The 48,704-nt window shown below is 42.9% G+C and carries 48 protein-coding genes, 1 tRNA gene and 2 pseudogenes (1 of these 51 cut by a window edge); 31 read left to right on the top strand and 20 right to left on the bottom strand.

The features are described 5' to 3' along the window. A protein-coding gene (locus SOHN41_RS05220) for a methyl-accepting chemotaxis protein (protein WP_007646346.1) crosses the window boundary here: on the bottom strand, positions 1-305 show its 5' end (the start). 1,699 nt of this gene lie to the left of the window's left edge; the window shows 305 of its 2,004 coding nt (coding positions 1-305); its start codon is at positions 303-305; its stop codon lies off the left edge, out of view. A 234-nt stretch (positions 306-539) separates the two neighbouring features. On the opposite strand from SOHN41_RS05220, the gene SOHN41_RS05225 reads away from it, so the two are divergent. Next, entirely contained in the window at positions 540-785 is a 246-nt protein-coding gene (locus SOHN41_RS05225) for a YdcH family protein (protein WP_007646347.1), read from the top strand. Here SOHN41_RS05225 and SOHN41_RS05230 read toward each other — a convergent pair. Both SOHN41_RS05230 and SOHN41_RS05235 read right to left on the bottom strand, forming a co-directional pair. Beyond that, complete coding sequence (locus SOHN41_RS05230) at positions 770-3,847, bottom strand: efflux RND transporter permease subunit (protein WP_007646348.1); 3,078 nt, start codon at positions 3,845-3,847, stop codon at positions 770-772. The genes SOHN41_RS05225 and SOHN41_RS05230 overlap by 16 nt on opposite strands. A gap of 2 nt (positions 3,848-3,849) precedes the next feature. After that, a complete protein-coding gene (locus tag SOHN41_RS05235) occupies positions 3,850-4,959 on the bottom strand; it encodes an efflux RND transporter periplasmic adaptor subunit (protein ID WP_007646350.1) in 1,110 nt (369 codons plus the stop codon). A gap of 138 nt (positions 4,960-5,097) precedes the next feature. Between SOHN41_RS05235 and SOHN41_RS05240 the strand changes: the two genes are divergently transcribed. Both SOHN41_RS05240 and SOHN41_RS05245 read left to right on the top strand, forming a co-directional pair. Continuing rightward, positions 5,098-5,724 (top strand): TetR/AcrR family transcriptional regulator, encoded by a 627-nt coding sequence (locus tag SOHN41_RS05240; protein WP_007646351.1) that lies wholly within the window; start codon positions 5,098-5,100, stop codon positions 5,722-5,724. A gap of 142 nt (positions 5,725-5,866) precedes the next feature. Beyond that, on the top strand, positions 5,867-6,769 hold the full coding sequence (locus tag SOHN41_RS05245; RefSeq protein WP_007646352.1) for a DUF6268 family outer membrane beta-barrel protein: 903 nt from the start codon (positions 5,867-5,869) through the stop codon (positions 6,767-6,769). A gap of 12 nt (positions 6,770-6,781) precedes the next feature. Here SOHN41_RS05245 and SOHN41_RS05250 read toward each other — a convergent pair whose 3' ends face one another. From SOHN41_RS05250 to SOHN41_RS20065, 3 genes and pseudogenes are all read right to left on the bottom strand, one after another. Beyond that, the gene (locus tag SOHN41_RS05250) at positions 6,782-7,342 is read right to left on the bottom strand and encodes a chalcone isomerase family protein (protein WP_007646353.1); all 561 of its coding nucleotides are present in this window, start codon (positions 7,340-7,342) and stop codon (positions 6,782-6,784) included. A gap of 196 nt (positions 7,343-7,538) precedes the next feature. Beyond that, positions 7,539-8,018 carry a DUF2947 domain-containing protein gene (locus tag SOHN41_RS05255; protein ID WP_007646354.1) on the bottom strand — a complete coding sequence of 160 codons (480 nt, stop codon included), beginning with the start codon at positions 8,016-8,018 and terminating at the stop codon, positions 7,539-7,541. Positions 8,019-8,298: 280 nt separating this feature from the next. Then, a pseudogene (locus SOHN41_RS20065) lies at positions 8,299-8,403 on the bottom strand (IS5/IS1182 family transposase); the annotation flags it as partial. Positions 8,404-8,516: 113 nt separating this feature from the next. Here SOHN41_RS20065 and pseB point away from each other — a divergent pair. The 11 genes from pseB (at position 8,517) to SOHN41_RS20305 (ending at position 19,580) form a co-directional block, all read left to right on the top strand. Then, on the top strand, positions 8,517-9,530 hold the full coding sequence (pseB, locus tag SOHN41_RS05260; protein WP_007646357.1) for a UDP-N-acetylglucosamine 4,6-dehydratase (inverting): 1,014 nt from the start codon (positions 8,517-8,519) through the stop codon (positions 9,528-9,530). Positions 9,531-9,545: 15 nt separating this feature from the next. Continuing rightward, a complete protein-coding gene (gene pseC / locus SOHN41_RS05265; protein WP_007646358.1) occupies positions 9,546-10,706 on the top strand; it encodes a UDP-4-amino-4,6-dideoxy-N-acetyl-beta-L-altrosamine transaminase in 1,161 nt (386 codons plus the stop codon). Between the two features lie 3 nt (positions 10,707-10,709). After that, positions 10,710-11,393, top strand: a complete 684-nt coding sequence (pseF, locus tag SOHN41_RS05270; RefSeq protein WP_007646359.1) for a pseudaminic acid cytidylyltransferase — start codon at positions 10,710-10,712, stop codon at positions 11,391-11,393. Between the two features lie 30 nt (positions 11,394-11,423). After that, positions 11,424-12,926: a UDP-2,4-diacetamido-2,4,6-trideoxy-beta-L-altropyranose hydrolase gene (gene pseG / locus SOHN41_RS05275; RefSeq protein ID WP_007646360.1), complete on the top strand. Its 1,503-nt coding sequence runs from the start codon at positions 11,424-11,426 to the stop codon at positions 12,924-12,926. 7 nt (positions 12,927-12,933) lie between these two features. Beyond that, entirely contained in the window at positions 12,934-13,989 is a 1,056-nt protein-coding gene (gene pseI, locus SOHN41_RS05280; RefSeq protein WP_007646361.1) for a pseudaminic acid synthase, read from the top strand. A 30-nt stretch (positions 13,990-14,019) separates the two neighbouring features. Beyond that, entirely contained in the window at positions 14,020-15,162 is a 1,143-nt protein-coding gene (locus SOHN41_RS05285) for an N-acetyl sugar amidotransferase (RefSeq protein WP_007646362.1), read from the top strand. A 4-nt stretch (positions 15,163-15,166) separates the two neighbouring features. Beyond that, on the top strand, positions 15,167-15,781 hold the full coding sequence (gene hisH / locus SOHN41_RS05290; protein ID WP_007646363.1) for an imidazole glycerol phosphate synthase subunit HisH: 615 nt from the start codon (positions 15,167-15,169) through the stop codon (positions 15,779-15,781). Then, positions 15,775-16,524, top strand: a complete 750-nt coding sequence (locus SOHN41_RS05295) for an imidazole glycerol phosphate synthase cyclase subunit (protein WP_007646364.1) — start codon at positions 15,775-15,777, stop codon at positions 16,522-16,524. The genes hisH and SOHN41_RS05295 overlap by 7 nt, the downstream gene beginning before the upstream one ends. 586 nt (positions 16,525-17,110) lie before the next feature. Further along, positions 17,111-18,259, top strand: coding sequence for a 6-hydroxymethylpterin diphosphokinase MptE-like protein (locus tag SOHN41_RS20295; protein ID WP_007646366.1), 1,149 nt, complete (start codon positions 17,111-17,113; stop codon positions 18,257-18,259). Next, a complete protein-coding gene (locus SOHN41_RS20300) occupies positions 18,214-19,104 on the top strand; it encodes a hypothetical protein (RefSeq protein ID WP_007646367.1) in 891 nt (296 codons plus the stop codon). The genes SOHN41_RS20295 and SOHN41_RS20300 overlap by 46 nt, the downstream gene beginning before the upstream one ends. A gap of 8 nt (positions 19,105-19,112) precedes the next feature. Next, positions 19,113-19,580 carry a hypothetical protein gene (locus SOHN41_RS20305; RefSeq protein ID WP_237703902.1) on the top strand — a complete coding sequence of 156 codons (468 nt, stop codon included), beginning with the start codon at positions 19,113-19,115 and terminating at the stop codon, positions 19,578-19,580. 165 nt (positions 19,581-19,745) lie between these two features. Here the strand turns inward: SOHN41_RS20305 and SOHN41_RS05305 are convergent, their stop codons facing one another. Further along, complete coding sequence (locus SOHN41_RS05305) at positions 19,746-20,033, bottom strand: hypothetical protein (protein ID WP_050801818.1); 288 nt, start codon at positions 20,031-20,033, stop codon at positions 19,746-19,748. Then, the gene (locus SOHN41_RS05310; RefSeq protein WP_007646370.1) at positions 20,030-21,337 is read right to left on the bottom strand and encodes a motility associated factor glycosyltransferase family protein; all 1,308 of its coding nucleotides are present in this window, start codon (positions 21,335-21,337) and stop codon (positions 20,030-20,032) included. Before SOHN41_RS05310 ends, SOHN41_RS05305 begins: the two co-directional genes overlap by 4 nt. A gap of 233 nt (positions 21,338-21,570) precedes the next feature. On the opposite strand from SOHN41_RS05310, the gene SOHN41_RS05315 reads away from it, so the two are divergent. Continuing rightward, the gene (locus SOHN41_RS05315; protein WP_007646371.1) at positions 21,571-22,902 is read left to right on the top strand and encodes a tyrosine-type recombinase/integrase; all 1,332 of its coding nucleotides are present in this window, start codon (positions 21,571-21,573) and stop codon (positions 22,900-22,902) included. A gap of 13 nt (positions 22,903-22,915) precedes the next feature. Here SOHN41_RS05315 and SOHN41_RS05320 read toward each other — a convergent pair whose 3' ends face one another. The 9 genes from SOHN41_RS05320 to SOHN41_RS05360 all read right to left on the bottom strand — a co-directional run bounded on the left by SOHN41_RS05320 (position 22,916) and on the right by SOHN41_RS05360 (position 31,338). Continuing rightward, positions 22,916-23,245, bottom strand: coding sequence for a hypothetical protein (locus tag SOHN41_RS05320; RefSeq protein ID WP_037458093.1), 330 nt, complete (start codon positions 23,243-23,245; stop codon positions 22,916-22,918). Between the two features lie 453 nt (positions 23,246-23,698). Continuing rightward, entirely contained in the window at positions 23,699-24,202 is a 504-nt protein-coding gene (locus SOHN41_RS20070; protein WP_139058335.1) for a hypothetical protein, read from the bottom strand. After that, entirely contained in the window at positions 24,192-25,415 is a 1,224-nt protein-coding gene (locus tag SOHN41_RS05325) for an AAA family ATPase (protein ID WP_007646373.1), read from the bottom strand. The genes SOHN41_RS20070 and SOHN41_RS05325 overlap by 11 nt, the downstream gene beginning before the upstream one ends. A gap of 203 nt (positions 25,416-25,618) precedes the next feature. After that, the gene (locus tag SOHN41_RS05330) at positions 25,619-27,586 is read right to left on the bottom strand and encodes a replication endonuclease (protein ID WP_007646374.1); all 1,968 of its coding nucleotides are present in this window, start codon (positions 27,584-27,586) and stop codon (positions 25,619-25,621) included. After that, positions 27,579-27,881, bottom strand: a complete 303-nt coding sequence (locus SOHN41_RS05335; RefSeq protein WP_007646375.1) for a hypothetical protein — start codon at positions 27,879-27,881, stop codon at positions 27,579-27,581. The genes SOHN41_RS05330 and SOHN41_RS05335 overlap by 8 nt, the downstream gene beginning before the upstream one ends. Positions 27,882-28,112: 231 nt before the next feature. Further along, the gene (locus tag SOHN41_RS05345) at positions 28,113-28,301 is read right to left on the bottom strand and encodes a helix-turn-helix domain-containing protein (RefSeq protein ID WP_006082439.1); all 189 of its coding nucleotides are present in this window, start codon (positions 28,299-28,301) and stop codon (positions 28,113-28,115) included. A gap of 307 nt (positions 28,302-28,608) precedes the next feature. After that, the gene (locus SOHN41_RS20310; protein WP_007646376.1) at positions 28,609-29,829 is read right to left on the bottom strand and encodes a hypothetical protein; all 1,221 of its coding nucleotides are present in this window, start codon (positions 29,827-29,829) and stop codon (positions 28,609-28,611) included. Between the two features lie 211 nt (positions 29,830-30,040). Next, positions 30,041-30,116 (bottom strand) — tRNA-Arg (locus tag SOHN41_RS05355). Between the two features lie 55 nt (positions 30,117-30,171). After that, positions 30,172-31,338, bottom strand: coding sequence for a flagellar assembly protein FlgT (locus tag SOHN41_RS05360; RefSeq protein WP_037458099.1), 1,167 nt, complete (start codon positions 31,336-31,338; stop codon positions 30,172-30,174). Positions 31,339-31,613: 275 nt separating this feature from the next. Between SOHN41_RS05360 and SOHN41_RS05365 the strand changes: the two genes are divergently transcribed. Further along, positions 31,614-32,246, top strand: coding sequence for a FlgO family outer membrane protein (locus SOHN41_RS05365; protein ID WP_007646380.1), 633 nt, complete (start codon positions 31,614-31,616; stop codon positions 32,244-32,246). Further along, entirely contained in the window at positions 32,243-32,692 is a 450-nt protein-coding gene (locus SOHN41_RS05370; RefSeq protein WP_007646381.1) for an LPP20 family lipoprotein, read from the top strand. Before SOHN41_RS05365 ends, SOHN41_RS05370 begins: the two co-directional genes overlap by 4 nt. Positions 32,693-32,793: 101 nt before the next feature. On the opposite strand, the gene SOHN41_RS05375 is transcribed toward SOHN41_RS05370, so the two are convergent. The 3 genes from SOHN41_RS05375 to flgA all read right to left on the bottom strand — a co-directional run bounded on the left by SOHN41_RS05375 (position 32,794) and on the right by flgA (position 34,328). Beyond that, positions 32,794-33,219 (bottom strand): flagella synthesis protein FlgN, encoded by a 426-nt coding sequence (locus tag SOHN41_RS05375; protein WP_007646382.1) that lies wholly within the window; start codon positions 33,217-33,219, stop codon positions 32,794-32,796. A gap of 2 nt (positions 33,220-33,221) precedes the next feature. After that, a complete protein-coding gene (flgM, locus tag SOHN41_RS05380) occupies positions 33,222-33,545 on the bottom strand; it encodes a flagellar biosynthesis anti-sigma factor FlgM (protein WP_037458103.1) in 324 nt (107 codons plus the stop codon). Between the two features lie 75 nt (positions 33,546-33,620). Beyond that, positions 33,621-34,328: a flagellar basal body P-ring formation chaperone FlgA gene (gene flgA / locus SOHN41_RS05385; RefSeq protein WP_007646384.1), complete on the bottom strand. Its 708-nt coding sequence runs from the start codon at positions 34,326-34,328 to the stop codon at positions 33,621-33,623. Between the two features lie 205 nt (positions 34,329-34,533). On the opposite strand from flgA, the gene SOHN41_RS05390 reads away from it, so the two are divergent. From SOHN41_RS05390 to SOHN41_RS05455, 14 genes and pseudogenes are all read left to right on the top strand, one after another. Continuing rightward, the gene (locus tag SOHN41_RS05390) at positions 34,534-35,454 is read left to right on the top strand and encodes a chemotaxis protein CheV (protein ID WP_007646385.1); all 921 of its coding nucleotides are present in this window, start codon (positions 34,534-34,536) and stop codon (positions 35,452-35,454) included. Between the two features lie 105 nt (positions 35,455-35,559). Continuing rightward, positions 35,560-36,399, top strand: coding sequence for a CheR family methyltransferase (locus SOHN41_RS05395; protein ID WP_007646386.1), 840 nt, complete (start codon positions 35,560-35,562; stop codon positions 36,397-36,399). A gap of 144 nt (positions 36,400-36,543) precedes the next feature. After that, entirely contained in the window at positions 36,544-36,948 is a 405-nt protein-coding gene (flgB, locus tag SOHN41_RS05400) for a flagellar basal body rod protein FlgB (protein ID WP_007646387.1), read from the top strand. Between the two features lie 2 nt (positions 36,949-36,950). After that, positions 36,951-37,367, top strand: coding sequence for a flagellar basal body rod protein FlgC (gene flgC, locus SOHN41_RS05405; protein WP_007646388.1), 417 nt, complete (start codon positions 36,951-36,953; stop codon positions 37,365-37,367). 24 nt (positions 37,368-37,391) lie between these two features. After that, the gene (flgD, locus tag SOHN41_RS05410) at positions 37,392-38,162 is read left to right on the top strand and encodes a flagellar hook assembly protein FlgD (RefSeq protein WP_007646389.1); all 771 of its coding nucleotides are present in this window, start codon (positions 37,392-37,394) and stop codon (positions 38,160-38,162) included. A gap of 67 nt (positions 38,163-38,229) precedes the next feature. Further along, positions 38,230-39,591 (top strand): flagellar hook protein FlgE, encoded by a 1,362-nt coding sequence (flgE, locus tag SOHN41_RS05415; protein WP_007646390.1) that lies wholly within the window; start codon positions 38,230-38,232, stop codon positions 39,589-39,591. Positions 39,592-39,763: 172 nt separating this feature from the next. Continuing rightward, on the top strand, positions 39,764-40,507 hold the full coding sequence (gene flgF, locus SOHN41_RS05420) for a flagellar basal-body rod protein FlgF (RefSeq protein ID WP_007646391.1): 744 nt from the start codon (positions 39,764-39,766) through the stop codon (positions 40,505-40,507). 10 nt (positions 40,508-40,517) lie between these two features. After that, a complete protein-coding gene (gene flgG, locus SOHN41_RS05425; protein ID WP_007646392.1) occupies positions 40,518-41,306 on the top strand; it encodes a flagellar basal-body rod protein FlgG in 789 nt (262 codons plus the stop codon). Positions 41,307-41,318: 12 nt separating this feature from the next. After that, positions 41,319-41,992: pseudogene (gene flgH, locus SOHN41_RS05430) on the top strand (flagellar basal body L-ring protein FlgH). Positions 41,993-42,003: 11 nt separating this feature from the next. Continuing rightward, positions 42,004-43,095, top strand: coding sequence for a flagellar basal body P-ring protein FlgI (locus SOHN41_RS05435; RefSeq protein WP_007646394.1), 1,092 nt, complete (start codon positions 42,004-42,006; stop codon positions 43,093-43,095). A 17-nt stretch (positions 43,096-43,112) separates the two neighbouring features. Further along, positions 43,113-44,267, top strand: coding sequence for a flagellar assembly peptidoglycan hydrolase FlgJ (gene flgJ / locus SOHN41_RS05440; RefSeq protein WP_007646395.1), 1,155 nt, complete (start codon positions 43,113-43,115; stop codon positions 44,265-44,267). Positions 44,268-44,307: 40 nt separating this feature from the next. Further along, positions 44,308-46,233, top strand: coding sequence for a flagellar hook-associated protein FlgK (gene flgK / locus SOHN41_RS05445; RefSeq protein WP_007646396.1), 1,926 nt, complete (start codon positions 44,308-44,310; stop codon positions 46,231-46,233). Positions 46,234-46,244: 11 nt separating this feature from the next. After that, positions 46,245-47,456 carry a flagellar hook-associated protein FlgL gene (flgL, locus tag SOHN41_RS05450; protein WP_007646397.1) on the top strand — a complete coding sequence of 404 codons (1,212 nt, stop codon included), beginning with the start codon at positions 46,245-46,247 and terminating at the stop codon, positions 47,454-47,456. Between the two features lie 95 nt (positions 47,457-47,551). Further along, positions 47,552-48,370, top strand: coding sequence for a flagellin (locus SOHN41_RS05455; RefSeq protein ID WP_007646398.1), 819 nt, complete (start codon positions 47,552-47,554; stop codon positions 48,368-48,370). The last annotated feature ends 334 nt before the right edge of the window (positions 48,371-48,704 follow it).

The following is a 48,704-nucleotide window of genomic DNA, read 5'->3' on the forward strand; positions in this document are numbered from 1 at the left end:
ATAAGAACGGGGGAGCTGACGCCCATCACATTGATGGTTTTATCCGGTTGACTAAATTGTCCTGGATACATTTCTTTAAAAACATCGGCGTTGCGCCTTGCAAGCTGCAAAAGGCTATCGTATTGCAGTTCTAACATATCGGATACGGCGTGCATCTCGGCTTTCATCGCACTGATGCCTTTGTCTTCGAGCACGTTTGAAGCGGCTTGGTAGGAGAGGGTACTGAGTATGCTGAAAATGATCAGGGTAAGAAAAAAGGCAAGGGCGCCAATCTGTTTTGCAATCGGCCAATTGTTATAGTTCATTTTGTGATCCTATAGGTAGAGGTTAACACTAATGTAATCTAAGTTTTACCTAATGGTCTTGATGTGAGTCTAAGATTTCCTATTATTTATAAAGAGTTCTGTATCTTATCGTTGAAAGATCAAATCTTGTGGCTCATATAGGGGGGATGTGAGTTGGCATAGTCATAGGACGATAGACTAAGCTGCTTAGGGATGTGCAGTTTACTGAATTTCAACATCAACAGGAGTGTCACTATGCTGGGCGAGAATCACGCACTAATTTACGAGTTTCCTGATTTTTCCGATCAAATAAATCACCTTAAAAGCAATAATGCCACCTTTGCGGCTATGGCGGGTCGTTACCATGAACTAGACCATAAAATTAGGGCATTGGAACTCACCAAAGTGCCCACCGCCGATGAGCACTTTTTGGCGCTAAAATTAGAGCGGTTAAACCTCAAAGATAAGCTGTATCAGTACCTCGTTCATGATGCTATCTGAGCTTGGATTGCTAAGGGACTCTTTGCTCGCTTCTTCATCAAGATTAAATACATAGTCGGTACCCATACCAGAGATAACAGGGTTGTTAGCAACGTGCCGCCGGCGATAGCAATTGCAAATGGCGGCCAAAACCCACCGCCCGCGATGATAAGCGGAATAAACCCACCAAGGGTGGTGATGGTTGTCGAGCTAATATGGCGGCCACAACTGCTGACGGTGCTGATAATGGTGTCTTTGTCGCCGAGCCTGGCGCTGGGCATATCTTCAAGCTCAGCCAAGATCACAATCGCGGCGTTGATAGCAAGTCCCATTAATCCCAGCAATCCAATGATCACCGGAAAGCCAAAGGGATAGCCGAATACAAAGACCGCGAGTAAACCAAGCCCCGCAGATTGCAGCGCACTGAATAAAATGATGGCGGTCAATCTGAAAGAATTAAAGGACAGTACGACTGTCGCAAGCAGCAAGGTCACAACCAGCATGACGTTTGATAGCAGGTTACCGACAGCTTCGTTACGCTTTGCACTTTCGCCTCCAATTTCAATTCGATAGCCGGAGGGCAGTGGCAACTGGCTCACTCGCTCCTTCACCTCATTGAGCACTTGGGCGGGTAATACCCCACTGACGATATAGGCTTCTATGGTATTGACCCTTTGGCCGTTACGCCTAGGTATGGCACCTCGACTGACTTGTACTTCGCTGTGGGCGAGGGCTGAGAGTGCGACCGCTTCACCCCTTGGGGTCACTAATTGAATTTCTGAAAGCTTACTCGCCTGCTCACGACTGCCATCACCGAGTCTGACTCTAACGGGCAAGGACTCGGTTTGTTCCAACACGCTGCCCCCGATTACCCCTGTGGTCGACATTTGAATTTGCTTGGCAATATCGCTTAAGTTCAGACCACTGATTAAACTGGCGTCTTCATTGACTTGCAGCCATACCTTCGGGGCTCCTGCACTGAGGGTCGCACGGGTATGGATCACATCGGGTGTCGCACCAAGGATATGACGAACCTCATCCCCAAGGGTGCGTAATGTGTCGAGGTTAGGACCGAAGATCATCAGTTCTACTGGTGCATTAAAGGGAGGACCTTGCTCTAATTTGCGCACTAGGACCTGGGCTTCGGGGTATTCGCTATCCAATTGCCGTTGTAATTGGGGAATAAGGGCATTGGCTCGTTCAAAATCGATCACTTTCACCATGGCCTGCGCGTAGTTTGTCGCGCCTTGCTGCCGCTGGGTCAAGTTGTAATAGAATGAAGGTGTATTGCCACCGACGACCCAATCGACTTGTGTTATACCTTCCACGTTATGCAGCAGTTTATCCATTAAACTGACTTGGTTTAAGGTGTTCTCAAGGCTGACATGGGGGGCGAGATAAACTTCTACTTGGAACATGTCCCTGTCCGACGGTGGAAAAAACTGTTCAGTCATTTTTCCCGAGGCATAGAAACCCAATGCCGGAATAATGCCTATCACGACCGCGCTCAGTAGCGGACGTTTTAGTGCGGCTCTTAGGCTGGCTTGAAAGTAGTCACTGATAAAGGGAATATTGATCCCATGTTGATACCAAACATCATTTTTCCCTTCATGGCTAAATCGTCCCGCGAGACCTGCTATTAAAGTGTGGGAAATCAAGTAAGAACCCAGTAGAGCGAACATCACTGACATCGCAATACCGCCGACAAATTCTCCAGCGGCACCGGGCATGAGCACTATGGGCGCAAAGGCTAAAATCGTCGTAATAGTGGATCCCGCTAGCGGTAGCCAAAGGTGATGTAAGGTTTCGCTCACTGCGGCTAAACGGCCCATTCCCTGTTGGCGCCTTTGGGCTATGGCATCGACTATCACAATGGCATTATCCACCATGATCCCAAGGGCAACGACCAAACCTGTGACCGACATTTGATGTATCGGCAGCCCGATATATTTCATACAGGCCAAGGTAAATAATGCGGTCAAAGGCAAAGATATCGCCACTATCACGGCATTCCTTAGGCCGAGGGTCAGCAGGAGAACCAATAGAATAATCACAAAACCTTGGAGTAGATTCACTACTAATCCGCCGAGCCGTTCACTGGTATAGCTGTTTTGTTCGAACAACCATTGGATTTTAATATTGGCTGGGATATCACGATTAAGTTCTTCAACGACCCTGTTAACTTGTAACTGCCAGAGATCGACACGGGTATTATTAAGCATACGGGCGGCAACAAATACGCCCTGTTCACCATCGACTAAGGCAATGCTGTCCGCTGGGGTTTTAGGTTGACGGGAAATGCTGGCAATATCCCCAAGACGGATAATTTGCCCTTGGGTATCGACCTTTAATGGCACCTGGCGAATGCGGGTCTGTGAGTCTAGCTCGCCCGAAACCTCGACTAAGGCTCGAAATGCTTGATTGTTGATCTCACCCGCAGCGATCTTACTATCGGCGCCATTGAGTATTTGGGCGATAGCGGCGGGGGTGAGCTGTAATTGGCTCATTTTATTGCCATCGAGTTGGACTAAGATTTCCTCCGTTGGTGCGCCGTAGAGTTTAACAAAGTCTGTGCCTGGGAGTAGCCTTAGGCGACTCTGTAATTCCTTGGCATAGCGGTTAAGCATGTCCACGCGAACGGGCGTGTTGGTGTTCCACACTAGGCTCAAAATGGCAGTATAGGCATAGCCTATTTGATCATCTAAAGTTGGCGTTTGAGTACCGTCTGGCAGTGAGCTTTTGGCATCGGCGAGTAAATCCCTAGCCCTCGACCAGACGGGATCTGTCGCCATAACAGTGTCTTTTAGTTCCAACTGGATAACCGAAATGCCGGGTCTTGATGTGGACTGGATCAGCTTGATTTCTTCTAGACGGCGCAGCTGGTTTTCTAATACTTCGGTCACTAAGGCCTCAACCCTTTCGGCTGATGCCCCAGGGTAAGGTGTGATGACCGAGGCGAAGCGGTTGGTTATATGGGGGTCCTCGGTACGGGGCAGGCTAGAAATAGCGCCAAATCCGGCAACGAGCAGTAGGGCGATAACGAGGCTGACTAAACGACCATTTTCAACGAAGGCTTTGATCATTATTACCTCGTCGATGCAGTGGCAACGGGGGAGACGACTTGGCCAACGACTAATTTATGCAGCCCTTGGCTGACATAATTTTCGTTTGCCTGTATGGCCCCTTGGATAAAGGCCCTATCTTGGGTGGTATAGAGGATCTCCACATCACGACGTTCGATTTTGGCCTCATTAGAGTTTGTTGTGACCACATATAAATTCCACAGGCCACGAATACCATCGGTAAGGGCGGAGATGGGTACCCAGTAACCCGCTTGTGCCACTTCTTGTTGTTGATGCAAATAGGCTATTTCACCATTAATGACCCGTGCATCCTTAGGTAGACTAATACGTAGCTGCAGGGTGCGACTAATGGGGTTTACTTCGGCACTTATTCCGGCAATTTGTGCGATAAACGTTTGATCTTGTACGCGGATATGAACTTCTTGTCCGGGGATAAATTGATTGGCTATGGCCACGGGAACACCGATATAGGCTTCTGGATTAACATTGCCAACCAAGGTAAATACAGGACTGCCAGCGGCGACGACTTCACCTAGGTTATGTTGACGTTGGCTGATGGTGCCATCAAAGGGCGCGAGTAATCTGGATTTATCTAGCTTAAGTTGATTGGCATGTTGCGAGGCCTGTAAACGCTGTTTAGCTGCTTCTAGACTCATTAATTGGCCACGGTTTTCATCGAGTAATTGCTCGGACACATAACCTGACTTTTTGAGCTCGAGATTACGTTTTAAGGTGCTGGTGGCAAGATCAACATCCGCCTGAGTCTGTAACAGACTCGCTTGTATTTCCTGACGCTCTGCATCCAGCAACCGGGTGTCTAATCTCGCCAGTACTTGCCCCTGAACCACGTTGGCTCCGCTGTCGACGAAGAGTTCGCTCAATTTACCCGATAGTTCGAATCCTGCGCCTGTGGTATTGCCTGCTCGAATGGTGCCTGTAAAGGTTTGCTCACGCTCATAGCTAGTCGATAACTGTAGCGGCGCAGTGACCACTGTTTGTAATACGGCGGTATTAGCGTGCTCGGTCACTTCTTTTTGACAGGCGGTTAAGGTCGATATAGCCAATAAGCAAGCGCTAATCGTACGCCAAGAACGTCGGGCTATGTGGTCCATTTCAATCCTTCCGTTGTGAGCTTTAGGTTAAATTTGTGTAACTAGACTTGCTAGTCTAGTTGCGTAGAACTGGACTGTCTAGTCTATTTTATGCTTAACTAAGGTAAATTTATCCTACCTATCAATCCGAGTGTGGATATGACATCGTCAGTCGATAAGCCATTACCCATAAGCCGTAGTGAGCAGAAAAGACAGCAAGTTCTTGTTGCTGCAATTGATTTATTTTGCCGTCAAGGTTTTCCCCATACCAGCATGGATGAAGTCGCTAGACTTGCTGGGGTCTCTAAGCAAACCGTGTATTCCCATTACGGCAGTAAAGATGAACTCTTTGTTGCAGCGATAGAATCGAAATGTGTTGGTCATAATCTGAAGGATGATTTGTTAAAGGATCCTGCTCAACCTGAGTTAACCCTCACACAATTTGCTCTGCAATTCGGTGACATGATTGTCAGTCCTGAGGCTATTACCGTCTTTAAAGCTTGTGTGGCGCAGTCCGAAAGCCATCCCGAAGTGTCGCGGTTATTTTTTGAGGCGGGCCCTAAGCATATGGTCGCGATACTGTCGGGCTATTTAGTGGCCGTAGAAGCTTTAGGTCAATATCGGTTTGGTAATGCCCATCACTGCGCCGTAAGGCTGTGCTTAATGCTCTTTGGTGAGTTGAAACTCAGGCTAGAACTTGGACTGGATGTTGAAGGTTTAATGCTTGAGCGTGAAGCTTATATCCGTGGTTGCGCAGAGATGTTTTTGAAGGCTTATCGTATTTAAAAGTATCAGTTTGTATCTTTACTTTTAAAGATTGAACCTTCCTCTTAGTGTCAGTGTATTATCCGCAACAATACACTTATTCTTTAAAGTATAAGGATCTAGCGTGATAAATCATTCCACAAACAGCAGCATAAGTCCCCTTATGTTAAAAACTAGCCTATTGCTGATGGTTGTTTTTAGTAGTGTGACTATCGCGGCTGAAAAACCAGCGGCTGAAAATAAGCGTTTTAAGCTCAGAGTTTCGCAGATAAGTACTCAGAGTACCGCGGTTGCTAACGGCAATACTGAGCTACAAAGGGACAGTTTGCTGTTAGATGCGGGGATGAATATCCCATTAAATCGACAATGGTCGCTTGGGTTACGGGGAGGCTATGACCGACTCGATTACGATTGGCGTCAAATCACCCTCAGCGGTGCCAACAATGTGTCAAGCCTCTTCGGTTCGACAGGGCAAAGCTGGGATCACATTGACCGTTATCGCGCGAGTATTTCTTTAAACTATCGCATGGATAAGCATTGGGCTTTCTTTCTAGCGCCACAGATCCAATATGCTTACGCCGACACGGCTTCGGCCAGCAATGCCCAGAGCTATGGTGTCGTCGCTTCGGCTATGTATGCCTTTGATTCGGGCAATATGATTGGTTTTGGTGTCGCTTATCTTAATGATATTGATGAAGTACGTACGGTTCCTTACCTTGCGATGCGCTGGCAGATAAATGAGCATTGGGCTCTGGCCAATCCCTTCCAAGCCGGGTTTAGCGGTCCAGCAGGATTGGAGCTGAGTTACCAATTTAATCCTGATTGGAATATTGGCTTGGGGAGCGCGCGTCGAACGGAGCGATTCCTGATAGAGGACGATGATACCGCAGTCGAAACCAATGAGTGGGTGAGCTATGTTCGTGGCGGCTGGCTGGCGACACCGGCTCTATCGATAAATCTTTACGCCGGATACTACTTTAATGGTGAATTAGAAGTGACGCATCAAGCTGCACTCGAGATGGATAACCAAGGCGCAGCGGCCTTGGATATCGAATTCAAATTCTAACTTTTATGCCAGTTATTTGCCCAGCATAGCCTCCTTAAGGCTTTTCTGGGCTGGTTTATCACCTAGCCAAATTTTTAACAGCGCTTGACGGAACATCTCACCTTCTATGGTGGCTTGTTCTTGGCCATTCTTAAAAGCGGTCACACCGTGAACCTTACTGGTCGCGAGGGTGAATTGATCGCCTTGTTTAATTTCCTCATTAAACAACGCCATAAATGCATCGATTTGCGGTTGAATATCGGCGGTATTATCCGCCGTCGCGTGCTCAAAACCTTCGGTGATCGCATCGCGCATTTTTTCAGCTGTGATCATGCTTGAGGTAATATTAAGGCGGATAGCGGCAACTGGGGCCTCTAATACAGCAACTGTACTGCTGATCTGTGATGGTACATAGAGGCTGCCCACGTACAAATCCATAAAAAATTTACTGCGAACGCCAGCGCCATTTAGCTGTAAAGATTGATTTTCAAGCACCATAGTGTCGGCGACTTGTATGCCAGAGATATCTTTTGCACAGGAAATATTAGGTAAAAACAGCGCTGTAGCTAAGGTTAGTGTCGAGAGTAACTTCATAATACACCTCATATCATATTGTTTTAATTATAGTTGTTCCTGCTCACTCAATCGGCAATCCTAGGATATAAAGCAGTGAACGCGAACAAGATACTAATCGAAAGAAAGGGGGAGTGATAGTCTAATCAATACTTAGTCACCACTCGGTTCTGGGGCGTTTAACATAAAAACGACATTCGTCTTTACCTATGGAGGACTAACCGCGAATACCTAACTTGTACTGACCACTTTGCTCAAACATAACGGCTTGTTTTTGTTTAGGAGAGATAAGAATTGGGCCATCGTCGAAAAATAGAAAGCACTTCCAGTTGCGGACAAATACATTCCAGCGCGTTTCGATAATTTGGTATTTCTCATAGCAAAAATACACCGGCGTTTCGTCTGGCCACTGAATAAATTCGGCCAACATCTCGGGTAGGCTGTTATCTTCACTGTCCCAGGCACTCTGCCAATGATCTGTTTTTGTCCATGCGTTGGCTTTCGCCGCCCAATCCCCCTTAGTAAATTGTTCGGCACGACTACTCTTATTGCTGATCCACTGATTCCAGACTTCCATGGCACTTTTCTCCGTCAAAGGTAGGATATAGGCCTTATCTTCATCGGTCACAGGTAAGTCTTGGTGGTTGAAAATCCACTTACGGCGAAATTCATTTAGGGGGATATAGGTAGTGGTCAAGCAGATTCTCCTCAGTAGGGCGCTAAGTTGTGTTAACCCCACGAAACACGAATGACACAGATTATACGGATCCCATTAAGATTATGGAAATTTTGCTAAATAACGGAGCTTCTGGGGTGGTTAAGAATACTGAGATGGTCGCCTCGGTCTTAGCATTGCAATGTGCCACTACAGATGCACAAAATCTGACACGAGGTGAAAAGGTGAATTATCGATTAGCACAATTAGTTTGAACAACGAAGGACATTGGCCTTGCTAACCCTGAAGTGACCATATATTTTTCGAGCATTTGTTTATGTTCAGGATTGTCATAAACACGGCCCATGCTTTTCATTAAATGAAATAGCTTTTTCCTGCAAGCATCGGTTAGCATAAGTCTTGGTATAGCTCGAGATTATGGCTACTTTTAGCGAAGTAAATTATAACTTTCTTGCTATGCTGTCTAAAATCAATCTCGAAAGATCAACAGACCCTAGTACATGGAATTAGGAAAATAAGATGCTAAATCATAAAACTGTTTTGATCACCGGCGGTACAGGTTCATTTGGTAAGCAATTTATTCAAACTATCCTTGAGCGCTATCAAGATGTTAAGAAAATAATTATTTATTCCCGTGACGAACTAAAGCAATTTGAGATTCGTCAGAAGTATCCTGTGAATGCTTTCCCACAGCTACGCTTCTTTATTGGTGATGTGCGTGATAGAAATCGTATGATACAAGCATGTGAAGGCGTCGATGTAATTATCCACGCGGCAGCTATAAAGCAAGTCGATACTGCAGAATACAACCCAACTGAATGTATTCGTACGAATATAGATGGGGCTGAAAATGTAATCCAAGCAGCACTTCATTGCGGGGTTCGGGATGTAGTTGCGTTATCCACTGATAAAGCATGTGCACCAATTAATCTATACGGTGCGACTAAACTAGCGTCAGATAAGTTATTTGCTGCTGCAAATAATATAAGAGGCTCTAAAGACATTCGATTTAGTGTTGTTCGTTATGGAAACGTCATGGGATCTCGCGGCTCAGTGATCCCATTCTTTATGAGTAAGAAAAAAGAAGGTATTCTGCCCATCACACACGAAGAAATGACCCGCTTTAATATTTCACTGCAAGATGGTGTCAATATGGTTATGTATGCACTCCAACATCATCTTGGTGGCGAAATTTTTATACCTAAAATCCCATCCTACAAAATTCTAGATATTGCACATGCAATCGCGCCTGAGTGTGAAATTCAAGTGGTAGGAATTCGTCCAGGTGAAAAACTGCACGAAGAAATGATCACCGATACAGACTCATTACACACTATCGATTTAGGTCGTTACTATGCTATTTTACCGTCAGTTTCATATACTTATACTGAGGATGAGTATGTTAAACATCATAAGGCGGTAAAAGTACCATTTGGATTTAAATATAATTCCTATACTAATACTGAGTGGGAAACGATTGAAGGGTTACGTAAGCTTATCGTTGAACACGTAGATCCTAATTTTACTGTTTAGGAATAGAGGAAAATAATGATTCCTTATGGCAAACAAGAAATTATTCAACAGGATATAGACGCGGTTGTTGAGGTTTTACAATCTAATTTCTTGACTCAAGGCCCGCAGGTCCCAGCTTTTGAAGCAGCATTAAAGGCACATACTGGCGCAGAATTTTCCTTGGCGGTGAATAGCGCTACGTCGGCTTTACATATTGCTTGTTTAGCTCTTGGTTTGGGACAAGGTGACACGCTGTGGACATCTCCTATCACATTTGTAGCATCAGCAAATTGCGCTTTATATTGTGGTGCCAAGGTCGATTTTATCGATATTGATCCCCATACTTACAATATGAGTGTTTATGCTTTAGAAGTGAAGCTTCTTCAAGCCAAGGCTGATAATGCCCTACCTAAGATCGTTGTGCCTGTTCACTTATGCGGACAACCGTGTGATATGCAAAAAATCCATATGCTATCGAAAATATATGGATTTAAAATTATTGAAGATGCATCTCATGCTATCGGCGGTTGTTATCATGGTGAACCCATTGGTAACTGTAAGTACTCAGATATCACGGTATTTAGCTTTCACCCTGTAAAAATTATAACGACAGCCGAAGGTGGCGCAGTGATGACCAATAGCAAGGAGTTGGCTAATAAGATGGCTCTCTATCGCAGTCACGGTATCACTCGAGATGCTGAGTTTATGCAGAATGAATCTCATGGTGGTTGGTATTACGAGCAAATTGCTCTTGGTTTTAATTATCGGATGACTGAGTTACAAGCAGCGCTTGGTGTGTCACAGATACAACGTTTAGATAGTTTTGTTGTTGCTCGTCACCATCTTGCTGATCGTTACAATCATTTACTGAAACACTTACCTGTAACATTGCCTTATCAATTAGATGGTACCTATTCAGGCTTGCATTTGTATGTCATTCGTTTGCAATTAGACGCGATTTCAAAGACACATCGAGAAGTATTTGAAGCACTGCGCGATAATGGAATAGGGGTTAACTTGCATTATATTCCAGTACATACTCAGCCTTTTTATCAACACATGGGCTTTAAAGTTGGTGATTTTCCACAAGCGGAAGCTTATTACCAAGAAGCAATTTCATTGCCATTGTTTCACTCTATGAGTGAGTTTCAACAAGATGAGGTTGTTCGCGTATTGACCTTTGTTTTGAAAGGGTAATGTATGAAAATTGCTATTATTCCTGCCCGTGGTGGCAGTAAGCGCATACCGCGGAAGAATATTAAACTTTTTCATGGTAAACCGATGATTGCATATTCGATTGACACTGCATTAGCATCGGGCTGTTTTGATAAAGTGATCGTCTCTACTGATGATCAAGAAATTGCCGACGTAGCTAAGCAATATGGTGCCAGCGTGCCGTTTTGGCGCCCAGCTAAGATTGCTGACGACTACTCTACCACTATGGACGTTATGCAGCATGCTATTGAATGGTGCGAACAGCAAGGTTGGGATATTGAGCTAGTTTGTTGTCTTTATGCCACTGCACCTTTCGTTACCTCTGACTACTTAATCGAGGGATATAATAAGTTACAGACAGAAGATGACGTTGAATTTGTTTTTAGTGCGGCCACCTTTTCATTTCCTATCCAACGTGCGTTTAAGGTTTCTGGAGAAGGTGCGGTCTCAATGTTTGACCCTACCCAAGAGCTAGTGCGTTCGCAAGATCTAGAGACAGCCTATCATGATGCTGGGCAATTCTACTGGGGGCGCAAAACCGCATTCTTAGAGTGCAAGTCTATATTTTCTCCTCATTCTAGAATTGTTTTACTGCCTAGGTGTAGAGTTCAAGATATTGATACTCAAGAAGATTGGGACTTTGCAGAAGCGCTATTTTCCTTACTTTAACAGAGATAAGATTCATCATTGAGAATTTTTATGAAAGTGATTTTTCGCGTTGATGCGTCTATTTGGATTGGCAGTGGCCATGTAATGCGTTGCCTTGTTTTAGCTGATGCATTAAAAAATGTCGCTGCAGATGTAAGTTTTGCCTGCTTGCCTCAACATGGAGATATGATTGCTTATATAGAGCAAAGGGGGCATAGCGTGACAAAGATGACTCCCGTTTTGTCACCTGTAACGCCAGTAGATGATGCCGATTATCTCGGTTGGCTTCAACGCAGTGTCGATGAAGATGCATCAGATTTTATTAGTAAAATCCAACAAGCTGAAATCGTGGTAACAGATCATTATGCTATTGGGCGGGAGTGGCAGCAAAGAATCAAAGCTGCATTACAATGTAAAATTGTTGCCATAGATGATTTGGTTAGACAGCATGATGCGGACTGTATCATCGATCAAACCCTAGGGCGAAAAGCGGAAGAATATTTCAACAATACAACCATCTTAGCTGGAACTGACTACGCGCTATTGGCTGAATCATTTAGTCATTATAGGGCTATAGCCATAAGTAAGTCTTCACCTAAATCGATCCCTAAAGTTTTAGTTTCCATGGGCGGAGTTGATGCACCTAATGCGACGCTAATGGTCTTGAAATCATTAGTTGGAAAAGTGGATGCAAGCTTTACCGTGCTATTGAGTCCCCGAGCCCCTCATTATCAAGAGGTTGTAGCGTGGTGTGATAGACATGAATCGGTAACTCATGTTGGCTTTTGTGACAATATGGCGCTTTTGATGTTAGATCATGATATTGCCATTGGAGCACCGGGTTCGACTAGTTGGGAGCGAGCCTGTCTAGGTTTACCTAGCATCATTATTCCTCTGGCTGCAAATCAGAAAACTATTATGACACAACTGGTCAATCATAGAGCCGTTATTGCATTAGAATTGAATGAGATTCGTCAAAAAATTATCAATGCTTTTCAATTGTTATTAAGTGATTGGGAAACATATCATAAAGTGAATTTAGCATTATGTGATGGAAAAGGCGTTAAACGAGTTGTGCTCAGCCTTCAGCAACAGGCAAAAACAATAGAACACTGTGATTTTGAATTAACTTTGGCTACATCAGCAGATATTAAGGTTGTGTATGATTGGCAATGTCATCCCAAAACAAGGCAGTATGCGTTAAATACCGCAGTACCCACATGGGACGAGCATTTATCATGGATGATAAGAAAACTGACGTGTCCAGAGGATTACTTTTACATTATTAGGCACCGCTTATCTAAGCAACCTTGTGGCGTGTTACGTTTAGATAAGCAAAAAGATAAAAATTATCTGGTGTCGATATTTGTGAATCCTGAACAATATGGCATAGGTGTTGCTAGTAGTGCATTGTTGTTGGCGGATTTTATCCATCCGGATGTTACTTTACATGCAACAGTTTTAGAAAATAACCAAGTGTCTCAACAATTATTCACCAAAGCGCATTACCTGCGAGTTTCGACAGAACAGTTTATTCGCTTCCCTATAAAATAGGATTGTTATGAAACCGTATATCACGATAGATGGTCGTAAGATTGGTCCAAGTTACCCTCCATATATTATCGCCGAGTTATCTGCTAATCATAACGGCGACCTTAATCGTGCATTTCAAATATTAGAAGAAGCAAAGAAAGCGGGCGCGGATGCGGTTAAATTGCAAACTTACACCCATGAAACCATCACCATGGATTGTGATTCAGAAGAGTTTCAAATTCATGGAGGGCTTTGGGACGGACAAACTTTGTATGAATTGTACCGAGATGCTCATATGCCATGGGAATGGCATCAACCTCTCTTTGATAAAGCTAAAGCCTTGGGTATTACTATTTTTAGTTCGCCTTTTGATTTTTCTGCGGTTGACTTACTAGAAGAATTACATGCACCAGCATACAAAATTGCTTCATTTGAATTAATTGATTTGCCACTGATTAAGCGTGTAGCCCAAACAGGTAAACCGATGATTATATCTACAGGAATGGCAAATGAAGAGGAGATTGCAGAGGCTATCAAAACCGCTCGTGATAATGGGTGTGAAGATTTAGTTGTTTTACACTGTGTAAGTGGCTATCCAGCACCAGCAGAGCAATATAATTTAAAAACTATCACTGATATTTCTCAGCGTTTTGACGTGCTGTCTGGCTTATCTGATCATACAATTGATAATGCAACAGCAGTAGCTTCAGTTGCTTTAGGTGCTTGTTTGATCGAAAAGCACGTCACTATTGATCGAAATGGTGGTGGTGCTGATGACAGTTTCTCGATCGAACCTCCTGAATTAGCTCAACTGTGTAAAGACGCAAAAACAGCATGGCAAGCGATGGGGAAGGTTAATTACGAACGAACTGAAGCTGAAAAAGGTAACGTGAAATTCCGTCGTTCGCTCTATGTTGTTAAAGATATTGGCGAAGGTGAAATATTTACAATGGAAAATATACGCAGTATTCGACCAGGCTTTGGTATGGCTCCAAAATTGTTAGAAAGTGTTATAGGTAAAAAAGCATCCAGATTTTTAGAAAGAGGCACAGCGCTTCAAGCCAAATTTGTATCAAAAATATAGTGCTCTATTAAATGGCTTTAAGGAATGTATATGCAATATTGTAAAAAATGTATTATGCCAGTGACTAGACCCGAGCAAGTATTTACGGATGGTATTTGTGATGCATGTCATTCTGCAGTAGAAAAACATTCTACAATTGATTGGGTTAAGCGTAGTGAAGAATTTGAAGCAATATTAGATAAGTATAGAAGTAAAGATGGTAGTCAATACGATTGCATCATCCCAGTTAGTGGTGGTAAAGACAGTTGCTATCAGGCAATTACCATGCGAGATAAGTATGGTATGAACCCATTATGCGTAACTCATACACCTTGTGAATTAACTCCGGTTGGTATAAAAAACTTAAATTTTTTACGGGACCAAGGCTTTGATCTGATACAAATATCTGGCAATAGAAAGCATTACCGGGAGTTAGTGAGAATAGGCTTTTTTAAATTAGGTGATTGTTGTTGGCCAGAGCATATAGGTATTTTTACTGCTCCAGTTAGAGTTGCGGTTAACTATAATATTCCATTGTTGATTTGGGGGGAGAATTCACAATTTGAATACGGTGGACCAGCGACTAAAAAGGAAAATAATTTTTTAGATAGAAATTGGTTAGAACAATTTCAAATGAGCGGGCATAGGTTGTCAGATGTAGTCCATGATGGTGTGGAATTGAAGAATATTCAAACATTAATATATCCAAGCGACGAAGATGTTAAGCGCGTCGGTGTAACAGGATTATTTTTAGGCTATTTTGAAAAGTGGGATTCTAAACGTAATGCAGATTTTTGTTGTAGTTTAGGTTGGAGCAAAAATCCTGATGGTCCAATAGAAGGTGCTTTTAACGATATTGAAAATCTAGACTGTAAATGGATCGGTGGTCTTCATGATTATATGAAATTCATCAAATATGGATATGGTAGAGCAACTGATCAAATTTGTATTGAAATCAGGGCTGGACGAATGACCCGAGAAGAAGGTATTAAAGCCTTAAGAGAATCTTCTGAAGGAACCATACCTTGGAAATATGTTCCAGATTTTTTGAGTTATTTAGATATAACCGAAACTGAATTTTTAGCAAACCTAGATAGATTTACCAATAAAATGATATTCGAACGTAAAGAAGACACTGGTGAACTCTGTAAAGATTTACAGGGTAATTTAATCAGAAAATACTTTCCAGGATAATTAAATGCTTAAGATTGTCGATCTCGAGGTTGGTAATATTGGTAGTGTTATTAAGGTCATAAAGCATCTTGGGGCTGACTTTGAGTTAATAACTCTGCCAGAACAACTTGAAGGTGCCAGTAAAATCATTCTACCTGGAGTGGGCAGTTTTTCTGCTGCGGCTGAAAAAATGCATGAATCAGGTTTTACTGAAGCATTGAATGAACAAGTATTAAAAAATAGGGTGCCAGTACTCGGGATTTGTGTTGGTATGCAATTATTGGCAAAGCTGGGAGTCGAGGGGGGAACCTCAAAAGGGCTTGGATACATAGATGCGACAGTAGAACGAATTAATAGTTTTGACGGAACTCTACGCGTACCTCACATGGGGTGGAATGACATTTGCTCACAAGATATTCCTATTTTTAAAAATATTGATAATAATAGTTGTTTTTATTTTGTACATAGTTACGCAATGAAGATATCAGATAGTGAAAATGTCAGTATTGCTTATACAAATTATGGAGAGAATATCGTCGCCTATGTAAACAAAGCTAATGTACATGGTGCACAATTTCATCCTGAAAAAAGTCAACAAGTTGGCATTAGATTTTTGAGGAATTTTATAGAATTATGTTGAGAAAAAGAATAATTCCAATTGTTTTACTGGATGGATTTTCAGTCTTAAAAACAATTAATTTTGATGTTAGACGTAACTTGGGGAGTCCAATAACAGTTGCTAAGACATACAATACTCGAAACGTAGATGAACTAATTTTATTAGACATTGATGCATCAAAACAAGGGAGAGCGATAGATAATTTTACAATTGGTGAAATTGCTCAGGATTGTTTTATGCCATTGACTGTCGGTGGCGGTATTAGGTCAATTAAAGATATTCGTGGCTTACTTTCAAAAGGGGCTGACAAAATTTCTATTAATAGCTATGCGTTAGAAAATCCAAGTTTTATACAAGAAGCTGCGAGTGTATTTGGTTCGCAGTGTATAACTGTTTCAATCGATGTGGTCGAAGAAGAAGAGGGTTTTTCTATATATAGTAATCGTCAAATTAATCGTGAATTATCATTAATGAAATGGATAATGGAAGTTGAAAGACTTGGTGCTGGTGAGCTACTGATTAACAACGTAACGAGAGATGGCAGTATGAAAGGGGGTTGTGTCGAATTAGCTGCGTTAGTTTCTGACAGTGTTTCTATACCCGTTATTTATGCTGGAGGAATTTGCAGTCCTGTAGATGCTGCTAAGGTCGCTAAAACTAACGTATCTGCTTTAGGAATATCAAGTATTTTTCATTTTACAGATTTTACACCCAAAGATTGTAGTTTAGAACTTAAATCTCAAGGTATTGCCACTCGGTATTGAGTATATATGTGTTTGACTTAGTGAGCATAAACTGAAACGCCAACTGCAGACTACGTGATTAGGTACTGAATTTTAGCAAAAAATTTTCAGCACTGAAGATTGCCTATCTAACTGAGCCATCTTAGTTTGGTGCCATTAATTTCTATGCATTCAAAACCATTTTTCGCATCGCTTTTTTTACCCATTTGGGGTCATTGTGAATGGCTTCTGCGTGAACAAAAGTCGCGGTAGTATCCGTACGCACGTGCAATTTTATCATTACTTCCTTGTGACACCATTTTTCGTTGGCCAATAATTATCTTATGTAACCAAGTAATTTCTACTCCAAGTTAGTCGCGCCACCGTTGATTTTCCGCTAGCAGTTGACGCAGACAGTCATTAGTTATGTTGAGGCAGTAATATTGCCTTAATTACTTGACCAAAATAACTATGTCACTACAAATAGATCTATAATTGGCTCGTTTTACATGAAAATTTACTGTTCATAAGCGGGACATAGAGTTAAAGTTAAAGCTATGAATTTTCCATGTCGAAATTCGAGAGTTAGAAGTTAATTTTTTAATGTAATGAATTGTAAGGATGATTTATGAACCCTATTGAGGACGACTTAAAATTTTCAGTGAATGATTTTGGTGAAAAATATGTGTATTCAGTAGACCGAATCTGTTTTGAACGTTCTGACTCAAATACCGTTTTTAATAATCACTTTCAAGATGAATTGTGGGGTGATGATACATTCAATGTGATCGTTGGTACTGATTCTGGTTTATTAGTCGATTATGTAAGAAAAAATCGTAAGGATAATTATTCTGTTTATGTCTTCATTGAATTGACACATCTTTTAGATTTAGTTATTACGAATTGTAATTTTGATAAAGACGACAATATTTTTATATTTGGTGTTGATAATTGGGAAGATGGAGTAGAGAAACTGCACTTGCCACAATATATCTATAAAAATAAATTGCGTTTTTTTGAATCATTAGGGGCTAGATACGAATATTTAGATGAGTATCACACTCTGAAGTTTTCTACTTATGTAAGTTTGGAAAAAATTACATATAGAAATAAAGTAACATTAGGTAGTGAAAAGTTTGTTGTTCGTCAATTGCAAAATGTGTCAGAAAATATATTACCTGTTTTACCTTTAAAGGATATTTTTACAGGATGTACTGCGATTATTCTTGCCGGTGGACCATCGTTAGATGATTGTCTTCCTTGGGTAATTGAAAATAGACAGCGGTTAGTCATTATCGCTGTATCGAGAATAGCGAAGCGTCTCTCACAGTTGTCAATTATTCCTGATATATTTGTTTCCGTGGATCCATTTGATGACAGTTTTGAAGTCAGCAAGGAAATGCTTGAATTCCCACCATCTGTTGTTTTTGTTAATTCGTACCACGTTGTTGCAAAATTATTGTCGCAATGGCATGGGCACAGTCTATATTTAGGCACGCGTTTCCCTTGGGAGACAAAAGCAAATTTAGAAAACGTTGATGGGGCAGGACCAACTGTAAGCAATTCGGCATTGACTCTGGCTATCACGTTTGGTTTTCAAAAATATTATTTGCTGGTATTGATTTGTGCTTTTCCAAGGAAGGTTACACTCATGCCAAAGGAAGTATTGAAACTAAGCAAGGCCCTCTACTCACTGCAGATGGAATATGGGTTGAAACAAATGCGAATGAAATGGCAGAAACAGACTTCCCTTTGTCAGTCGCTCGGGAACAAATAGAAACTGTTGTGTCTGAGCAACCTGATAATAAAGTTGAATTTGTAAATTTTTCTATGAATGCAGCAAAAATTAAAGGAGTGATTTGCAAAAGCTTTCAAGAGGTTGAATTGATAGGGGAACCTATCGATGCTAAGAAGAAACTTATCGATTATTGTAGTAGTCTTACTGATGAGAAAAGAGAAGCTGAGTGTAGTCTTGCATTAAGGGAACTTACGAAAGTAAAAAAAGATTTGCTACAGATAATTTTGCTCGCTGAAGAAGGTATGTTGGCGAATAAAAAAATCTATGGCAATCAGCCAGAGCATGAAAAAATTCGCTACACTAGGAAGTTAAATAAAATTCAACGAAAATTAGACAAAAATTTTTCGTATGTATCTCGGATTCTGAAATGCTATGGACTTATTTACTTCGTTGAATATATGGATCCTAGCTCGAGTGATGCTTGGGATGAAGTTAAACTTGAAAAAAGCGGTGAGCTTTACTATTTGGCGTATAAGAAAAGCGCTAATAAATTGCTAGATCTCATCAATGAGAGTATTGAAAGAATTTTAGTTCGCATAGAAGAGTTCAAGAATCAGCCTAACTTTGATTTGATGTTTAAGGCTTGGGCTAAAGATAATCAGTTGGGGAGGGCTTATCTCTGGAGTCGAAGACATAATCTTGACTCTCAAGATGTTGATATTAGAAATAAATTTTTGCAAACTATTTCTGATTATAGTGCCGTTATTAATGCTACTGAAACTGAGCATGCTAAATATATTGAAAAACGAGCAAGCATTGATGGTATAGAGCATAAAGCAACTAAGTTTTTTGCAAAACGGGATTTAAATGGACTAAAAAATTAGCGCTGAGTTTGTCTTTACAATCTCAAAAAAGTGAAGCAAAGGATTCTCTAGCTCATCTGTTGTCCGCTTACATAGCTGTTTTAAATGATGAAAAGCAAAATGCATTAGAGCATTTTTTGCAGACTAGTGTTGAGAGTCATCGTCTGTACGCATTGAACCAAGTTGTAGGCATGTTTATTAAGAGTGAACAATTTTTTGACGCGAAATTAGCTCTAAAAGAGTTATGTCATTTATCTCCAAGATACCTAACTAAACTTGCGCACTTAGAGTTTTTAACAGGAGATTCATTAGCTGCAGTAAATACATATAATGAGTATTTATCGCAATTTGGAGAGGATATTCACGCTTGGATTGCATTGGCTAATGTTTTCATAAGATTAGGCGCAATAGAGTCTGCACAAATTGCATTAAATTATGTGTTAAGTGTAGAACCTGATAATAAACAAGCGACAACTTTGCTTTCATCTCTAAGTTAGATAACGGATTCTAATCGGACTTGCCAATTCTGAAATTTAAAATTATTCTATTCAGAGTTGGCTTGTTAGAAAGCAATATTCAACCTAGTTAATTCAATTTTGTCGTCTTTAAATTTATTTTTTTTGGGGCACATATTCAACTGTCAATGCCTATATTTTCTGTATTCAGCTGTGATTTTTATTGGGCTGGTTTTTCAATGTATTTTCGACTAAAAAGTATATTTCATACTGTAAAGTATCCGCAAGCCCGATTAAATCATGTCTTTTTTGAGCTGAGACAACTTGTTCTATTAGTGAGTTTAACTCGAGTTGCTCTGAAGGTGATAACGTTAATTTCATAAGGTCATCTGCAATTATTACCATTAATTCTGACCCGCGAGACTCTTCAGACACTAAAAAGTGTGTTGCGGCTGAAAGCAAATTTTGAAGTAATTTTTTCTTGCTAGAAGTCATAATGAATATACCAAATCTTCCAGTTTTGAATAAGAGCACTTGGATATTTTTGCTCCATCTATGCTAGTTGTATAAAAGTTAACATTTGGATGTAAAGTAATATATTCTTCTAATGCTTCTATGTAAGCAATAAAGCTTAGACTGCTTGAGACCTTATTGCCTCGATTGTTGATTACCCATTGATGATGTGGTTGTATTGCGCTATACATATTGAGTTCACCGTCCAACCAACCAGTATGTGATACATTATTTGGGAAACACAAATCGCAACCTATTAAATAAATATTGCTCGCTTTCATGTTCACCGCTAAATCTACCGCAGTATGAAGAACGCTTCCGCCAGAGTAAAGAGCATTATGGTGCTGCAGTAATCTTAAAGAGTCGTATAAAGGACTCAGGCCATATGCGACATATCTATTTCCCTGCCATTTTCGAAGAACATGATTTTCAAGTCTTGGGAAATAGACTAAATTGATTCCATTTGAATGTTCAGGCATCAGATGAGTATCATTAATGTCTTCATCGATACTGACCACAATTTCAGGTTTAATATTGTTCTGTAATAGATACCTTAAAGCCGTATCAAGAGCGATGATAATTGGCCGATTACTTTTATTGTAAATTTCTTTGAGTAACGTGATGGCATTCTCTAACGAAGGGCCTGTGCCAATAACGATGACGTGTTGGCAAGGAGGCTGATAAAGTTCTGACACATCGGCATCTTTCTGAACTAATTCTTCATTTTGTTCGAATCGAACCAAAATTTGAGGGTCTTGAGCCTGATGTGCTCTTGCCGCAAAGCGAGTTTGGTGGTGGATTAATATTTTGTTTCTCAGCGCAGCGCCTTCATCATCTGCTAATACTAACTCTGCAGAAGAGCTTAGAAACGGGGTCGCTAATTTGCTATCTGGTGTGGCTAAATGCAATTGGCATTTAGGATTGGATAACCAATCGGTTTGATCTGTATAGCTAAGAACTAACTGAGTGACCGCAAGGTTAAGTATGGTCACATTCAATTTTTCTAGTGGGTAGTTAATCAACAGTTCTCGAGGTAAATCACCTAAACCTAAACCATATACATTAACAATATGACTATGAGGGGGTAACTGGCTGATATTGAGGTTCACTTCGGCCATACGATCATGGCGACTACTCAATTGAATGCCATTAACACTGATAGTTTGGTTTTGACCTTGAACTAAGCGCGCATCAAGATTGTCAGTGGATTGGTTTTTAATTGCAGCAGCCACAATAGGCCAACGAGCTTCGATAATGGCAATATTTGATGTGAACAGATCTGTCATTTCGCATCCTCGGGAATTGCTTATTTCAGACGCCAGATCAATCACTAACTGGTCTCTCCACAGGAGACAGTTCGCGACATTAATGAAAATTATCTGAAATTAATTAATCATTACAAAACATAGTCTTAAGTGTGTTTTGTGCGGTTTTGACATTAACCAAAATTACTGTATTTTAGTCTAAATTAATCCCTATGGTGGCACATAGGCGGCACAGGATTTAAGGCTAAGTCATTATGAGCATTGAAACAAGCTTCACAAAACGTGCTTTCGAACAGCTCGAAATCGGCCAAAAACGCTTCAGAATTGCGGATTTCGGCCATCGGGACTCAATTAATGGCTTAATCTTAGATGTTTTCCCATCGGGAAAAAAGGTTTTTCGCTTTCGCCGCAAGCATTTAGGTAAAGACGTCACAGTGACGATCGGGGAGTTCCCGCATCTAACCATAGAGAACGCCCGTAAACAGGCCAAGCATATTGCCGTAGACTTGGCCGAAGGGGTGAATCCGAATGAAGCAAAGCGCCTTGCAAAACAAGAAGCTGAGCGCAAAGAAGCCCTATCGATGTCGGTTCAACAGCTGTTTGAATCCTTCGAAGCCGAGTTTATGGTCAAAATCAAGACGGGTGAGCGGCGGCTCAATTCCCTTAAGGATATTCAATCCACATGGAAGAACCATATTCAGCCGCGCATTGCCCATTTACCCGTAGAAAGTATCACCACTGTCGAAGCCGAAAACCTGCTCAAACTGATTATCACTAAAAACTCTGCTGCTGTGCGTAACAAATGCCTGACCTTGCTTAAGTCGATGTTTAACGAGCAAGCCATTAATCCTTTTGGCCGGATCAAAAAATTGGCGGCGGTGAAGCGTGAGCGGATTTTGAATCAGCATGAGGTGCGGGCATTACTGGAGTCATTGGAATTTGAAGCGCCGCTTTATCGTGATGTAGTCATGTTATTGCTGTTAACAGGGCAGCGTAAAAGCTGTGTGTTTAGCATGGAGTGGCGCGAGATAGATCACCAGCGCGGCGTATGGATTATCCCGACTAGCAAGATTAAATCGAAAAAGCCCCATGCGGTGCCATTAACCAAAGAGGTGATGGCAATCCTTGAGCGTCGAAGCCATGAAGCCGCTCACGGCGTTAAATACGTATTCCCCGCCGAGCGTAGTCATTCAGGCCATATTACCGAGAATGCGGGCAAAGGCAGCTTCTGGTATCGCATTACCGAGCGGGCTGGGCTGCGGAGTCCTGAAAAGTCAGCAACGGCGAAAGAGGATAACGTCACTATCCATGACCTACGGCGAACCATTGCCAGTTGGAGCGTGATGCGTGGTGGCAATATTCAAACCACAAGCAAGCTGTTAGGGCACAGCGATATCAGTATTACAGCAAGCACCTATGCTCACTTAGATGTGGAAAATGTCAGGGCTGAGTTAGGTATCACCACGGCGCAGCTATTGGGGACTTATGTTCCGGAGTCTAAGGTGGATAAGCTGGTTAAAGAGATAGAACAACTCTTGCCAGAGGAAAGGCAAGAGCTGTTGGGGAGAATTGAAGCTCCTTTTTAACTCGCCTAATTTATTAGTTTATTCCCCCTTTGATAAGGATAGCCTTCAAAAATTTTGTTTTTTCATCAGTTTCAAGTAACAGCTTTATTTTTGAGCTTTTAGTTAGATCTAAGAATGTTAGGAATGTTTGATCAAATATTTCTACACGTTGACCCACTTTAAAAGAGTATGAACGTATATGTTTGAACTGATTACTGTTAGCTATTCTTTCAGGGGCTACAACAAGTGCATATTTTTCCCCGAATTCATTTTTATCAACGAGTTCGACTGAGAAGTATCTATCTTCTACAGAAAGAGGTCTTTTTACACTGAGTGTTTTGATTAGTTTGGTAATTCTTGACATGATGCCATCTCCAATTTATTAGCTTAAAAAATAGAGGTGATGGGCTAATCGGCCAAATCCTAGGCCTAGCAACATAAAGTTACCGTATTATATTTCATTAAGCAATCATTATCGACAGTCGTGAGTCTTTAGTATGAGCATGACATGAGGGGTTTTATAGTAAATCATTGTTATTAAATGACAAAGCAGCGTAATGAAGGCTTTTCCAGTTTAATGCCTTTTAAACAGGTTAGAACGCAGAACTTTCGATTAAAGTCATTACGCCAAAAGGCATACCACTAGAGAGCTTTTAGGGCATAGCTAAGTCAGTATTACTGCTAGTACTAATGCACCCTTGAGGCTAAATATTTAATTTGTATTAAAACTTTTAGCAAAGTAATAGAAGGCGGCTCCTTGAAAACTGGAGCTTCAGTTTTAGAATAGTTGGAAATTTAATCTTATTGACTCCGAGGATTAATCTGCTTCACCTGTTGGCCAGAACTCATGGTCTTTATCGAGGAAAACTACATAAAAAATGTTTGAGTTGAATAGAATACCCTCGCTATTCTTTTTACCATCTAAAGATGTTGGAACCACAAATCCTGCTAAACGTACTTTACTAGTCATTCTAAACCTTCCCCATCTGACATCATGAGGTACTGATGGAGGTTGTTTAAATTTACTGTGCTTTGGAAAGGATGCATAGAATTCTAATACTTTTAATCCTCCAGCACCTACTCGTTGTGACTCCCAATAACTAAGTGGGGATTCTGTGTAGCAAGTTAGCTTGTTCATCAATGATTCTAATGAATTAGCTCCTTTTGAATTACTCCATTCTTCCCAGCATTGCCCTCCTTTATCAGGGGAAAAGTACGAAAAATTGAATGAGCAACGGGAGGCTGCATTAGAAGTTTCTAATCCACTAGTAGGCCTTGATGTTAAGAAAGCATCTTTCTTTTTGTTGGTATTACGCGCCATTAGCTAATCTGCTCATTAATTGTGGAATTTTTGATTCTTTGATTACAGGAATTCCACCAATTTTTCCTTCCATATATAATGGTGTTATCGGTCTATCATTTCTTATCATGGAACCTTGTATTTCATCTAATCTATATCCGTAACTTTCACTATCCTCTTTGTTAACAAGGAAAGTTCGATATTTCCCTAGTGTATCTATTATTTCAGTATTGTGAGAAGTGAATATGAACTGAGAACCAAATAAATTTATATCTTTATTTAAGAATAATTCTATTATTACCGGAAGAATCATCGCGTGTAGATGGATATCGAATTCATCTAAGGCTAACACCCCCCCTGTCCTTAAAATGCTGAAGTATGCTGACAGAACTGAAAATAACTTTTTAGTTCCATCGGATTGCTGATTGAAAGGAAGAGGCTTTGTTTTATCTTCATATTTGTGAAGAAAAACAGGGAAGTAAATATCTTCACCCTCAGGGTTTTTAGCTTTGACAATGTCAATATCAATTACGGATTGATCTGATATCTTTATTACTTCTTTTACAAATTCAAATCTTTCTTTCTCATTGAAAAAGTCTTCCGATTCTTTTGATAGATCAAAACTAAGATCGTGATAACCATTATAATTAACGTTAATTATCATTTCGTTGAAGAAATCATGTATCAATCTGAGTTCTGAAACATTATTTTTGAACTTGTATGTGTTTAACATTTCTAAAATTGAAGTGTTCCGCTGAAGTTCAAAATTTTTGAATTCTTCGAATGATTTTAAACATTGAATTATTTTATTGCTTTTTCTTTCTATTAATATTTGTGATCTGCTAGCTTTTCTTGATATAAGTTCCCTATGTATTAGTCCGGATTTTATATCTACTTCATATGTGTAGTTCTTTTCGTTTTTAACAAAGTCTATGTAAAACTGTATTAAGTTGTCATTGTCAAAGAAACTATCTGCTGCAATTTTTAGTGATTTTCTTTCATTCTTATTTTTATTTGACGACTCTCTTGCACCTGCAGTACAAAAATAAGAAAGAAATGAAAGCGCTCTTAATATATTTGTTTTACCAGAGCCATTAGCTCCTTTAATTCCAATTACAGTGGAAAGTATTTCAGAATTTTTTATATTTTCAGGTGTTTTACCATCAAATTCAAAACTAACCTCAACTCCTTCCTTGAAGCTGGTAAAGTTAGAAAAACCAAAGCAACGTATCATAAAATTCTCTTTTTGTATTTCATACAATTGCCGCGATATTACTATAGCTTAATTATTAATCCAACTGTTAAATGGCTTTTTGTGACATTTTTGTCTTGAAGTGTGGATTAGTGAATTTAATGATGAGGTGTTGGTTATCCTGATTTGTCAATTAGGTAGTTGTTTTAGCAAGTGTAAACTTGTTGAGCCTAATCCTCGTACACTTATTGACAGAACTCCAAGTGAGAGCAAAAAGCATTTTTCTGAACCTGAGACTTAGTTGTTAGCGTCCATGTATGGACGCGGGTGATGATCTCCACGCCAAATGAGACTATCCCTTTAAGCTGTGTTAGTGCGGCATCGCCATAGCGATTGGTTTTGAGTGGCTGATAGTTTTCTGGTGCAAGTTCTGAATGGTTTCCTGCAATTTCCGCATCTATTCCCGAAGCTAATTCCGAAGTCAATCCCGCATCTAACCCTGAGGCTAATTCCGGAGCCCCTGCAACAGTTCCTGAAACGATTTCCTGCATTTCTGAATCGTAATCCTGAAATTCCCGAGATGGTTCCTGCATGTTCCTGAAATCGCCCTGTAATAGATTATCGGAATTTTCGGCATGATTTCCGCATTCTTTCTGGCTATTCCCGCATTCCTTCAATGCGTTTCGGGATTGTTGTTGGATTAATGCGGCAATTGGCTTGCTTTGTGTGTCAGTTGCTCCACTGTTGATGGTACTGGCTTGGATCGCTCTGGTTTGGGTTTTATATAGCGGGCGAATGGTTTGATCGACACGTTTACAAAACACGCCGCCCATAAGCTGAGTGTATAGAGTCCAATTGCTGCTATCGGCCGCTTGGCGAATGGCCTCTATCCAATCAAGTGACGGATCTTTAATTGCGTCTAGGCGTCTTAATTCGCGCCAAGGGGTAACGCCAACGCCACCAATCTGCTGGAATTGGCGAATACCCCAACAGGACGCCCATACTTTTATCCGTATTGCTGAGGTGGTGGCATCTTTGCCGTAGCTGTCGTATTCAATCCCTTCACCATCGATGTTTTTATTAATGTACTTCATGATGTAACCCGTTCCTGAACCAATAGCGGGATCGATATATTCCACTTTAAAGCGGCGCTCCTTTGCGCCTTGCTCATCACCATCTTCCTCTAAGCAATAGTGTGTGAAGGTATCGACTAAGGTTTGCTGTTGCTCACTTGGGACAAATAACAGTAAGTGCCAGTGTGGGGTGCCGTCATGGTGTGGCTCTGCCACCCGAAAGCCAAAGGGTGTGACTTGTTCACGGGCAAGGGCGGCACGAATTCGGGCAAAAGTGCGGTTAAGGTAATCTTGCGCATCGAGTGGGGTTGCGCCGTTCCAATTGGGATTTTCATCGCCCGTTCTGGCAAAACACCGATGGTATTTAGATGGTGTAGTGATGGTTAAGAATAGGGCGCTATAGTCCATCTCTTTGGCATAATCTTCAAAGCCACGGATGCGAACCATCAACTCGGCCTTGCGAATGGCGGGATTAGATACATTGAGTTTGGATAATTCGGCAAGACTTGCACTATAGCCGTGTTCGTTGGTGGCTATGGTGTTTTCTAATAGCTGTTGATTGCTCTGCCATTGGGTCTGAAAATTGCTGACGGTAATGTTACTGGCATAAATGCCTTTTTGTTTACTGACCAAATTGAGTTCCCGTGAAATGGTTTCAATTTGCAGATTGCGCTGTTTTCTTAATTTCCGTTTCCACCAAATTTCATCGCCAGCGCGGGCGAGTACGCCATAGACTTGGGCAAGCTCAACGTCATCTAGTGTGTCCAATTTAAGATGGTTGATAATTGTCTCGCTCAGTTTTGGCGGCTTAATGCTATAGCACGCCATGTAATGTAATAGCGTGTTGTAGATAGTGAGTAATTCCTTACCTTCTGCTTGCGCTGTGATCTGTATACAGCGGCGGGCGTGTTGCTTTGCCTTTGCGCTTATATCTTGCTGCTCAATATTCACATGGTAGAAATGTTTGTCCTTGCCCATAACGGCGGCAATGCGTTTAGTCAGGTGTAACACGCTCAAATTGGCCTCGCGGCGGTTTGGCTTGCTACGATATTGCCGCATAATCGCTATACGATGAGGCGAGGGCAGACCATAGAGCTTATTATCAAGCCATTGCTTATCGTGTTCATGGACATTAAGCATGTACTTTTACCTCGCTGTTAGTCAGTAATTGCTTACCGCGGTCGTTAAGCGTGAGCTTTTGCCAACGAATGCCCATCTCAAATATTGTGCTTTCTGTGAGTAGCCCTTCACGCTTTAATCTAAAGAGGGTGCGTTTTTGAAAGTGACCGTTAAAGGTTTCAATACCGTCAACTTTGCCAAAGTCGCTGCAAATTTCTGAGCATAGGAAAAGGCTATTTCCCTGTAAGAGCCATTGAGCAAACTCCTGTTGTTCATCGGTGAGCTTGGGCATGGGGACAGAAGGGGAGGTCATCATTATTTTACCTCCCCGTTATGTAACGGAACTGTTTGCTTTTGGTCAGTGGCTTTTAAGGTGTACCCGTTAACAGAGTCAGTGCTTGTTAACGGGTACACCTTTTCGATTTCGGTCTCTGTACCCGTTAACGGGTACTTGGACTCGTTATATAACCTAATGGTCTCTAGGCATTGTTGAAGTGTGTGGTCGATCATCGCTAATTGAATGATGACGCAAAACAAGAAACCGAATTTAAAGAGTGTGATCATAAACCCTCCCGTTAATGAAGGATTCAACATCACTTTGGCGATACTTAACGCTGCGGCCAACTTTAACGAAGCGCAATGGGTAGCGGCCAGTACAGCGCCAAACGGATAGAGTGCCGATGGTGACGCCGAGAAATTCGGCGACCTCTGTCGGACTAAGTAATAGATCGTTCATGGTAACTCCTGATTAAAGTAGATTTGTCAGGAGTTAAGATAATTGTGAGGGGTTAGAGTGTATTCACGTCACAGGGTGTGAAAGTACCTCCACAGGGTGTGGAGGTGATTTCTCGGAGTTTTATCCTCTACCACAATCCCTTTGGGTATCACTTTCATGTTGCCAATTAACTGATTCTTTAATCATTTGTTCGTAGCTAAAAATAATTGAAGGGTCAACAGTTTTTCTTATGTGATCCAGTGACGTTCTGGCACATATTCCGAGTCTGTATTGTCTGCCATCTATCGGGAGTGACTCGCATTTGGAATTAGAGTTTTTTTTTCTTTTCTTCTATGCATTGAGTGAAGATGAAACCTAAACTGTAAGCTCTTATAAAAATGAAATCGCCATGATAAAGAGCAAAATCACTCCTCAAAAACTCGAAGTAGTCATCCAGCTTTACCGAAAAATCTTGAATGTCACTTTCTGAGTCCTGTGATATTTTGACTAAGTTTGCTGTTTTTTTTAATAAAGTATCATAGGTGACTTTTGCTTCAGAGTACCTAATATCTTTCCATTTTAGACTTTGTTCATATATGTATTGATAATAGCCAATTACAACAACAATTCCTCCTGCTAATCCGCTCAAGATCCAGTTCTTTAATAATGAAGGTTTATTTTTTTGTTGGCATTTTTTTGTTTCATTTAAGTATTTTCGTATCCATGTTTCGATTGTTCTTGGTGCTTGGTAATCACTTGTAAAACGATATCCAACCGATTGACCAAATTCTGCTACTTGAAAAACGATTGCTTGTGAGGCTTGATGCGGATTTTTGAAGTTTCCTGATAGATAGAGCTGTATTGCGAAGGCTTTAACTTTATCGGATTTTTCATATCGCTTGTTTCGTCCTGATTTTCCTGCTTGAGATGATGCTTCAATATGTCCTTTATTTTTTGTTAGGTCAGTTTGAAGTGATTGATAACTTTCGTTTTCAATGACCAATACGTGCTGTGCAAAAAGGCGACTTAGTAGATTGGCTGCTTTGGTCATTCCAGCCATGTGGCACGCCATCATAGCTTGCATAAACTCAGCTATGGCCTCTGGTTGACTGTTGAGTAAGTTTATTAATACAGCTTCATCTTCATCACTAGTGTCCGATGACAGCGGAAAATCGGCATTTGCGAACCTTCGTACATAATTCATATCGATCTGAGATTCATTGCTCGATGATGAAGATAGCATTTCAATAAATAGCTCCACCATTTTCTGCTGTTCTTCACTAAGGATTTTTTGACTGTCTGGAATTTTTGCCAGCTCTTTTGCGACCGTATCTTCAGTTGTGCCTTTGGGGAGTTTGCTGGATAGTTCAGAGGGTGAAGTTATGGCACGAAATACCTCATCCATATCTTCGAACATTTTGTCTTTATCTGGAGAGTTTGGGAGGGCGGTAAGGACTTTCAAAAATTCGGGTGGCTCGGAAATTGAGTATTGTTCGATGATCCCTTCGAGTGTTTGAGTGAACTTTTCTTGCGATGAAGTTTCCGTCATAAAGCTATTTCCCCTGTTCGTTAACTCATAGGGAAAAGTATTAGAAAGAGTGTTAATTGTCCATAACTGAGATGAACAGGGCAAAACGGGGATTTTTGAAAATGTTACGAAAAAAAATTCTAAAAAACGTCATTCCTATGGCGGCACATAGGCGGCACAGGATTTTTCAATTTTCGTAAATTATTGAATTTTATAGATAAAAAGTGACTTATGGTCTCTCCACAGGGACTCGAACCCCGATCGGCCGCTTAGGAGGCGGCTGCTCTATCCTGTTGAGCTATGGAGAGACGACAGTGATTATACTGGTTTTATCTCTGATTAAAAGGCTTATGATTTAATTGGTTAAATCTTAAGCGCGATGTCGTTTATCTGTACATTGTAAGCCGCATTTTGGTCTACGAGCACGGCGGTTGCACTTTCTTCACTCACTTGTTCAATTTTTACTGTGGCGCGGCTTTTAGTTGCAATGGCGCGCATTTCATTGAGTCGGTCGGGTAAGTTTTGCTGCAAAACGACCTGGAACTTATCCCCCACACGAATGCCGTGTCTGCGGCCTAAGTTTAAGATGATCCTATCGGCTTGGCGGCTGACGACTTGACCGAGTAGCGGCCGGCAATTGAGCGTGTTGTCCAGATCTCGAGTTGCCTCTTGCATTAACAGGTTGATATTCCTGCCATAGGCGGAGCGCCAGAATTGATCGCTGTTAGGGGATACTATGGCCTGTTCTTCAAATTCCCAGGGAGCGGAAGTGCTATAGGTTTTGCTCCAGACAGTTTCTCCGCTGATCCCGTGGTAGAGGCTGAGCTTAAACTGGAATTGTCTCTGTGGGGCTTCATCCCACAGCCCCATAAAGGTGGACTGTGTAGGTTCTATTGATATATCAATGATTTGCTGTAGCAATATATACTGGCTGTCGGTGATTTCACTTAACCAGCTTGGCAGTCGATAACCGCGGATGTCGGTTAATTCTTGGTTGATGTCGAGTCTTTCGGTGACATGCAGATGGGTAAAACTGGTGGAGGAATAGCCATCGATGCTATTGCCTAGCTTCTCTGAGATCGCTTCTTCAAACCCTGATAGTTGACCATACCTTAGCTGTGTCCGATCTTTAATTTGCGCTTGAGGGATGAGAATTGCCGCCTTGAGTTGTCCGGCGGAACATTGCTGGGTCGGGTCATCATTTAAATCGAGTCTGAGTGAGACATAGATTTTGTTGCCTTGGATGCGCTCACTCACCAGTTGAATGCTGATGGCCTGTGCATAGCGGTTTATCGCGAAGTTATTCTGTGTCAGGTTACCGTTCGAGGTTTGCTGCTGACTGGAAATTTGAATGCCAGTGCTGAGGGTGGCATAGCTTATCGCTTGGTTAATGGCTTCTTCCCTTGCTTGGGCAATATTACTGTTGGTGATTAAAGCCTCACCACTGGCTTCAACCCATTCTGCTTTTGCAGGCATAGAGAGCAATGCAAGGCTCCACATAATGTACGAAGCGGATCTTAATATGTGCATCAATGAGTCCTTAACGCTGTGTTGCTGTCAATGATCAGGATAAGTCAGTTTACTGACATTTCCTCTTATCTACCGCTAAAGCAAATTCTGTGCCTTATTCGATGGGAACTTTAGATAAAGTTTTCACTGTTTTTGTCGATAAAGAGCCTATACATCGACTATTTCAGTGCAATGTTCAGATCAGCGCTTCGCTTTGGTCTGAAATTTGCAGTTTTTTATGGCAGAAACCTGTGAGTCATACAATTGTCGATATTTCTATAAATGAGGTAGACCCAATGCTAAAGCAAGTGATCATTCCCCTAACTCTACTCCTGTTAGGTGGATGCGTAACTCAGCCCGTTGCGCCACCGAAACCTAGCTTAGTGGATGGCAATGGTTTACCGCCAACGGCGATGATCAATCATTTATCCCAACGAATAGTCACTGAATTGGTTAAGCAAAATGATGCATTGCGTTCCGATCAGCCCATAGTTGTCACGACTCCCGTTTTAGTGGGGGATATGAGCAGTACTAATGCACTAGCGCAGCAGTTACAACAAGGGCTAATGACATCCTTGCATCAGTTTCAATTCAATGTGGTGGATTTAAATTTGGGTGATGGACTGCGGGTGACTGCGGATGGAGACTTCATCTTGACGCGGGACTGGCAAAAATTGTCGACAAATCTTCCCGTTGAGCATCTTCTGGTGTCTACCATGAGCCCCACAACGAATGGTATGGCGATTAATGCTCGTATTGTGAGTTTGAGTAATAACCGTGTGGTTTCAGCTTCACAGACTTTTGTGACGCAAAAAGAGCTTGCCAATTATATGCAGTTATCGGAGCAAGTGATTTCACAGGATGGCATCTTATATCGTCAGGCGGGTCCTGGCATGAATGAAGTGCGTGTGTTAGGAGATGGAAAATGAAACGCTACCTATTACTTGCCATGGTGCTGTTTATTGGCGGCTGTGCAACCCAAGATAAGTATGTACAGTGGGAAGATGTACCGCCTCCTACTTTCCCTAAGTTAACCGCTATTGGTTATGCGCCATTGGCGACTCAACCTGCGAAGGAACAGTCACAAAAAGTACTGATGGCGATGCAAGCTTCTAAAATTGTCGCTTATCGTGAATTAGCCGAACAAGTCTATGGTCAGAAGATCACCGCTAACAGCAGCGTGAGTGATTGGATGTTGACGGACGATAATGTTAAAGCGTCGGTTTCTGGAGTGATCCGTGGTGCGCGAGTCGTAAAGAGTTATCCCGCGGGTGATCATTATGTTACTGAGTTAGAACTTGATTTTGCTAAGGTATGGCAGTTGTATCAGCAACAGAGCCGTCCACAGCGGATAAAAGAAGTGACTTACTTTTAGTTAAAATGACAGTACGGTCATGAGAGAAAAGCCGCACATTTGTGCGGCTTTTCTTTGGCATTAACCGTGGGAATATTTCAAAGAATGTTGGAAAGGCGGTGTCATGCCTTTAAGTCATTGCCTAAACTCGAAATGGTCGAGGTTTTTCCTTTATCGTTATAGGTTAGGCTAGTGGCATTTCGGCTGGCCTGTAGCGCTTGGGCGAAACGATTTAGGCTAGCTAAATTCATTTCAATCAGGCTTGCATTTTGGGCGTTTAATTCTTTGCATTCAGCCAAGGCTTCTTTAACTGCGGCCATTTTATGGGAAAGCTCCCTCTGCTGAGTCAGCAGGGGTTTATCGCTGTGCTGGGCGATAAGGTTATCGTTTGCTTGAAGGTCCTTAAGGCAGAGGGACTTTTCAGCTGCAAGCGACAATAGCAAATCGGCGTTTTGGTCAACCAAAGCGCCTTTTTCCTTGAGTATTATTTGTTTAAGAACAGCCAAATGGGCGTGTTGTAAATCAACCAGTTTAGCTATTTCAGTCATAGTTACTCTTTATTAAGGTCATTTAACTCAGCTTCAAAGCTGGCAATATTAGCAGCTAATTTTTCGGGATCGATTTTATAGCGGCCTTCGGCAATGGCTTGTTTAATTTCGGCCACTTTCTTTTGGTCGACTTCAGGTAGGCTTGCCATTTTAGTCTGAGCTCCTTGTAATTGCTGAGCTTGAGCTGTAATGACAACTGAGTCGCTTCTTTGTGGTGGTGAAGATTTAGCCGCCACTTGTGCAGACTGTTCGCTGCTTGTCTTTGTTGCTCCTGAACGCACTTGTGAAGTGGTTCCGGTGTTGAGTTTGCTAATATCAATTGCCATGTTAGGCTCCAGCGTCGGGTATACGGGATTTCTTAACTGGGGTATCGGCAGCTTACAGAAAAGCTTTAGCGTATTTTACATTCTAACTTCAACTTCGCCAATGCCTATGACTATAGCATCTAATTCTTTGTTTGAACTGCTATTTTTAACTCTTATTTGATCACCTTTATTGCCATCCTGCAGGGCTTCTCCCATGGTTTTTAATACCAAAGAACTAGAGCGTGCATAAATAGAGACGGCATCATTTTTACAAACAAAGCAAAGATTATTGGCAAAGATAGGATAATTTTTGGCAACTCGGCGCTTAACGCGCACCCCGGAAAGTTGGCTTGGGTCATCAAATTGCATTCCACGTAAACTATTTTGATCTACATATTGCACCTCAATTTGATTTGGGGTGATGAGCTCCCCTGGTGCCAAAGTCTCCGTTGCAACGACGACTGGGAATAAAATATCCACGCGAACCGAGATAAAGATTTGCCAAGGATAGGCAAGATCCGGCGTATCACAACTCACTTTGATTGTATTGTTCCGGTTGATCTCACGCTCCGTTGCCATTTCGACTTTTATCGGGGTGTTGCATTGTGACGGTAACATCCGGGCATCAATCGCTTGGGGGGCGATATTCACTCTTGCATTGTCGGGTGGTGATATTTTTTCACGAATAAGTGCTTTAGCTAATTCGGATATCGCCGATATGGTGGGCACAACGGGCTCTGCCCATGCGGTTGTTGGCATTAACGTGGCGATAAGACTCAAAAAACAGACTAAATTTACTTTCATAATGAAGAGACTAGCTTGTAACGCCAGAATGCACCTATACTTTTACCAAGCTCGAAGCTGATGATACCTGTTTAATCTAGGGATCGGTGTCAGAAGTTTGACTCAGGTTCGACTGTATTTATCGATAATAAGATGTAAGCAATTAATATGCCTATACTCAAATGAGTCTTAGGGACGTACATAAACAGAGCAACAAGGCAGAGTTATGTCGAGTATTCTTGATTCAGTCAATAAACGAACCCAGCTCGTTGGTCAAAACCGTTTAGAACTTTTGTTATTTAAGTTAAATGGCCGTCAACGGTTCGGAATTAACGTGTTTAAGGTGAAAGAAGTCTTGCAGTGCCCGCCACTGACCGCTTTGCCTAAACTTAATCCCTATGTTAAAGGCGTCGCTCATATCCGTGGAACCACCATTTCTGTGATCGATTTGAGTGCTGCCACCGGGGGACGTCCACTCGCCAATACGGAAAATTGTTTCATTATTATTTCTGAATATAACCGCAGTGTTCAGGGTTTTTTGGTCAGTTCGGTTGAGCGCATCATCAATATGAACTGGGAGGCCATTATGCCGCCGCCCCAGGGAGCTGGCCGTTACTCTTATCTAACGGCTGTGACTGAGATTGAAGGTGAACTTGTTGAAATTCTTGATGTAGAAAAAATATTAGATGAAATTTCACCCGTCAAAACGGCGATCAGTGATGAAGTTAATGAGCAATTAACCCTAGATAGAACACAGCACTATCATATTATGGTTATCGATGATTCGGCTGTTGCACGTAAGCAAATTATTCGTTCACTAGAATCATTGAATCTACAAATCGACACGGCAAAAGATGGCCGCGAAGCCTTGGATAAGTTAAAAGCCATAGCGAGTGAAATGAATAATGTGGCGGATGAGATCCCGCTGATTATTTCAGATATTGAAATGCCTGAAATGGATGGTTACACCTTAACCGCCGAAATTCGAGATGATCCTAAACTCAAAAATATCAAAGTGGTACTACATACCTCTTTAAGTGGGGTGTTCAATCAAGCAATGGTGCAGAAAGTGGGGGCCAATGACTTTATTGCGAAGTTTAACCCTGATGAGCTAGCTGCGGCAGTGAACAAACATCTAAGTTTGTAAGTGATTGAGTATGGGTTAGTGTGTAGTTGAGCTTTACGCTATAATCTAGCCCTTATAACATGATGGTTTTGCACTTATTTTGGTGCTAGCTATAGGATTTAGGACGTGAATGTGCCAAATAAATCACTTGCTGAGGCTGAATATAATCAATTTAGGTTGTTCCTAGAACAACACAGCGGCATCGTACTGGGTGAAAATAAGCAATACCTAGTGCGCAGCCGTCTTGCTCCTTTGATGGGAAAATATAATCTTCCATCTTTGTCCGATGTGGTGAAACATTCGATGAAGCCAACGGAGCGCGCATTGAGGGCCGAGGTGATTGATGCGATGACAACTAATGAAACCCTATGGTTTCGTGACCGTTATCCATTCGAATTGCTGAATAATGTACTACTGCCCGAATACAGCCGTTTAGGTCGACCATTAAAAATCTGGTCTGCGGCTTGTTCATCTGGACAAGAACCTTATTCGTTGGCTATGACGATTTTGGAATACCAGCAAAAAAAACCAGGAGCACTTGCAGGTGGCGCTGCAATTCAAGCGACCGATTTATCCCCTTCCATGCTAGAGCGCTGTAAGAATGCGGAATATGATAGTCTCGCCTTAGCCCGTGGATTATCAGAGGAACGTAAACGTCAGTTTTTTGATCCCCTGCCTTCTGGCAATATGAAACTCAAAGACAATGTTAAGCGTTTAGTTAACTTTAGGGCCCATAACTTGCTTGAGAGTTATACCTTGCTTGGCAAGTTTGACATTATTTTTTGCCGCAATGTGCTGATCTACTTTGCTCCAGAGGCAAAAGCAAAAATTTTGCGGCAATTTGCTGCCGCTTTAAACCCTAAGGGCATTCTCTTTTTGGGGGCTTCTGAGTCGATTGCTGGATTAACGGATGAATTTGATATGGTCCGCTGTAATCCGGGTATTTATTATCAAAAGAAAACCTAACATATTAACTTAATTAAAAAATTACCGGCATCTGTCGGTAATTTTTTATGCCTCTGTTTACCATTATCACCGTTTACCTTTGTTTTTGTTATTTTGGCACATGAATTGCTTTATTCCCATGAGTGACACGATGGAGGCAATTTTATGGCGATCAACTTTGACAAGGCACTGGGTGTGCATCAATTCACTTTAGGTATACGTGCAGAACGTGCCGAAGTGATTTCAAGTAATATCGCAAATGCTGATACGCCACATTATAAAGCCCGCGATGTCGATTTTTCTGCAGCAATGCAAGTCGCCCGTAGCCAGCAGCAACAGCGAAATAGTCTAGAAATGACACCGAGCGAGCAGCACTTTGGCCTAGCTGAATTGACTGGGCAGTATGTTAAGTTTCGTGTTCCTAATCAACCCGATACCGGTGATGGCAATACTGTCGATATTCAGCAAGAGCAATCGGCATTTATGCAAAATGCCCTCGAGTATCAAATGTCATTGGGGTTTCTTGACAGCAAATTTAGCGGCATGAAAAAGGCACTGAGAGGGGATTAATCATGAGTTTATTTAGCATTTTTGATGTTGCAGGCTCAGGTATGTCGGCGCAATCGGTCAGGCTGAATACCACGGCGAGTAATATAGCTAACGCCGATGCAGTCTCCAGCAGTGTCGATAAAACCTACCGTTCCCGCCATCCTATTTTTGAAGCGGAAATGGCTAAAGCGCAAAGTCAGCAACAAGCTTCCCAGGGTGTTGCGGTAAAAGGCATAGTTGAGAGTGATAAACCCCTATTAAAGGAGTATTCGCCGGATCATCCGATGGCGGATACTGATGGCTTTATTTACAAGCCGAATGTGAATGTCATGGAAGAAATGGCAGATATGATATCTGCTTCGCGCTCATATCAAATGAATGTTCAAGTCGCTGAAGCAGCTAAATCAATGCTGCAACAAACACTTGGGATGGGTAAATAATATGCGTTCTTTAGGAGGTCAGCTGTGAGCCTCATTAACCAAGTTAACCAAGCGTCGACGCAGACGACTCAGGCTAAGAGTCAATCGAATACTGTGACGACAAATACGACAACTAGTTCAACGGGTAATCCGTTTTTAGATGGCATCCGTTTGCCTAAAGAGTCGATTGTCCCTGAAGCGAAGAGTCAGCAATTAAGTCAAGATGATTTCTTCTCGCTACTCAGCCAACAATTGTCCATGCAAGATCCTTTCAAACCCGTAGACAATGACCAGATGATTGCGCAAATGGCCTCTTTCTCAACTGTGGATGGTATTTCAAAATTAAATGATGAAATTGTCAATTTAAACAGTGTGATGACATCTAGCCAGGCTTTGCAGGCGTCTGGGCTTGTGGGACGCAAAGTACTGATCCCAACGGATACTGGCAATATTTCAGCTGAGAGTCCAACCATGAAAGGGGTGATCAGTACTCCCGATAAAATTCCGGTCATCAACGTTCGTGTTGAGGATGCGAAAGGGCAGGTTATTAGCACATTTACTGTGGATGGCAGCGAAGGCGGTAACGTGGCAGTGAATTGGGATGGATTAGATAAAAATGGTCAGCCCGTCGCGGCAGGGAATTACTCGATTAAAGCCAGTGGGTTAGTCGATGGAGAATCACAGGACTTAGCTGTGTCCACCTATGCCCATGTGACCAGTGTTTCCCTCGGTACCGCTAGCACAGGTGCGATTTTAAACCTGAGGGGCGGTATGGGGATCAAGTTGTCTGATGTCTTGGCCGTGTCTGAAACTTAATATTGTCAGTATTTGGATTGGGCGTTAGTCGTCCGCAATTGAATTGAGTCAAATGTAGAGGTGAATTATGTCGTTTAACATTGCATTGAGTGGCATTTCGGCCGCACAGAAAGATTTAAACACTACGGCGAACAACATCGCGAATGCTAACACCATTGGTTTTAAAGAATCGCGTGCTGAATTTGCGGATGTTTACGCTAATTCGATTTTTTCTAACTCAAAGACGGCTGTTGGTGGTGGTGTGGCGACGAGCCAAGTCGCTCAGCAGTTCCATCAAGGTAGTTTGCAACTAACCAGTAACTCCCTCGATATGGCGATCAAAGGGGGCGGTTTTTTCGTTACCGCTTCTGAGCTAGGTACATTAGACCATTCGTTTACCCGCGCGGGGGCGTTTAAGGTTGACAAGAATAATTATATGGTTGATTCAGCTGGTAATTACTTGCAAACATTCCCCGTTGATAAAGAGGGGAATTCAACCTCTGTTAGCCTAACAACCGCTAGGCCGGTACAGATCCCCGATACTGCGGGCAGTCCAGTCAAGAGTGAAAACGTCAGCTTGCAGATGAATTTAAATGCGAAAGAAAGTGCACTCGATCCAGCCGCATTTGATCCACTCGATCCGAAAACTTATAACAACGTCACCTCAATGACAATATATGACTCACTCGGTGAGCCACATATCATGACGACCTATTTTGTTAAGCCTACTAATGGTTCATATAACGGTGAAAGCAACTGGGTTGCCTACTACGCCGTTGATGGTAAACAAGTGGACGTATCGGGACCTGCGGGCTCTTATCAAACAGATACTACGGGCGATGGCAGCCCAGATGCAACGAGTTCGGCTCAGACGACTGGGGGTTGGAAAGGCTCTGTCTTAAAGTTCAACTCGGTGGGGGTGTATACAGGTAGCGATCCCGCGACGGTCACCACAGAAACCCTAGGTATTGGTGGTGCAGGTGTTCTGGGGGCTGGAGCCGATGGCACCCAGACCTTAACGATTAAGTTTAACGCACCGACTCAATATGCAGCCCCTTTTGCTGCGACGGAACTGACCCAGGACGGTACGACAGTAGGTCGTTTAACTAACGTTGAGATTGGTGAAGATGGCCTCATCACGGCGAGCTATTCTAACGGCTCTACAGTGCCGTTAGCCCGTGTGGCATTAGTGCGCTTTGCTAACGAGCAAGGTTTGACCCAAGTGGGTAATACCTCATGGAAGGCGAGTTTAGAATCGGGCCCAGCATTAGCGGGTGAGGCCAATAGCGGTACTTTCGGTAGCATTAGTTCATCGGCATTGGAACAGTCGAACATCGACTTAACCACTGAGCTAGTGGATCTTATTTCCGCGCAGCGTAACTTCCAAGCGAACTCTCGAACGCTGGAAGTCAATAACACCCTGCAACAGACTGTATTGCAAATCCGTTAATCCTATCTTTGCTGTACTAAGTGTTGCCGCCAGCGGCAACACTTAGCCTCTTTTGGGCTTCCCCAGATTTTTCCTTTCTATTTATCCAATTTATCAATCGATTAGCAGCTTGTTTTTGTTGGCATGATGCTTGCTTTGTTATCGTCAGGTAGAAAATTTGACGGAGCCGTCTGTGGACAAATTCCTGTATATCTCCATGAGTGGGGCTAAGCAAAATATGAATGAGTTGGCGCTACGTGCCAACAACTTAGCCAACGCTAATACCGATGGATTTAAATCGGATATGGCCCAAGCCAGAACGATGCAAGCCTTTGGTGAAGGATTGCCATCTCGGGCGTTCGCCATGGTTGAAACGCCGTCTGCTAATTTTCGTTCTGGTCCGATTAAAACCACAGGGCGAGATCTTGACGTTGCCATTAAGGGCGATGGTTGGTTCGCGGTTCAGGCCCAAGATGGCGGCGAGGCATATACCCGCTCCGGCAGCTTAAGTTTTGATTCGACAGGTTTACTGCATAACGACAGGGGAAACCCTGTGATGGGGGATGCGGGGCCAATAGTATTGCCTCTGCCGATTGACAAAGTGTCAATTTCCCAAGATGGCATTATTTCCGTTCGTCCCCAAGGTGCAACTGCGGATGTGGTGGAGGAAGTGGGCAGATTAAAACTCGTAAATCCTGGCAATGCCCAGATGATGCGTGGCGAGGACGGCTTATTTCGCTTAGTGTCGGGCAATGATGCGCCAGCCGACCCTAGTGTCTATGTTGAGAGCGGTGCGGTGGAGGGGAGTAACGTTAATCCGGTAGATGAAATGGTGTCTTTGATTGACCTACAGCGCCAGTTTGAATTGCAAGTCAAGATGATGAAAACCGCGGAAGAAAACGATCGCGCTTCATCTTCATTAATGCGTATTAGTTAGGAGATAGATTATGCATCCGGCGTTATGGATTAGTAAAACTGGCTTAGACGCACAGCAAACCGACATTGCGGTGATTTCAAACAACGTCGCCAACGCCAGCACTGTGGGTTACAAAAAGAGCCGCGCAGTATTTGAAGATTTGTTATATCAAACCGTTAACCAAGCGGGGGGCATCAGTTCCTCTAACACTAAACTACCCAATGGGTTAAATCTTGGTGCGGGTACTAAGGTTGTCGCCACTCAAAAAATGTTCACTCAAGGCAATATGCTGACAACGGATAATTCACTCGATTTGATGATTGAAGGCCCTGGCTTTTTTGAAGTGCAATTACCCGATGGCACCACGGCCTATACCCGCAATGGGCAATTTACCTTGGATGATACTGGACAGATAGTTACGCCAGGTTCTGGGTATGTGCTGCAGCCTGCGATCACCATTCCAGATGATGCCACCAGTATTACGGTTTCCTCCGAAGGCGAAGTGTCAGTAAAAACACCGGGTGCCGCTGAAAATCAGGTGGTGGGTCAGCTCAGTATGTCGGATTTTATTAACCCATCGGGTCTCGATCCTATGGGGCAAAACCTCTACACCGAGACGGGGGCAAGCGGCACACCTATTCAAGGAACGGCTTCGCTCGATGGAATGGGTGCCATTCGTCAAGGCGCGTTAGAAACCTCTAACGTCAATGTGACCGAAGAGCTTGTGAATCTAATTGAAAGTCAGCGTATCTATGAGATGAATTCCAAAGTGATCTCAGCGGTAGATCAGATGCTGGCTTATGTGAATCAGAACCTATAAGAGGCACATATCATGGCTAGGTATTTCATATTGGCCGCGGCTCTCTTGCTTACAGCTTGCAGTTCGACGCAAAAAAGCCGATTGCAGATGATCCTTTCTATGCACCGGTTTACCCCGAAGCGCCGCCAACCAAAATTGCCGCAACGGGATCCATTTACCAAGATAGCCAAGCGGCCAGTCTCTATTCGGATATTCGCGCCCATAAAGTGGGTGACATCATCACTATCGTGTTGAAGGAAGCGACTCAGGCGAAAAAGAGTGCGGGTAATCAGATCAAAAAAGGCTCTGATATGTCGCTCGATCCTCTCTATGCGGGTGGCGGCAATGTGACCATTAGTGGTGTGCCAATCGATTTACGCTACAAAGACAGCATGAACACTAAGCGGGAATCCGATGCCGATCAAAGCAATAGCTTAGATGGCAGTATCTCCGCGAACGTGATGCAAGTACTCAATAACGGCAACTTAGTCGTACGCGGTGAAAAATGGATTTCCATTAATCACGGCGATGAGTTTATCCGAGTGACCGGCATAGTGCGTTCACAGGATATCAAACCTGATAACACTATCGATTCAACCCGTATGGCCAATGCGCGTATTCAATACAGCGGTACTGGTACCTTCGCCGATGCGCAAAAGGTGGGCTGGTTAAGCCAGTTCTTTATGAGCGATTGGTGGCCCTTCTAAGGAGTCGTATCATGAAATTGAAACTGATTTTAGCGGTTGCCATGCTGGCGTTTTCACTTCCAAGCCAAGCAGAGCGCATTAAAGATATTGCCAATGTTCAAGGGGTTCGTAGCAACCAATTGATTGGTTACGGCTTAGTCGTCGGTTTACCGGGCACGGGTGAGAAGACCCGTTATACCGAGCAGACTTTTACCACCATGCTGAAAAACTTTGGGATCAACTTACCCGATAATTTCAGGCCTAAAATCAAGAACGTTGCCGTGGTTGCTGTGCATGCGGATATGCCAGCGTTTATTAAGCCAGGTCAAGATCTAGACGTTACCGTCTCGAGTCTCGGTGAAGCCAAAAGTCTACGTGGTGGCACCCTATTGCAAACCTTCCTTAAAGGGGTGGATGGCAATGTGTATGCAATTGCCCAGGGCAGTCTCGTGGTCAGTGGTTTTAGTGCCGATGGCTTAGACGGTTCAAAGGTCATTCAAAATACCCCAACGGTAGGACGTATTCCTAACGGTGCGATTGTGGAGCGCAGTGTTGCCACGCCATTTTCAACTGGCGATTATTTGACGTTCAATCTACGCCGCTCCGATTTTTCCACCGCACAGCGAATGGCCGATGCCATTAATGAGCTGCTCGGGCCCGATATGGCCCGCCCATTGGATGCAACTTCAGTACAAGTGAGTGCGCCAAGGGATGTGTCACAACGAGTTTCTTTCCTTGCGACCTTAGAAAATATTGATGTAGAACCTGCAGATGAATCAGCCAAAGTGATTGTTAACTCACGGACTGGCACCATTGTGGTAGGGCAAAACGTCAAGTTACTGCCGGCGGCTGTGACCCATGGTGGACTCACAGTCACAATTGCCGAAGCGACCCAAGTTTCTCAACCAAATGCGTTAGCGAATGGCCAAACAACCGTTACCAGCAACAGTACTATTAATGCCACTGAAAGCGATCGTCGGATGTTTATGTTTAATCCTGGCACGACCTTAGATGAGTTAGTCAGAGCGGTAAACTTAGTGGGCGCGGCGCCGTCAGATGTGCTTGCTATCCTCGAAGCATTAAAAGTGGCAGGTGCTTTGCATGGTGAACTTATCATCATCTAATTTCTGTCGGGAAAATCATGGAAAAGCTTTCAAGTTCATCACATTTTCTTGATCTGGGCAGCCTAGATTCGCTGCGTGTCCAGGCTCAGAAAGATGAGAAGGGTGCCTTGAAAAAAGTCGCCCAACAGTTTGAAGGCGTTTTTGTGCAAATGCTGATGAAAAGTATGCGGGATGCCAATGCCGTGTTCGAATCAGACAGCCCACTGAACAGTCAATACACAAAGTTCTATGAGCAGATGCGTGATCAGCAGTTATCTGTCGATTTATCGGATAAAGGCGTACTCGGCCTTGCGGATATGATGGTGCAGCAGTTATCGCCAGAATCGAGCCAATTCACCCCAGCTTCCGTGCTGCGTAATGATGGCGGTTCGAAACTGCAACATGATGATAAATCTCTTAATATTCCAGCACAAAGCGTTTCGGCATCGAATGCTTTGGGTGAGGAGACTAAGACCGATGCACTGACTGGTGTACCAGCGTCGATTGTTCGACCCAGTTTTGAAGCTGAAAATGCCGATGGGGTAACATCCTCATTAGACATAGATAAACCTGAGCGGTTATTGGCCATAGATGCCCCCAAACCTACTTGGTCTGAACAGCCGTTGTCACCCATTGAGCCTGTGATAAGCGGCCAAATCTTGCCTACGGCGGCATTTAGGGAAACCCAAAAAACACTTAAGTTTGGCAGTCGAGAAGAATTTTTGGCAACCCTATATCCCCATGCAGAAAAGGCGGCAAAAGCTTTGGGGACAAAACCCGAAGTCCTCTTGGCACAATCGGCATTAGAAACGGGTTGGGGACAGAAAATTGTTCGTGGCAATAATGGTGCTCCTAGCCATAACTTATTCAATATTAAAGCAGATCGCCGCTGGCAAGGGGATAAAGCGAACGTGAGTACCTTGGAGTTTGAACAGGGTATTGCCGTGAGACAAAAAGCCGATTTTCGGGTTTACACCGATTTTGAGCACAGTTTTAATGATTTTGTCTCCTTTATTGCCGATGGTGATCGTTATCAAGACGCGAAGAAAGTGGCGGCTTCACCGAGCCAATTTATCCGTGCATTGCAGGATGCTGGCTATGCTACCGATCCTAAATATGCTGAAAAAGTCATCAAAGTGATGCAGTCCATCAGTGAAGAACTGAAGTCGATACTGCCAGGAGAAGACAAATGATCATTCTTCATAGGATGTTAGTTTTGAGGAGTATCGGCTAATGGCTATCGATCTATTAACTATTGCCCGTACCGGTGTGCTGGCTTCCCAATCCCAATTGGGGGTCACCAGTAATAATATCGCCAATGCTAATACCGCGGGTTATCACAGACAAGTGGCCACTCAGACCACCTTAGAATCCCAACGTCTTGGTAATAGCTTTTACGGTACTGGCACTTATGTATCTGATGTAAAACGTATTTATAATGATTATGCGGCAAGGGAATTGCGCATAGGCCAAACAACATTAAGTGGCGCAGAAGCGAGCTATGGCAAGTTGAGTGAACTGGATCAACTGTTTTCTCAAATTGGCAAGATTGTGCCACAGAGTTTAAATGAGCTGTTTTCTGGCCTAAACAGCCTAGCGGACCTGCCCGCTGACTTAGGCATTCGTAGCTCAACCTTGAATGATGCCAAACAATTGGCGAGCAGCTTGAATCAGATGCAGGCGAATTTGAATGGTCAACTTAGTCAAACCAATGATCAAATCACAGGTATGACTAAGCGCATCAATGAGATCAGTACCGAGCTTGCCAATTTAAACCTCGAGTTGATGAAGTCGCCAAATCAAGATGCCATGTTGCTCGATAAGCAAGATGCCCTAGTCCAAGAGCTGAGCCAATATGCACAGGTGAATGTGATCCCCCTAGACAATGGCGCCAAAAGCATCATGTTGGGCGGGTCTGTCATGTTGGTTTCCGGTGAAATTGCGATGACGATGGACACTAAAACAGGCGATCCATTCCCCAATGAGTTGCAGTTGATGTCAAGCATTGGCTCGCAAAGCGTTCCCGCCGATCCCAGTAAATTGGGTGGTCAGTTAGGTGCGCTGTTTGAATACCGTGAACAAACCTTAATTCCTGCTGGCCTTGAGCTTGACCAGCTGGCCTTAGGCGTAGCCGATAGCTTTAATAAATTACAAGCCCAGGGATTTGATCTTAATGGTCAAGTGGGCGCGGATATCTTCAAAGATATCAACGATCCGTTAATGTCATTGGGGCGAGCTGGTGGGTATTCAGATAATACGGGTAACGCAACTTTAGGTGTCAACATCGATGACACTAATTTGTTGACGGGCGGAGCCTACGAATTGTCGTTTACCGCTCCAGCGACCTATGAGCTTAGGGACACGCAATCGGGGGCTATCACCCCATTGACCTTAAACGGGTCTAAGTTAGAAGGTGGCGCCGGATTTTCTATCGATATTAAAGCGGGTGCCATGGCATCGGGGGACAGGTTTGCAATCCGTCCGACGGCAGGAGCTGCCAATGGTATTGAAGTTGTGATGACAGATCCTAAGGGCATTGCGGCGGCTTCACCTAAAATCACCCCAGATACGGCGAACTCGGGTAATACTCAAGTCAAATTAACGCAGATCAGTAATCGCAGCGCCGCAAATTTCCCTGTGACTGGCAGTGAGTTGACTATTCAACTCGATACCACAGCTGTTCCTCCAACCTATGAAGCCTTCGATGCCACAGGTGCATCACTCGGTGCCGCCGCACCTTATACGCCTCCGAGTATCAGTGCCTTTGGTTTTACCTTTGAGGTTGACAGCAGTGCCGCGGCCAGTAACGACAGGTTTACCTTTGATTTATCCTTCGCCGAGGGAGATAACTCTAACGCAGTGGCTATGGCGAAGATGAGTGAAACCAAAGTGATGAATGGCGGTAAGTCAACCCTCGCAGATGTTTTTGAAAATACTAAGCTCGACATCGGCAGCAAGACAAAAGCCGCCGAAGTGCGAGTGGGCAGTGCCGAAGCCGTGTATCAACAAGCCTATGCGAGAGTTGAAAGCGAATCGGGGGTTAACTTAGATGAAGAAGCCGCCAATTTAATGCGTTTTCAGCAAGCCTATCAAGCCTCTGCGCGGATCATGACGACCGCTCAGGAAATTTTTGACACCCTATTGACCTCAGTGCGTTAGGAGATTTAACCATGAGATTATCATCCGCGCAGATCTTCAATCAAAGCATTAGTAGTGTGCTGCAAAAGCAAACGGCGACGAGCAAGATCCTCGATCAATTAAGCACAGGTAAGAAAGTGAATACCGCTGGCGATGATCCTGTGGCGGCATTAGGGATCGATAATCTGAACCAGAAAAATGCGTTAGTCGATCAATTTATGAAGAATATTGACTACGCAACTAATCGCCTCAGCGTGGCAGAGAGCAAGTTAGGCAGTGCTGAAGATTTGACTGGCTCGATGCGGGAGCAAGTCATGCGAGCGGTAAACGGCACACTCTCTGGAACTGAGCGGCAAATGATTGCCGATGAGATGAAAGGAAGTCTAGATGAGTTGCTTTCTATCGCCAATAGCAAGGATGAATCGGGGAATTACCTGTTTTCAGGATTCAGTACAGATAAAGAACCCTTTGCCTTTGATAACTCAACACCGCCCCAAATCGTCTATAGCGGTGATTCTGGTACCCGAAACAGCTTAGTCCAATCAGGCGTTGCCCTTGGTACTAATGTTCCCGGTGATATGGCGTTTATGAAAGCCCCAAATGGGCTTGGTGATTTTAGCGTCAATTATTTGGCCAGCCAGCAGGGGGGATTTAGTGTTAAAACGGCAGAAGTTGCCGATCAATCAACATATGTAGCTGATACATATGTGTTTAATTTCACGGACAACGGTGCTGGTGGAGTCAATTTACAGGTACTAGATTCGGCGAATAATCCGGTGGCAAACGTCGCGAATTTTGATGCAAGCGCTCCAGTCAGTTTTAATGGAATTGAAGTCAGAATTGATGGCAAACCCAGTGCTGGTGACAGTTTTAGCATGGAACCTCAGGCTGAGGTGAGCATTTTTGATACTCTCAGCAATGCCATCGCCTTGATCGAGGATCCTAATTCTGCCAATACCCCACAAGGTCGAGCGCAGTTGGCACAGATATTGAATAATATTGATAGTGGCGTCAATCAGATGAGTTCCGCCAGAAGTGTGGCGGGAAATAATCTGAAAGCCGTCGAAAGTTATGAAGAGACTCACACAGAGGAGAAAGTGGTGAATACATCCGCACTCTCTTTATTGGAAGATCTCGATTATGCGTCAGCGATTACGGAATTTGAAAAGCAACAGCTTGCATTGAACGCAGTCTCTAGCGTGTTTAGTAAAGTGGGTTCTGTTTCCCTGTTTGACTTTATTTAACAGAAAGCACCATACCCAAGATCTGTAAGATAATTTGTTAACAATTTTAGCCAAGCTCCAAGCCTTGGCTGTATAACTAGGAAGAGGAACTCAACATGGCTATTACCGTTAATACTAACGTAACATCCTTAAAAGCACAGAAAAACTTGAATACGTCAAGTGGTGCCTTAGCAACATCAATGGAACGCTTGTCCAGCGGTCTTCGTATTAACAGTGCGAAAGATGACGCGGCAGGTTTAGCTATTTCTAACCGGTTGAACTCGCAAGTTCGTGGTTTGGAAGTTGGTATGCGTAACGCCAATGATGGTATTTCAGTTGCACAGGTAGCTGAAGGTGCTATGCAAGAGCAAACAAATATGCTGCAGCGTATGCGTGACCTAGCAGTACAATCAGTTAACGGTGCAAACTCCACCAGTGACAAAGATGCACTACAAGCTGAGATTGATCAGTTGACCTCAGAAATTACGGCGATTTCTAACTCTACAGCGTTTGGTGATACTAAATTATTGAGTGGTGGATTTACCGCCAAAAATTTCCAAGTAGGCCACCAAGAGGGAGAAACAATATCAATAACGATAACAGCTACAGATGCTACTACTTTAGGTGTTAATGCTTTAGTTGTGTCTAATGACGGCGCCGCATCAACCGCGATAGCCGCAATTGATACAGCATTAACTAGTATTGATACTCAACGTGCTAAGTTAGGTGCCGTACAAAATCGCTTAGCGCATAATATTAGTAACAGTGCTAATACTCAGGCTAACGTGGCTGATGCAAAATCGCGTATTGTGGATGTTGATTTTGCGAAAGAAACTGCCACCATGACTAAGAACCAAGTGTTACAACAAACGGGTTCGAGCATGTTAGCACAGGCTAATCAGCTTCCCCAGGTAGCATTATCTCTACTTGGTTAATAAAGCTTACCACTGATTGTGGATAAATGTTGTTGCCTGCACATTAGTTATGTCGAAAGATAAGCTAATTGATATGCAGGCAAGCCTTTTTGTTAGTTCGCAATTAATTTTATGTAAAAAGACAAAAAAATTTCTAAAGATAAAATAATAGTGGCCGTTATATAAACTGTAACCAATAAGACCGGCCTGGCTTAACGAGGCAGGTAAGTAGATTTAGCCAGGAATAAAGAGGAATCGCATCATGGCCATTACAGTCAACACTAACGTCACATCATTAAAAGCTCAGAAAAATTTGAATTCTCAAGTGGCGCGTTAGACTACTTCAATGGAGACG

It is taken from the genome of Shewanella sp. HN-41 (genome assembly GCF_000217915.1).
Classification (GTDB): Bacteria; Pseudomonadota; Gammaproteobacteria; order Enterobacterales; family Shewanellaceae; genus Shewanella.

Bases quoted from the DNA above. Each gene is read 5' to 3' on its own strand.
- SOHN41_RS05225 (WP_007646347.1), top strand. From the start codon at position 540: ATGCTGGGCGAGAATCACGCACTAATTTACGAGTTTCCTGATTTTTCC.
- SOHN41_RS05230 (WP_007646348.1), bottom strand. From the start codon at position 3,847: ATGATCAAAGCCTTCGTTGAAAATGGTCGTTTAGTCAGCCTCGTTATC.
- SOHN41_RS05235 (WP_007646350.1), bottom strand. From the start codon at position 4,959: ATGGACCACATAGCCCGACGTTCTTGGCGTACGATTAGCGCTTGCTTA.
- SOHN41_RS05240 (WP_007646351.1), top strand. From the start codon at position 5,098: ATGACATCGTCAGTCGATAAGCCATTACCCATAAGCCGTAGTGAGCAG.
- SOHN41_RS05245 (WP_007646352.1), top strand. From the start codon at position 5,867: ATGTTAAAAACTAGCCTATTGCTGATGGTTGTTTTTAGTAGTGTGACT.
- SOHN41_RS05250 (WP_007646353.1), bottom strand. From the start codon at position 7,342: ATGAAGTTACTCTCGACACTAACCTTAGCTACAGCGCTGTTTTTACCT.
- pseB (WP_007646357.1), top strand. From the start codon at position 8,517: ATGCTAAATCATAAAACTGTTTTGATCACCGGCGGTACAGGTTCATTT.
- pseC (WP_007646358.1), top strand. From the start codon at position 9,546: ATGATTCCTTATGGCAAACAAGAAATTATTCAACAGGATATAGACGCG.
- pseF (WP_007646359.1), top strand. From the start codon at position 10,710: ATGAAAATTGCTATTATTCCTGCCCGTGGTGGCAGTAAGCGCATACCG.
- pseG (WP_007646360.1), top strand. From the start codon at position 11,424: ATGAAAGTGATTTTTCGCGTTGATGCGTCTATTTGGATTGGCAGTGGC.
- pseI (WP_007646361.1), top strand. From the start codon at position 12,934: ATGAAACCGTATATCACGATAGATGGTCGTAAGATTGGTCCAAGTTAC.
- SOHN41_RS05285 (WP_007646362.1), top strand. From the start codon at position 14,020: ATGCAATATTGTAAAAAATGTATTATGCCAGTGACTAGACCCGAGCAA.
- hisH (WP_007646363.1), top strand. From the start codon at position 15,167: ATGCTTAAGATTGTCGATCTCGAGGTTGGTAATATTGGTAGTGTTATT.
- SOHN41_RS05295 (WP_007646364.1), top strand. From the start codon at position 15,775: ATGTTGAGAAAAAGAATAATTCCAATTGTTTTACTGGATGGATTTTCA.
- SOHN41_RS20295 (WP_007646366.1), top strand. From the start codon at position 17,111: ATGAACCCTATTGAGGACGACTTAAAATTTTCAGTGAATGATTTTGGT.
- SOHN41_RS20300 (WP_007646367.1), top strand. From the start codon at position 18,214: ATGGCAGAAACAGACTTCCCTTTGTCAGTCGCTCGGGAACAAATAGAA.
- SOHN41_RS05305 (WP_050801818.1), bottom strand. From the start codon at position 20,033: ATGACTTCTAGCAAGAAAAAATTACTTCAAAATTTGCTTTCAGCCGCA.
- SOHN41_RS05310 (WP_007646370.1), bottom strand. From the start codon at position 21,337: ATGACAGATCTGTTCACATCAAATATTGCCATTATCGAAGCTCGTTGG.
- SOHN41_RS05315 (WP_007646371.1), top strand. From the start codon at position 21,571: ATGAGCATTGAAACAAGCTTCACAAAACGTGCTTTCGAACAGCTCGAA.
- SOHN41_RS05320 (WP_037458093.1), bottom strand. From the start codon at position 23,245: ATGTCAAGAATTACCAAACTAATCAAAACACTCAGTGTAAAAAGACCT.
- SOHN41_RS20070 (WP_139058335.1), bottom strand. From the start codon at position 24,202: ATGGCGCGTAATACCAACAAAAAGAAAGATGCTTTCTTAACATCAAGG.
- SOHN41_RS05325 (WP_007646373.1), bottom strand. From the start codon at position 25,415: ATGATACGTTGCTTTGGTTTTTCTAACTTTACCAGCTTCAAGGAAGGA.
- SOHN41_RS05330 (WP_007646374.1), bottom strand. From the start codon at position 27,586: ATGCTTAATGTCCATGAACACGATAAGCAATGGCTTGATAATAAGCTC.
- SOHN41_RS05335 (WP_007646375.1), bottom strand. From the start codon at position 27,881: ATGATGACCTCCCCTTCTGTCCCCATGCCCAAGCTCACCGATGAACAA.
- SOHN41_RS05345 (WP_006082439.1), bottom strand. From the start codon at position 28,301: ATGAACGATCTATTACTTAGTCCGACAGAGGTCGCCGAATTTCTCGGC.
- SOHN41_RS20310 (WP_007646376.1), bottom strand. From the start codon at position 29,829: ATGACGGAAACTTCATCGCAAGAAAAGTTCACTCAAACACTCGAAGGG.
- SOHN41_RS05360 (WP_037458099.1), bottom strand. From the start codon at position 31,338: ATGCACATATTAAGATCCGCTTCGTACATTATGTGGAGCCTTGCATTG.
- SOHN41_RS05365 (WP_007646380.1), top strand. From the start codon at position 31,614: ATGCTAAAGCAAGTGATCATTCCCCTAACTCTACTCCTGTTAGGTGGA.
- SOHN41_RS05370 (WP_007646381.1), top strand. From the start codon at position 32,243: ATGAAACGCTACCTATTACTTGCCATGGTGCTGTTTATTGGCGGCTGT.
- SOHN41_RS05375 (WP_007646382.1), bottom strand. From the start codon at position 33,219: ATGACTGAAATAGCTAAACTGGTTGATTTACAACACGCCCATTTGGCT.
- flgM (WP_037458103.1), bottom strand. From the start codon at position 33,545: ATGGCAATTGATATTAGCAAACTCAACACCGGAACCACTTCACAAGTG.
- flgA (WP_007646384.1), bottom strand. From the start codon at position 34,328: ATGAAAGTAAATTTAGTCTGTTTTTTGAGTCTTATCGCCACGTTAATG.
- SOHN41_RS05390 (WP_007646385.1), top strand. From the start codon at position 34,534: ATGTCGAGTATTCTTGATTCAGTCAATAAACGAACCCAGCTCGTTGGT.
- flgB (WP_007646387.1), top strand. From the start codon at position 36,544: ATGGCGATCAACTTTGACAAGGCACTGGGTGTGCATCAATTCACTTTA.
- flgC (WP_007646388.1), top strand. From the start codon at position 36,951: ATGAGTTTATTTAGCATTTTTGATGTTGCAGGCTCAGGTATGTCGGCG.
- flgE (WP_007646390.1), top strand. From the start codon at position 38,230: ATGTCGTTTAACATTGCATTGAGTGGCATTTCGGCCGCACAGAAAGAT.
- flgG (WP_007646392.1), top strand. From the start codon at position 40,518: ATGCATCCGGCGTTATGGATTAGTAAAACTGGCTTAGACGCACAGCAA.
- SOHN41_RS05435 (WP_007646394.1), top strand. From the start codon at position 42,004: ATGAAATTGAAACTGATTTTAGCGGTTGCCATGCTGGCGTTTTCACTT.
- flgJ (WP_007646395.1), top strand. From the start codon at position 43,113: ATGGAAAAGCTTTCAAGTTCATCACATTTTCTTGATCTGGGCAGCCTA.
- flgK (WP_007646396.1), top strand. From the start codon at position 44,308: ATGGCTATCGATCTATTAACTATTGCCCGTACCGGTGTGCTGGCTTCC.
- flgL (WP_007646397.1), top strand. From the start codon at position 46,245: ATGAGATTATCATCCGCGCAGATCTTCAATCAAAGCATTAGTAGTGTG.
- SOHN41_RS05455 (WP_007646398.1), top strand. From the start codon at position 47,552: ATGGCTATTACCGTTAATACTAACGTAACATCCTTAAAAGCACAGAAA.